46 protein-coding genes, 2 tRNA genes, 1 other RNA gene and 3 pseudogenes (1 of these 52 running past the window's edge) are annotated in these 57,671 nt (G+C 59.0%); 29 read left to right on the top strand and 23 right to left on the bottom strand.

All coding sequences use genetic code 11. The features are described from left to right. From GUY40_RS16620 to GUY40_RS16595, 6 genes and pseudogenes are all read right to left on the bottom strand, one after another. A pseudogene (locus tag GUY40_RS16620) lies at positions 1–130 on the bottom strand (amino acid permease); its annotated part reaches 1,016 nt to the left of the window's first position; the annotation flags it as partial. Positions 131–1,077: 947 nt separating this feature from the next. Then, entirely contained in the window at positions 1,078–1,842 is a 765-nt protein-coding gene (locus GUY40_RS16615; protein ID WP_166569997.1) for a hypothetical protein, read from the bottom strand. Next, positions 1,839–2,564 (bottom strand): tyrosine-protein phosphatase, encoded by a 726-nt coding sequence (locus GUY40_RS16610; protein WP_166569996.1) that lies wholly within the window; start codon positions 2,562–2,564, stop codon positions 1,839–1,841. The genes GUY40_RS16615 and GUY40_RS16610 overlap by 4 nt, the downstream gene beginning before the upstream one ends. A gap of 277 nt (positions 2,565–2,841) precedes the next feature. Next, entirely contained in the window at positions 2,842–5,082 is a 2,241-nt protein-coding gene (locus GUY40_RS16605) for a polysaccharide biosynthesis tyrosine autokinase (RefSeq protein WP_166569995.1), read from the bottom strand. Positions 5,083–5,180: 98 nt separating this feature from the next. Further along, positions 5,181–5,720 (bottom strand): polysaccharide biosynthesis/export family protein, encoded by a 540-nt coding sequence (locus tag GUY40_RS16600; RefSeq protein WP_166569994.1) that lies wholly within the window; start codon positions 5,718–5,720, stop codon positions 5,181–5,183. A gap of 72 nt (positions 5,721–5,792) precedes the next feature. Beyond that, on the bottom strand, positions 5,793–6,956 hold the full coding sequence (locus GUY40_RS16595; RefSeq protein WP_166569993.1) for an outer membrane beta-barrel protein: 1,164 nt from the start codon (positions 6,954–6,956) through the stop codon (positions 5,793–5,795). A gap of 1,041 nt (positions 6,957–7,997) precedes the next feature. On the opposite strand from GUY40_RS16595, the gene GUY40_RS16590 reads away from it, so the two are divergent. Beyond that, entirely contained in the window at positions 7,998–9,359 is a 1,362-nt protein-coding gene (locus GUY40_RS16590) for an O-antigen ligase (RefSeq protein ID WP_166569992.1), read from the top strand. A gap of 45 nt (positions 9,360–9,404) precedes the next feature. On the opposite strand, the pseudogene GUY40_RS16585 reads toward GUY40_RS16590, so the two are convergent. The 8 genes and pseudogenes from GUY40_RS16585 to GUY40_RS16550 all read right to left on the bottom strand — a co-directional run. After that, positions 9,405–9,573, bottom strand: a pseudogene (locus GUY40_RS16585) (transposase domain-containing protein); the annotation flags it as partial. A gap of 106 nt (positions 9,574–9,679) precedes the next feature. Beyond that, positions 9,680–10,071: a transfer-messenger RNA gene (gene ssrA / locus GUY40_RS16580) on the bottom strand. 85 nt (positions 10,072–10,156) lie between these two features. Continuing rightward, positions 10,157–10,426 carry a hypothetical protein gene (locus GUY40_RS16575; protein ID WP_166569991.1) on the bottom strand — a complete coding sequence of 90 codons (270 nt, stop codon included), beginning with the start codon at positions 10,424–10,426 and terminating at the stop codon, positions 10,157–10,159. Positions 10,427–10,646: 220 nt separating this feature from the next. Beyond that, a complete protein-coding gene (locus GUY40_RS16570; RefSeq protein ID WP_166569990.1) occupies positions 10,647–13,457 on the bottom strand; it encodes an FAD-binding and (Fe-S)-binding domain-containing protein in 2,811 nt (936 codons plus the stop codon). Beyond that, positions 13,454–14,125, bottom strand: coding sequence for a lactate utilization protein (locus GUY40_RS16565; RefSeq protein WP_166569989.1), 672 nt, complete (start codon positions 14,123–14,125; stop codon positions 13,454–13,456). Before GUY40_RS16565 ends, GUY40_RS16570 begins: the two co-directional genes overlap by 4 nt. Continuing rightward, on the bottom strand, positions 14,122–15,579 hold the full coding sequence (locus GUY40_RS16560; protein WP_166569988.1) for a LutB/LldF family L-lactate oxidation iron-sulfur protein: 1,458 nt from the start codon (positions 15,577–15,579) through the stop codon (positions 14,122–14,124). The genes GUY40_RS16565 and GUY40_RS16560 overlap by 4 nt, the downstream gene beginning before the upstream one ends. Next, entirely contained in the window at positions 15,576–16,400 is an 825-nt protein-coding gene (locus GUY40_RS16555) for a (Fe-S)-binding protein (RefSeq protein ID WP_166569987.1), read from the bottom strand. The genes GUY40_RS16560 and GUY40_RS16555 overlap by 4 nt, the downstream gene beginning before the upstream one ends. A gap of 149 nt (positions 16,401–16,549) precedes the next feature. Then, entirely contained in the window at positions 16,550–18,238 is a 1,689-nt protein-coding gene (locus GUY40_RS16550) for a lactate permease LctP family transporter (RefSeq protein WP_166569986.1), read from the bottom strand. Positions 18,239–18,490: 252 nt separating this feature from the next. Between GUY40_RS16550 and GUY40_RS16545 the strand changes: the two genes are divergently transcribed. Beyond that, positions 18,491–19,258 carry an FCD domain-containing protein gene (locus tag GUY40_RS16545; RefSeq protein ID WP_166570014.1) on the top strand — a complete coding sequence of 256 codons (768 nt, stop codon included), beginning with the start codon at positions 18,491–18,493 and terminating at the stop codon, positions 19,256–19,258. 129 nt (positions 19,259–19,387) lie between these two features. Here GUY40_RS16545 and smpB read toward each other — a convergent pair whose 3' ends face one another. Continuing rightward, positions 19,388–19,870, bottom strand: a complete 483-nt coding sequence (smpB, locus tag GUY40_RS16540) for an SsrA-binding protein SmpB (protein ID WP_166569985.1) — start codon at positions 19,868–19,870, stop codon at positions 19,388–19,390. Positions 19,871–20,033: 163 nt separating this feature from the next. Between smpB and GUY40_RS16535 the strand changes: the two genes are divergently transcribed. Both GUY40_RS16535 and GUY40_RS16530 read left to right on the top strand, forming a co-directional pair. Then, positions 20,034–20,468: a type II toxin-antitoxin system RatA family toxin gene (locus GUY40_RS16535; protein WP_166569984.1), complete on the top strand. Its 435-nt coding sequence runs from the start codon at positions 20,034–20,036 to the stop codon at positions 20,466–20,468. Then, positions 20,461–20,775: an RnfH family protein gene (locus GUY40_RS16530; protein ID WP_166569983.1), complete on the top strand. Its 315-nt coding sequence runs from the start codon at positions 20,461–20,463 to the stop codon at positions 20,773–20,775. Before GUY40_RS16535 ends, GUY40_RS16530 begins: the two co-directional genes overlap by 8 nt. Before the next feature lie 45 nt (positions 20,776–20,820). On the opposite strand, the gene GUY40_RS16525 is transcribed toward GUY40_RS16530, so the two are convergent. Then, on the bottom strand, positions 20,821–21,351 hold the full coding sequence (locus GUY40_RS16525) for an outer membrane protein assembly factor BamE (RefSeq protein WP_166569982.1): 531 nt from the start codon (positions 21,349–21,351) through the stop codon (positions 20,821–20,823). Between the two features lie 97 nt (positions 21,352–21,448). Between GUY40_RS16525 and fur the strand changes: the two genes are divergently transcribed. Continuing rightward, positions 21,449–21,853 carry a ferric iron uptake transcriptional regulator gene (gene fur / locus GUY40_RS16520; protein WP_166569981.1) on the top strand — a complete coding sequence of 135 codons (405 nt, stop codon included), beginning with the start codon at positions 21,449–21,451 and terminating at the stop codon, positions 21,851–21,853. 81 nt (positions 21,854–21,934) lie between these two features. Here fur and recN read toward each other — a convergent pair whose 3' ends face one another. After that, positions 21,935–23,608, bottom strand: a complete 1,674-nt coding sequence (gene recN, locus GUY40_RS16515; protein WP_166569980.1) for a DNA repair protein RecN — start codon at positions 23,606–23,608, stop codon at positions 21,935–21,937. 231 nt (positions 23,609–23,839) lie between these two features. Between recN and grpE the strand changes: the two genes are divergently transcribed. The 8 genes from grpE (at position 23,840) to GUY40_RS16475 (ending at position 34,219) form a co-directional block, all read left to right on the top strand. Then, complete coding sequence (grpE, locus tag GUY40_RS16510) at positions 23,840–24,409, top strand: nucleotide exchange factor GrpE (protein ID WP_166569979.1); 570 nt, start codon at positions 23,840–23,842, stop codon at positions 24,407–24,409. 101 nt (positions 24,410–24,510) lie between these two features. After that, the gene (gene dnaK, locus GUY40_RS16505) at positions 24,511–26,427 is read left to right on the top strand and encodes a molecular chaperone DnaK (RefSeq protein ID WP_166569978.1); all 1,917 of its coding nucleotides are present in this window, start codon (positions 24,511–24,513) and stop codon (positions 26,425–26,427) included. Positions 26,428–26,620: 193 nt separating this feature from the next. Continuing rightward, positions 26,621–27,745 (top strand): molecular chaperone DnaJ, encoded by a 1,125-nt coding sequence (gene dnaJ / locus GUY40_RS16500; RefSeq protein ID WP_166569977.1) that lies wholly within the window; start codon positions 26,621–26,623, stop codon positions 27,743–27,745. A gap of 14 nt (positions 27,746–27,759) precedes the next feature. Further along, positions 27,760–28,563, top strand: a complete 804-nt coding sequence (gene dapB / locus GUY40_RS16495) for a 4-hydroxy-tetrahydrodipicolinate reductase (protein ID WP_166569976.1) — start codon at positions 27,760–27,762, stop codon at positions 28,561–28,563. 264 nt (positions 28,564–28,827) lie between these two features. Beyond that, a complete protein-coding gene (gene carA, locus GUY40_RS16490; RefSeq protein ID WP_166569975.1) occupies positions 28,828–29,964 on the top strand; it encodes a glutamine-hydrolyzing carbamoyl-phosphate synthase small subunit in 1,137 nt (378 codons plus the stop codon). A 136-nt stretch (positions 29,965–30,100) separates the two neighbouring features. After that, positions 30,101–33,322, top strand: a complete 3,222-nt coding sequence (gene carB / locus GUY40_RS16485) for a carbamoyl-phosphate synthase large subunit (RefSeq protein ID WP_166569974.1) — start codon at positions 30,101–30,103, stop codon at positions 33,320–33,322. Continuing rightward, positions 33,319–33,795, top strand: coding sequence for a transcription elongation factor GreA (gene greA / locus GUY40_RS16480; RefSeq protein WP_166569973.1), 477 nt, complete (start codon positions 33,319–33,321; stop codon positions 33,793–33,795). The genes carB and greA overlap by 4 nt, the downstream gene beginning before the upstream one ends. Before the next feature lie 28 nt (positions 33,796–33,823). Next, positions 33,824–34,219, top strand: coding sequence for an MFS transporter (locus tag GUY40_RS16475; RefSeq protein WP_166570013.1), 396 nt, complete (start codon positions 33,824–33,826; stop codon positions 34,217–34,219). A gap of 12 nt (positions 34,220–34,231) precedes the next feature. Here the strand turns inward: GUY40_RS16475 and GUY40_RS16470 are convergent, their stop codons facing one another. Beyond that, complete coding sequence (locus GUY40_RS16470) at positions 34,232–34,540, bottom strand: YhbY family RNA-binding protein (protein ID WP_166569972.1); 309 nt, start codon at positions 34,538–34,540, stop codon at positions 34,232–34,234. A 100-nt stretch (positions 34,541–34,640) separates the two neighbouring features. Here GUY40_RS16470 and rlmE point away from each other — a divergent pair, with 100 nt between their 5' ends. The 16 genes from rlmE (at position 34,641) to GUY40_RS16390 (ending at position 50,561) form a co-directional block, all read left to right on the top strand. Next, positions 34,641–35,264, top strand: coding sequence for a 23S rRNA (uridine(2552)-2'-O)-methyltransferase RlmE (rlmE, locus tag GUY40_RS16465; protein ID WP_166569971.1), 624 nt, complete (start codon positions 34,641–34,643; stop codon positions 35,262–35,264). A 212-nt stretch (positions 35,265–35,476) separates the two neighbouring features. Next, positions 35,477–37,387, top strand: a complete 1,911-nt coding sequence (gene ftsH / locus GUY40_RS16460; protein ID WP_166569970.1) for an ATP-dependent zinc metalloprotease FtsH — start codon at positions 35,477–35,479, stop codon at positions 37,385–37,387. A gap of 8 nt (positions 37,388–37,395) precedes the next feature. Further along, a complete protein-coding gene (gene folP, locus GUY40_RS16455) occupies positions 37,396–38,247 on the top strand; it encodes a dihydropteroate synthase (protein ID WP_166569969.1) in 852 nt (283 codons plus the stop codon). Between the two features lie 16 nt (positions 38,248–38,263). After that, positions 38,264–39,601: a phosphoglucosamine mutase gene (gene glmM, locus GUY40_RS16450; RefSeq protein WP_166569968.1), complete on the top strand. Its 1,338-nt coding sequence runs from the start codon at positions 38,264–38,266 to the stop codon at positions 39,599–39,601. A 66-nt stretch (positions 39,602–39,667) separates the two neighbouring features. Further along, positions 39,668–40,420, top strand: a complete 753-nt coding sequence (tpiA, locus tag GUY40_RS16445; RefSeq protein ID WP_166569967.1) for a triose-phosphate isomerase — start codon at positions 39,668–39,670, stop codon at positions 40,418–40,420. A 4-nt stretch (positions 40,421–40,424) separates the two neighbouring features. After that, on the top strand, positions 40,425–40,808 hold the full coding sequence (secG, locus tag GUY40_RS16440) for a preprotein translocase subunit SecG (protein ID WP_166569966.1): 384 nt from the start codon (positions 40,425–40,427) through the stop codon (positions 40,806–40,808). 20 nt (positions 40,809–40,828) lie between these two features. After that, a tRNA-Leu gene (locus GUY40_RS16435) sits at positions 40,829–40,914 on the top strand. 96 nt (positions 40,915–41,010) lie between these two features. Then, positions 41,011–41,087, top strand: a tRNA-Met gene (locus GUY40_RS16430). Positions 41,088–41,218: 131 nt separating this feature from the next. Next, entirely contained in the window at positions 41,219–41,677 is a 459-nt protein-coding gene (gene rimP, locus GUY40_RS16425; RefSeq protein WP_166569965.1) for a ribosome maturation factor RimP, read from the top strand. Between the two features lie 59 nt (positions 41,678–41,736). Next, positions 41,737–43,218, top strand: a complete 1,482-nt coding sequence (gene nusA / locus GUY40_RS16420) for a transcription termination factor NusA (protein ID WP_166569964.1) — start codon at positions 41,737–41,739, stop codon at positions 43,216–43,218. A 27-nt stretch (positions 43,219–43,245) separates the two neighbouring features. Beyond that, positions 43,246–45,741 carry a translation initiation factor IF-2 gene (infB, locus tag GUY40_RS16415; protein ID WP_166569963.1) on the top strand — a complete coding sequence of 832 codons (2,496 nt, stop codon included), beginning with the start codon at positions 43,246–43,248 and terminating at the stop codon, positions 45,739–45,741. A gap of 118 nt (positions 45,742–45,859) precedes the next feature. Then, on the top strand, positions 45,860–46,261 hold the full coding sequence (gene rbfA, locus GUY40_RS16410) for a 30S ribosome-binding factor RbfA (protein WP_166569962.1): 402 nt from the start codon (positions 45,860–45,862) through the stop codon (positions 46,259–46,261). A gap of 3 nt (positions 46,262–46,264) precedes the next feature. Continuing rightward, positions 46,265–47,182, top strand: coding sequence for a tRNA pseudouridine(55) synthase TruB (gene truB / locus GUY40_RS16405; RefSeq protein ID WP_166569961.1), 918 nt, complete (start codon positions 46,265–46,267; stop codon positions 47,180–47,182). 113 nt (positions 47,183–47,295) lie between these two features. Then, a complete protein-coding gene (rpsO, locus tag GUY40_RS16400) occupies positions 47,296–47,565 on the top strand; it encodes a 30S ribosomal protein S15 (RefSeq protein ID WP_166569960.1) in 270 nt (89 codons plus the stop codon). Between the two features lie 253 nt (positions 47,566–47,818). Then, complete coding sequence (gene pnp / locus GUY40_RS16395; protein WP_166569959.1) at positions 47,819–49,924, top strand: polyribonucleotide nucleotidyltransferase; 2,106 nt, start codon at positions 47,819–47,821, stop codon at positions 49,922–49,924. A 277-nt stretch (positions 49,925–50,201) separates the two neighbouring features. After that, positions 50,202–50,561, top strand: a complete 360-nt coding sequence (locus tag GUY40_RS16390) for a BON domain-containing protein (protein ID WP_166569958.1) — start codon at positions 50,202–50,204, stop codon at positions 50,559–50,561. 387 nt (positions 50,562–50,948) lie between these two features. Here the strand turns inward: GUY40_RS16390 and GUY40_RS16385 are convergent, their stop codons facing one another. From GUY40_RS16385 to GUY40_RS16365, 5 genes and pseudogenes are all read right to left on the bottom strand, one after another. Beyond that, positions 50,949–51,269, bottom strand: a complete 321-nt coding sequence (locus tag GUY40_RS16385) for a DUF2845 domain-containing protein (RefSeq protein WP_256675778.1) — start codon at positions 51,267–51,269, stop codon at positions 50,949–50,951. Further along, positions 51,266–54,202, bottom strand: coding sequence for a DUF748 domain-containing protein (locus GUY40_RS16380; protein WP_166569957.1), 2,937 nt, complete (start codon positions 54,200–54,202; stop codon positions 51,266–51,268). Before GUY40_RS16380 ends, GUY40_RS16385 begins: the two co-directional genes overlap by 4 nt. A 169-nt stretch (positions 54,203–54,371) precedes the next feature. Next, positions 54,372–55,241 (bottom strand): oxygenase MpaB family protein, encoded by an 870-nt coding sequence (locus tag GUY40_RS16375; protein ID WP_166569956.1) that lies wholly within the window; start codon positions 55,239–55,241, stop codon positions 54,372–54,374. A 46-nt stretch (positions 55,242–55,287) separates the two neighbouring features. Continuing rightward, positions 55,288–57,225, bottom strand: a complete 1,938-nt coding sequence (acs, locus tag GUY40_RS16370) for an acetate--CoA ligase (protein ID WP_166569955.1) — start codon at positions 57,223–57,225, stop codon at positions 55,288–55,290. A gap of 114 nt (positions 57,226–57,339) precedes the next feature. Continuing rightward, a pseudogene (locus GUY40_RS16365) lies at positions 57,340–57,671 on the bottom strand (glucose-6-phosphate isomerase); the annotation flags it as partial.

Here is a 57,671-nt window from a genome sequence, read left to right as displayed (position 1 = left end):
TCTCAACCTGCGGGAACCAATTGTTCAACACATGGCCGGCGGCCAGCGCCTCAATGGGAATGACCAGCACCCAGAACCACCAGTACAGCCAGCCAATGGTAAAGCCCGCCCAGGGGCCGATGGCCTGGTCGAACCGGTGTCTGGGTTGGACTCGAATCCTCGGAGCCCAGGCTGATCATTGTGCTTTTTCTCTTGTGTTTGACAGGGGGACGTACTGACTGATCGTTAGGCGAACATCACTTCTTCCCGTTGAACACCTTGAAAGCGGCACACTTCACACGCTGTTGCTCTTTTCGATCAGTCATCACGACGAACGCACAGCTAAAAAAACGCCCCGCCACCTTACCTTTCAAGCACGGCGGGTCTGTTACTTGAAAACGCCGCGGCTGAAGCCATTCGCGACAGCAGGCCCGTCGGTGCATACATCGGTAGAAAACGATATGAATCGAGGGGCAAAAAAAACCGCAAGCCATAGAACATGGCATTGCGGTTTTCTTTGTACTGCTGTGAAACGAATTTGGTGGCCGGGTAATCTGAGTCAGTTCAGTAACTTATTGATTGATAACATTAATATTGGATTTGATTTTTAGTTGGAATACCAATTGGAATACTGCACTCCACTTGACCACCCGTTTGCATTCGATCTGAGCAGCACGCTTCGTAACCATGATTGGCAGTGAACTGCCCATAGCTGCCGGTGGCGACAGGCAGAAATCGGCCGATTCTGTTGAAAAAGTCGGTTGCTCCCCAAACCCGAATTGAAAACTCCAGAGACCACGCGACAGGCGTGCGAGGAAAGGTCGAGGTCTGCACCCATCCATCAGTGAAACCTAGAGTGGTTTAGTAGAAAACCTTTATAGATCATCAGCTTGTGACGAAAACGCCCTACGCTCTTCCGCGAAAATCCGTCGGTAAAGCGCTCGACAAAAAGAGCCGCAACCCCGCACAAAACGTAACTGGGACATAGCCTTAGCATTTGGGATGCGTGAGCCGACGTGGCAAAAGCATCGCGGGCAAGGACTCGGCACGCCCCCCGCTCCTACAGGGACGACGGGGCTGGAAGCCGCTCTGCAAACGTTAATTCAGGCATGGCGAAAGCTTGCGGTTGTTGATCAGTTCGCGGCTCAAGCTGCCGCACAGCTGCGGCAGCTTGTCGGTGTGTTGGGCAATCTTGAGCAGGCGTTGGGCTTCCGCGTGCCCATAGGCAATGCTGCGCCGGGCCGATTCGAGAGTGGTCTGGCGCTGGCTTTCGCTCAGATGGGGCCAGGCGCTGAAGCCGATTTCCGCCAGCTCGCGATTGACGCCGATGCGCCAGGGGCCAAGCTGAAAGGCCTGGCTCAGGGCGTGGGCAAACTCGTCATCGAACTCTTGCAGGTAGAGTTTGCTGTGGGCCAAGTGCGCCCAGGTATAGGGCCAGCTGGGGCGTGCGGCGACCGCGGCGCGGTAAGCATCGAGGGCGGCATGGCGCGAGCTTGCTGCGGTAGGGGCCGCATAGGGCTGGCGGAATTGCTGCCAGCTGTGGATACGCCCGAGGCGGTCGAGGTAATCGCCATTGGCAACCGGGTACAGACTGGTGGCTCGCTGGGCGGCATCATGGGCGATTTGCCAGGCACGGGCTTCGGGCTCGTTGCCGGCCTTTTCCCAGTCACTGATAAAGGCTTCAGCCTGGTAGCTGGCGATACCAGCCACGATCATGCAGGCCCCTGCAAATAACAGGACCAGGGCCAACGGCAACACCAGCACGGCAGACACTTTTTGTGTGATGGCGCTCACACTTTGCTCGCCTGCGGGCGAGTGCTGTTTCCGGCGGCTGAGCCGGTCGATGGATAGGCTGGGGTTCATGCGAAATGACTCTGGGCGATTTCCCAGGGGATCTGTTTGACCAGGGCTTCTGCTTTGGCATCGCCAACGATGCGAGCGGCATGTTGCATGCCCTCGCTGAGCATGGGTGGGCGATGCTGCAGGTTGTGGGCATCGGTGGCGAGTATGGTCACTACACCTTGCGCCAGCAGCTCATGGGCAACTGCTTGGGCGGCCGGGCCAAAGTGGCCCGCCACCGATGAGGCCGTGACTTGCAGTAGGCAGCCCTGCTTCAGGAACGGCTTGAGGCTGGACGGCGTGCGCATGATGCCCTTGTTGCGTTCCGGGTGGGCGATCATCGGCACGATGTTGCGTTGCAGCAGCCAGGCGATCAGACGTTCGGCGCCGAAGGGCACTTCACCATGGGGGAACTCGAGCAGCAGCACCTTCTTGCCCCGCCATTCGCCCAAGAAAGGAATAGCTCCCTGGCCAATGCCGACCATCAACTCCACGCCAAAGCGCACTTCCGCTGCAGCAGAAACCTGCAGAGAGATGTTTGCCCCTTGCAAGGCAGCGACAAACAAAGCCAACGCCGCCTGGATACTGGCGGGGCTGTTGTCGTAGCGGCCGGGGTGGATGTGCGGTGTGCAGACCAGGTGGGTGATGCCGTCCTGAACGGCCATGCGCGCCAGTGCCAGCGAGGCGTCGAGGTCAGGCGCACCGTCATCGATGCCGGGGAGCAGGTGGTTGTGCAAGTCGATCATGGTTGCTATTGAAACCCTTGGTTGTCTCGCGCCAGGGTGGCGTTTCTATAGGGTGGTGCGGGTTGCTTGTGTAGCGCGGGCCTTTCGGCCCGTTCTGTAGTTTGGCGCTAAGCCTGCGAAGCCCAACATGCAGGCCGAAGGGCTGCCAATATGCCCATGCCCGGCGCCTTCCTCGTCGTTCCCGCAAAAGCGGGAACCCAGGTGCCACGCTGCTTCTGGATCCCCGCCTACGCGGGGATGACGACTAATTCAGAGTTTTCCCAGGGCAGGCTGTCACTCAGGCTTTCTTGGCGTCGCTGTAGCCGTAGTAGTCGTAATAACCGCCGTAGGTATAGCCATACTTCTTGGCTTTCTTGATATCGACCTGGTTGAGCACGATGCCGTTGATTGGCGCATTGTTCTGCAGCAACTGGCCGACGCCCTTCTCCACCAACGGGATGTGCGTGGAGTCTGACTTGATCACGTAGATCAGCGAGTTGGCAAAGGTCGACAGAACTACCGCGTCGCTCACCGCTTGGGTCGGCGGCGAGTCGATGATGATGCGCTGGTATTGGCTCTTGAGCACTTCGATGGCCTTGGCGAAGCGTGGCGACGAGAGCAGTTCCAGCGGGTTTGGCGGCACGGTGCCGGCGCTGATCATGTCAATGCCGTCGACATGCTTGATGCATTCCTCCAGCGTGGCGGTGCCGGCGATCAGGTTGGCCAGGCCGGGAGTACCAACCGGGAACTCGAAGCTCTTGGCCAGGGTCGGGCGGCGCAGGTCGGCATCGATCAGCAACACTTTTTCCATCTGGCCGAGGGCGAAGGCCAGGTTGACCGAGACGGTACTCTTGCCTTCGCCGGGGATGGAGGAGGTGATGACCATGACCTTGTGCGGGTGGTCGATGCCGGAGAGTACAACGCCCGTGCGAATGGTGCGGATCGACTCGGAGAAGCGCTTGTCCTTGTCGGTGGTGAACAGCCGCGCGAGGTCGCTGCGCTCCTGGCTCTTCATCAACGGCAGGATGCCAAGCACCGGAATGTTCAGGCGGCCTTCAACCTGCTCGGTGCTCTTGAAGGTGTTGTTCAGCATGTCCAGCAGCAGGGCCAGGCCCACACCGATGAAGCCGGCCAGCAGGGCGGCGATGGCGACGATCAGCGATTTCTTCGGCTTGATTGGTTCAGACGGCACTACGGCCTGATCCACCACCCGGGCATTGGCGCTGTCCAGGTCGGAGGTGGCGGCGGTTTCCTTCAGTCGGGTCATGAAGGTGTCGTAGAGCGCGCGATTGCCATCCACCTCACGCTGCAGTTCACGCAGCTTGAACTCCTTGCGCGAGATGTTTTGGATCTGCGACTTGTTGGCGTTGAACGAGGCCTGCAGGGAATTTTCGTTGGCGGCGGCCAGCTGATAGTTGCGCTCGATACCGGCGACCACCTGCTCGACCTGACCGCGCAGGCTGGCAGAGGCGGCGTTCAGATCGGAGCGGGCGGCATCCATGGCCGGGTGGTGCGCACCATAGCGGCGCGACAACTCTTCGAACTTGGCCTTGGCCTTGGCTTCTTCCGCCTTGAACTGCTGGATCAGCGGATGACCCAGCACAGCCGGAACGCTGGCCAGACGTTCCCAGCCACCGCCGCGCATGGCCTGGACCTGGCGGTACTGGCTTTCGGCTTCGGCGCGCTGGCGGCGCGCATCGATCATGCGCTCGCCGGTGAGGGACAGCTCGGCGGCGCTGATGGTGCCTACGCCATCCACATCGACCAGGCCTTCAGTTTCGCGATAGGCCTGCAGGCGGTCTTCTGCATCTTTCAATTTGGTGCGCAGCTCGCCCAGGCGGCTATTCATCCAGTGGGTGGCGGTCATGGACATGTTCATGGTCGATTCCAGCTGGCTTTCGATGAAGCCGTTGGCCAGGGCATTGGCGGCGAGCGCAGCCGTGCGCGCATCGGCCATGTCCACCATCACCTTGACCAGCTGGCTCTTGCCTTGCGGCTCAATGCTGATGCGCTCCATCAAGTCCTTGGTGACTGTATCGAAGATTTCCGCTTCGGTGAGGTCGATCCCCTCCTCCAAGTCACCGGGCAGGGTTGCCGGCACGATCTTGTTGAAGTCGAAGTTGGCCAGCAGGCCGCCGATGTCGATCAGCGGTTCGGGCTGCTGCCGCGGATCGAACTCGGGGTGGGTGGTCAGGTTCAGCTGACGCACCACGCGCTCGGCGAGGGAGCGCGACTTCAGCAGTCCGAACTGGGTTTGCAGGTATTCGCTGCCCGTCCCTTCGAGGCCGTAGACCTGCTCGATAGACACCACCTTGGCGGCTTTCTCCTCGATCATCAGGGTGGCTACGGCGCGGTAGATGGGCGTGATGGTGAAAACCGCGAGAATCGCGACCATGCTGACGACCAGCACCAGGGTGAGGATGCTCCACTTGCGCAGCCAGATGGTCTGCCACAGCTTGAGCAGGTCGATCTCGTCGTCGCCCTCATCCTGGCGCTGGGCGATCAGATTGCGCTCGATGATATGAGTGTTACTTTCCATGCTTGGGAAAACTCTGAAAAAGTTGAGGGCGCTCAGGGATGGGGGCAGGCCGCGCCATGCGACCTGTGCCCAGGCTCGCCGGGAGGACGGCTTGATGCTTAGAAGAAACCCTGGTCGATGGTGATGGTGTCGCCGGGCATGACCTGGGTGTCGAGGGTGGCTGCCTCTGGGGTACGGCTGTCATCGTGGTCGCGGATGATGGTGATCTGGCCCTCCGAGGCGCGCTCGGTAAGGCCGCCGGCCAGGGCAACGGCACGCCGCAGCGTCAGGCCAGGCTGAAACGGGAAGCCGCCAGGTTTTTGCACCTCGCCGCTGATGAAGAATTCGCGGTACTGCAGGACGCTGACCGATACGCGTGGGTCGACCAAATAGTCGCCCTTGAGCTTGTCGATGATCATCTGTTCGATCTCGGCAGCGGTTTTACCTTTGGCCTGGACTTCACCGATGAAGGGGTAGGAGAAGGTGCCGGCATCGGTAAGGCGGAGCGCTTCGAAGCTGAGATCCTGTTCGCCGAAGACATTGATGCGGATGACATCACCCGAAGCCAGTTTGTATTTGGAGTTGCCCTCTGCCTGCACGACGCTGCTGTTGATCAGCAGCATGCCAAGGATCAGGTTGAAAAAAATGCGAATGACCATGTGGCTCGGTTGCTCCTGAATATCTCGGGGTAACAAGAGGGCGAAGCCCCCCTATTTTCTACAGACGCAAGGTTACAGGCTGGCTGTGAGGCTGAGCGTGTAGATGTTGCGTTCGAAGCTTTCGTTAGGTGCGCTGGAGTCGTTTTCGGAATACTTGTAACCGACACCCACATCCAGCCAGCGGCGCATTTCATAGGTCAGACCGAGGCCGAAAGTATCGATCTTGTCGTCGCGCTTGATGTCCTGGTATTCCTTGTCACTGTAGGTGTAGCTGAAGTCGGAGCTCAGGCGGTCGAGCCACTCGTGCTTCCAGCTCAGAGTGGTGCTCTGGGACTCGATGGCGGAGGCGTTATCCTGACCTTCGTCGAGCCCGCGGCGCGTCTTCAGGTTGAAGGTCGAGTAGGTGCGTGGCTTCCAGCTGACACCCACTTCCCACATGCCGCCGCTCTTGTCGTCGATACTGGAGTCGTCGAAACGCTTCTTCTCGCCACCGATCTTGACGGTACCGCTGGTCTTGGCGGTTGCATCCAAAGTCAGACCGCCGAGCAGGGCGACGTTGTTGCTGTTGAGGCGGTCGTTGGAGACGTAGTCATACTCGGTGTGCCGAGCTTCAACCAGGGCGCGGGTCTTGGGAGCCACGCGGTAGTAGAAAGTGCTGCTAAGCGCGGTGGTGTCGCGCTCTTTGTCGGCATTGAGGTGGTTGCCGTTCTGGTATCGCAACTCCTGATATTTAGCGCCGAAATCGACCTGGGTACGGGCGCTCTCGGCGCCATAGGTGTACACGCCACCAAGGTTGCTGGTGCTGTACTTGTCGTTTTCGATGTTCTGGTCTTCCGAGGTCGTCTCTTCAACCTTGTGATAGCCGGTGTTCAGCTTCAGACGGTTGCGCGCATCGAATTCAAACCCGGCATCTGCAGTCAGATGGTGATCGGTGTTGTCGTCTGTGTGGCTCGAATGAAAGATGTCGCTGTTGGCCAGGTAGGTCAGCGCGTACGCGCTCTTGCGGCCCTCGGCACCGAGTACGAAGGTCGGGGTGATGCCGGTAATCCAGGAGGATTCCTCGCTGTCTTCCACGGCCCGGAAGTTGTCGTCGTACCTTTCACTCACTTTCAGGGTGGGGGTGAAGGTCAGGCCATCGGACAGCTTGACGCTTTGCGGCTCAATGGCCCAGGCATTGATACAGAGCACAGCCGAAACGGCGGCAGCCGGTGAAGTTGCGTTGAATTTCTTGCTCATGCGAGAACCCGGTATTCCTTGATTTTGCCGGTGGAAAACGCAAAAAAATGCCGGCGCACGGGGCACCAGCATTGGTGTTGATTCAGCTGAAGGTCAGCCGATTAGTTAGGGCTGGCAGGAGTGGCAGGAGTGGCAGGAGTGGCAGGAGTGGCAGGACCGCCAGGACCGCCAGGAGTGGCAGGAGTGGCAGGAGTGGCGGGAGTGGCAGGAGTGGCACCATGCCCTTTGCCGGAGTTGGTAGCAGCCGGAGCATTGGCGTTGCCGGCTACCTTGGAGTCCCGAGTGGCTTGGTCCGCGAAGGCCTGACCAGAGGCCAATGCTACCGCCAGGGAAAGGCTGAAAAGAGTTTTACGCATATCGAACGTCCTCGTTAGATGTTGCATGGAGTCTGCTCCTCTTCTGCTGAGAGTAGTGGGCAGTTTTGGGTGTTGTAAAAGTTGCTATTCATGCCCTGCCACTGACTGCATCCACTGCGCAACTGCAGAAGCCCCCCTGGATTCCGCGCGCACAGCGCTACGTAACCCTGACGACTTGAGGCCCGCAGTGGCTGGCGTAGTGGGCGGTATCGAGGGAGAGGTCATGAAATTTGACAGGTTAATCCATTATTACCCGGCATCTTGCCTTGCTGACTCCTGGGGTAACTTCTACAACTTTCGCCTTGCCAGAGTAAAGGTCCAGGCTCCAGAAACGCTACCGCCCCTTCACTGCGCAGCACGCTGTGAAGAAGGCAAGTTGAGCTAAAGAGTAAATGGCAAGGCCCCAGGCTTGTACGCAACCTTTCGGGCGCTATCTTATACCCGCCACCCGATCCATTTCGTGCGCGACTATACATCGTTGGTAGATTGACGCCAAGGGAACGACACCCCTCAGACTTTGTTTTAGCGTGCTGTTCAGGTAGGTGACTTGGCCAGCCGCTTACATCAAAGCGACAACCCCGCCAAACCATGGTTATCAGCGGCAGAAGTCCCTACAATCACGGCCTTTGAATCCGCCTCGTGCGCTTTGTCTACTTGCCAGAAACCTAACGGATCAGCCCTACCCATGCCCCAACTCGCCAACCACCTCGAACGGTTCCTGCTTGCCGCAATTCTCTTCGTTTTGGTATGGCTGCCGCTGCCGCTAGGCAGTAATCGCGAATGGGCAGTTGGACTGTTCGCCCTGCTGATGGGCGGCCTGGGCGGCGTCTGGGCGATTGGCCAGCTGCGCGGCGGGGCAGCGCAAGGCAGCCGGAACAAGACACTTAGAGCCGCCCTGCCCCTGCTTGCACTGCTCCTGCTCAGCCAAGCCTGGGTCGCAGTGCAATGGCTAGCCGGGCTGAGCGTGGATAACGGGGCGACCTTGCAGTACCTGGTGCTCGGCCTGGCCTACTGCCTGCTGTTCCTGCTGGTGGTCAGCCTGTTCCATACCCGCAAACGTCTGAGTCTGCTGCTTGGCACACTGGTGGTCAGTGGCACCCTGCAGGCTTTCTTTGGCGCGTTCATGACCCTGTCCGGCGTGGAATGGCTACTGGCAGGTCCTAAAACCAGTTACGTCGGAGATGCCACGGGCACCTTCGTCAACCGTAACCACCTGGCGGGCTACCTGGAAATGACGCTGGCCTGCGGCATCGGTCTGCTGCTTGCCTTGCGTGATGGCCGCCCCTTCAGTTGGGTCAACTTCCTGGAGCTGCTGATGGGCCCCAAGGCGCGCTTGCGTCTGGCGTTAGTGGTGATGGTCATCGCGCTGGTCATGACCCACTCGCGGATGGGCAACAGCGCATTCTTCGCCAGTCTGCTGCTAGTGGGCGGTTTGTTTGTACTGCTGGAGAAGGAGCACCGTCTGCGCAACAGCCTGATCATCGCCAGCATCATCCTTATCGATGTATTGGTGATCAGCCAGTACTTCGGCCTGGAAAAGCTCAAAGACCGCGTGCTCAACACCCGCCTGAACGACGTGGTAGTCAATGGCGAAGTTGTCCAGCAGGCCAACGAAATCCGCGATGACGTCTTCAGCTACGCCATACCGCTGCTGCAGGAGCGGCCACTGGTAGGGCAAGGCGCAGGCAGCTTCGAAGCGGTATTCCCCAAATACCCTGGCGAGGACATCCGACTGCACTTTGACCATGCGCACAATGACTACCTTCAATTCGCTATCGAGTTCGGTCTATTGGGCAGCCTACCGCTGGCGGTCTTCATCCTGCTGGCCTTGTGGTATGCCCTCAGGGCGCAATGGCGGCGCGAATCGGTGTACCGCAGCGGGGTGGGCTTCGGCGCAGGCATGGGCATCATCGCCCTGCTGATCCACTCCAGCACCGACTTCAACCTGCAGATCCCGGCCAACGCGGCAACCCTGGTTGTGCTCTGTGCGATAGCCGTGCTCGCCGGCAGTCACAGCAACCCACGCCAGCGCAAAGAGCGAGCATAACAATGCGATCCATAAACCCCACCTTCTATGAGATGGGCTTTCTGTTTACCGTGGCATCTCTGGCGTGCAGTTCCACGGGCAACAGGGCTTCGTAGTCTTCTACCGAAGTGGCCAGCGGCAGGCGCTCAAGTGCGTGGCGCAGCCACGCATAAGGCTCTTGGCCGTTGGCTTTGGCTGTTTCCACCAGGCTATAAAGTTGAGCACTGGCCCAGAGACAGCTCGGGATAGGTGCCGAGTGCCATGTTGATTCGGTTCTTCCTTGATTTTGCTGGACTTAAGGCACAAAAAAAGACGTCCGTGGACGTCTTTAGATGATGAAGTGGTGGAGCCGGGGGGATTTGAACCCCCGTCCGCCAGTACTCCGCTGTCGGTACTACATGCGTAGCCATCTCTATTAAGTTAACCCGCAGCCGCCCGAGGGGCAGGGTGCTTTGGGCGAGTTGTGTAAGTTTTAGCCGCTTCGTCCACAACGTACTGCACGGCGATCCTGTTCTGTATGACAATCACTTTGGGTTTACAGGCATCCCCTGGTGATTGCTGGAGCCGAAGCTACCAGAAGGGCGGGCTCGGCTGCTTACGCAGCGAGAGCGTGACCCTCGAAGGTTTCGTCATTGGCAACTATAGAAAGTTGCAACAGTGGATTTACGAGTTCTGTTACCAACTCGGCATGCACCTAGAGTTTCGTTACCGGCGTCGAATCCTAATCGGCCCCATTTTCTGCTCTAGCCCGACCGTTTTGGCAGTCAGGCCTCGAGTATATGCCGATTCGCAAACGAAGTCGAATCGCTTACTGGGGTTCATCCTTTGCTTTTTTGCTGGTCGAGCAGAATCCGGATGCCCTTTTCGGATTCGGTGACGCAGGTAGCCGTATCACCTTTGGCCCTGGCCGCTTTTGCTGCCATCTGGTGAGCCTTCAAATCATCGGTTTTCGCTTCGCCCACCCGCGGATTTTGCGAGATACCGTCTTTGAGGGTTTGCAACTTGGCATCGCAGTTGTCGTCGGCAGCAAACACCGGGGAAGCCAACAACACAGAGGCAATGAACAAGCCGGAAATCGCGCTACGCATCATGTGACTCTCCTTTACAGAAAGTGACCCCGCCTGCACAGGTGAGGCAGGTGGGGCAGGCTGGCCCCAGGTGTCGGGACTTATCTACATGGACTGCGCCGTGGTCCGAGGGTTCTGCGGGCTGCTCGCAATTTGACACGCTGGGGGTAGGAGCATGGCTTGCCAGCGATAGGGACGCCGCAGTGTGTCCATTACGACGTCTCGCGGGCAAGCCCGGCTCCTACAGTGCCCGCGGCTGTGTCACCCGGTCCACCAGATAGACCAGGCCGTGGTAGTCGATACCGCCATGATTGGACAGGCCGATCTCGCAGGTGCGGCTGGTGGAGATCCCTTCACTGCAATACTGCACCGCATCCTTGAGGCTGCGCAGCGAGTGAGCATTGAGTTCTGGCGTGGTGAAGCCCTTGTCACCGGCAAACCCGCAGCAATGAATGCCTTCGGGGATCACCACCTGGTTGCTGCAACGGCGGGCCAGATCAATCAAGGCCTGGCTTTCGCCCAGGTGCTGGGTGCTGCAGGTGACATGCACGGCGATCGGCGCGTCCTGCGGGGTAAACTCCAGTTTGTCCATCAGGTGGGTGCGGATAAAGCGTACCGGGTCATAGAGGTCCAGGCGGGTATCGCCCAAGTCCTGGACCAGGCGCAAGGTGCAGGGGCTGGTGTCACAGTAGATCGGATCGAGGCCGCCGCGGCTGGCATGCAGCAGGGCGCCGATCAGTTCCTGGCGCTTGTGTTCGGCCTGTTCGGCGTAGCCTTTGGAGGCGAACGGTTGGCCGCAGCAGAGGCTTTCCTGGTTGTCCGGGAAGATCACTTGGTAGCCGGCTTTTTCCAGCAGGCCACGGGTTTTATCCAGCAGCGAGGTTTGCTCGCGGTCTCCCGCCGCCGGGCCCATGACCCGCGATACGCAGGCGGCCAGGTAGACCACCCTTGGCCGCGCATCCTGGGTCGGTGGGCTGAAGCGGATAGGCCGCTGCGGTTGCGGCATGGCTGTGGTCCATTGCGGCACACGCCCTTTTGACGCTTTGCTGAGCGAGGCGGATAGACGAGCCAGGCGCGGGGCACCCAGCAGCATCCGAGCGCCATTGGCCACATGCAGGGTCAGGCGGGCACCTTGCAGTGCCGTGCCGAAGTGCTCGGCCAGCCAGTTGGCGGATCGGGTGTGGTCAGCACTTCGTGCACGCAGCTTTTTCACCAACTCGCCGGTGTTGATGCCCACCGGGCAACGTTGGGCGCACAGGCCAGTCGCCGCACAGGTGTCGATGCCCTGGTACTGGTAATCGCGCTCCAACCTGGATGTGTCTTCACCCCGGCGCTTTCTGGCCTGAATATCGCGCCACATCACAATGCGCTGGCGCGGGCTCAAGGTCAGCCCCTTGGAGGGGCAGACCGGCTCGCAAAAGCCGCACTCGATGCATTTGTCGACGATTTCATCGGCCGCCGGCAACGGCTTGAGGTGTTTGAGGTGGATCTGTGGGTCTTCGCTCAAGACCACGTCCGGGTTAAGGATGCCAGCGGGATCAAGCAAGCGTTTCAGTTGCCACATCAGCTGATAGGCATCAGCCCCCCATTCCAGCTCGACAAAGGGCGCCATGTTGCGGCCGGTGCCATGCTCGGCCTTGAGCGAGCCACCGAACTCGACGGCCACCAGCTGCGCAACGTCGTCCATGAACGACTGATAGCGGCTGACTTCTTCAGCGCTGTTGAAGCCTTGGGTAAAAACAAAGTGCAGGTTGCCTTCCAGTGCATGGCCGAACAGGATCGCTTCGTCGTAGTGATGCTTGTCGAACAGTGCAATCAGGCGGTTGACGCCAGCGGCCAGCCGCTCGACGGGGAAGGTGACGTCTTCGATGATGACCGTGGTGCCGGTTCTGCGCACCGCGCCCACGGCCGGAAAGGTGTCTTTACGGATCGCCCACAGGCGGGCGTTTTCTTGCGGATCTTCAGTGAAGTCGACCTGTTTTTCGACCGGGAAGTCGGCCAGTGAGGTCATGATTCGCGCCAATTGTTCATGCAACAGCGACTGCGAGGCTGCGCGGGATTCGATCAGCAAGGCGCAGGCATTGGCAGACAGCTGTTGCACAAACGCCGGCATGCCGGGCTTGTTCTGGACCGAGCGCAGGCTGCGGCGGTCGAGCAGCTCAACGGCGGAGACCGGTTGGCTTTTCAGCACGGTCACAGCATTGCAGCAAGTCTCGACATCGGGGAATACGATCAGCGCGGAAGCCTTGTTCGGATGATCGATAACGGTGTCGTAGGTGACGGCGCTGATAAAACCCAGCGTGCCTTCAGAGCCGACCAGCAGATGGCTGAGCATTTCCAGCGGTTCGTCGTAGTCGACCAGTGCATTGAGGGAAAGGCCGGTGGTGTTCTTCAGTCGGTATTTGTGGCGGATCTTGTCGGCAAGTTCGGTATTGGCTCGGGTCTGCCGGCCGAGCCTGGCCAATTCTTCCAGCAGCATTCTGTGGCTGGCGCGAAAGGCGGCGACACTGGCGGCGTCTTCGGTGTCCAGGCGCGTGCCATCGGCCAGCACCAGGCGCATGCCTGCCAGCGTGTGATAAGTGTTCTGAGCCGTACCGCAGCACATGCCGCTGGCATTGTTGGCGACAATGCCGCCGATCTTGCAGGCGTTGATCGATGCCGGGTCCGGCCCGATCTTGCGTCCAAAGGGCGCGAGCCAGGCGTTGGCCTGGGCGCCAATCACACCCGGTTGCAATCGGATCTGGGTGCCCTGGCCACGGATTTCCCGGCCATTCCAGTTATCGCCGAGCACGATCAGCACGGAGTCGCTGATGGCCTGGCCAGACAGGCTGGTACCGGCCGCCCGGAAGGTCACGGGCACCTGTTCGCGTTGTGCGTACTTGAGCAGTGCCACGACTTCGTCCTCGGACTCGACCCGCACCACCAGCTTGGGAATCAGCCGGTAGAAGCTGGCGTCAGTACCGAACGCCAGGGTTGAGGTTGGATCGTCGAAGCGGCGCTCAGGTGGAATCAGACGTTCAATTTCATGCAAAAAGGCAGCGGGCAGGCTCATTGGTCCTCCAGGATCAACACCACCAGATCTTTCGGGCCGTGAGCGCCATAGGCCAGTACCTGTTCGATATCGGCCGTTTTGGACGGGCCGGAAATCAGCAAGGCATTGGTCGGCATGCCTGCCGCCCAGTGTTGCTGCTGCTGGACCTGATAAAGGTTGTCATGAATCTGGCTGGCCTTGAGCAGGGCGAAGTGTACCGGTGGCACCAGGCTCATCAGGCGCGGCTCTTCGCGGGTTGGCCAGACGATCAGACTGCCGGTGGCGGCAATCGCACCCAGGGTGGTGGTCAGGCTGGCCGAGGTGTCATTGAACAGCTCGGCTTTCCATTCTTCCACGGGCCGGTCGTAGGCTTTGAGTGTTGGCAGGTTGGGCTGTTGCTGCCAGAAGTCGGTGACGCGCTGGCCATGCTCAGTGCTCGGGGCAATCAACAGGTCAGGCAGTTGGCGATCAATCAGCAATTGCGCGAGCAGGGCGGGCCAGTCCTGTGCCGTGGTCATATGGATCTCGGTGTGAACCGCTTCCATCAGCTTGCGCAACTGGGCGATGCGTTGCTCGGGGGCGTAGCTCCACGGCGCGGTCACCAGCGTTTCGTCGAAGTTGTCTGCTACCGGGGTAGTGCCTTCCAGGCTTTTGCGCAGTTTGGCGAGGATGTTCTGTTTGCTGCTCATCGACGGGTCTCCTGCTTGGCCAGGTGTTCGCGGGCCATTTCATGCAACGAGCGGGCGGCCGGTTTCGGTGCGCTGTGGTTTTGCGTCCAGGGGCCGATCTTGCTGGGGGTCAGGTTTCGCAGGCGGGTGGCGAAGAAGCCGAACAGCCGATAAAGCATCGGTGAGCGGTTGAGCCTGGCCCAGGCGTTCCAGAGCAATCGCTCCTTGCGCGAGTACTTGCTGCCCTGACCGCGCATGACCTGATGCGGATTGTCCGGCGCCTTGACGTTCTCTTCGCGCAGGCGACGCAGCAGTGCCGGAATCGGGATCTTCACCGGGCACACTTCGCCACAGGCACCGCACAGCGAAGAGGCACTCGGATGATCGGGCACCTTGGCCAGGCCCACCATGTGAGGCGTGATGATTTTGCCGATCGGGCCCGGGTAGACCTCGCCATAGGCGTGCCCGCCAATCCGGGTGTAGACCGGGCAGTGGTTCATGCAGGCGCCGCAGCGGATGCAATTGAGGGTCTGGCGCAATTCGCTGTCGGCAAAGGCCTGGCTGCGACCGTTGTCGAGCAGCACCAGGTGCACTTCTTGCGGGCCGTCGAGCTCATGGGCCTTGCGCGGGCCGGAGATCATATTGACGTAGGTGGTGATCGGAATGCCAAGCGCCGAGCGGGTCAGCAGCGACAGCAGCGGCACGGTGTCGCGCAGGTTCTCGACCACTTTTTCTATGCCGGTAACCGCAATATGCACTGGCGGTACGGTCGTGGACATGCGGCCGTTGCCCTCGTTTTCCACCAGCAGCAGGGTGCCGGTTTCGGCGACGGCGAAGTTGACGCCGGAAACGCCGATGTCCGCTTCAAAGAACTTCTGACGCAGTACCCTGCGCCCGATCTGAATAAGGTGGTCGACATCCTTGGTGTACTCCACGCCAAGTTTGTCGTGGAACAAGGATGCGACCTGGCCGGCATTCTTGTGGATCGCCGGCATAATAATGTGAGAGGGCTTTTCGTTATCCAGCTGGACGATGAACTCGCCCATGTCCGACTCCAGGCACTCAATGCCCTGAGCCCCGAGGACATGGTTCATTTCCATCTCTTCGCTGACCATCGATTTGCCTTTGATCACTTGCCGCGCCTCGTGAGCACGGATGATCGAGAGGACGATGCCATTGGCTTCGTCCACCGTTTCCGCCCAGTGCACATGCACACCGTTGCGGGTCAGGTTCTGTTCCAGTCGCTCGAGCAAGTCGGGCAGCTTGGATAAAGCGCGTGCGCGAATGGCATTACCCAGTGCGCGCAATTGTTCCCGTTCGCCCGCATCGCTGAAGGCGTTGGCGCGTTTGGTCATCAGCGAGTCCATGGCACTGCGGAAGTTGTTTCGCAGTTGCGCATCGCCCAGCGCACGATGAGCCCGGGTACGGAAATCCTCTTCGACCTGGACTGTTGGTATCAGCGGTTGCGCGCTCATTGGCCGCCTCCGGTACGTTGCCAGAGAAAGCTCGCCAGGTGGGTACCGCGTAACGCTTGCTGCTGTTTCTCGAAGGCCCCGTTGATGTTCATCAGGCAGCCGCAATCGGCGCTGATCACCTGGTGCGCACCGGACTCTTTCAGGGCGCGGGTTTTATCCGCGACCATCGCTCCGGAAATGTCTGGCATCCGAACGCTGAATGTCCCACCAAAGCCACAGCATTCACTTTCATGGCTGTGCTCGACCCGCTCCACATTGCCCAGCTGCGCCAGCAGGGCGCGGCCGTGCAGGTGGGTGTTCATCTCCCGACGTGCAGAGCAGGAGGTGTGCAGCGCCACCTTGACCGGTTCGCCGCTGTCCTTGAACTGCACGTGGCAGACGTTGAGCAGAAACTCCGCCAACTCGTAGGTCCGCTCCGCCAGTGCCTGGACTTTTTCCAACACCGCAGGCTCGTCCTTGAACAAATCGGCATAGTGTTCGCGCAGCATGCCAGCACAGGAACCGGAAGGCACGACCACCGGATAATCTTCGGCAAACAGCGCCAGCTGGGCCCTGGCCACATCCCGGGCCTGATCGGTGTAACCGCTGGTGTAGGCCGGTTGACCGCAGCAGCTTTGCCCTTGTGGGTACTCGACGCGAATGCCTTCGCGTTCAAGCAGATGAATCGCGTCCATGCCCGCTTCGGGATAGAACAGGTCAACCACGCAGGTGCCGAACAGGTAGACCCGTGCCGGTTTCTGCCGAGGATAGTGACGCGGTTCGCGCAAGGGCGGTGCGACGCGGGTGGCGTTTGGCACAGCGTTATAAAAGAGCTCGCTCATCAGGCAGTTCTCCGGGTGGGCCCGGTTATTCGTCCGACGAGGCTGCTGAAGATAGTTGGTGAAACTTTCAGCAGCCTTGCAGACCGGGGTTGGATCAGCTGGCATCCGTGTTCCGATGCCAGATTTTTTACGGGGTGTATTCAGCGCTATCAGTGCACCAGCATGCCGGTCAGCCAATAGGCCTGAATCAAGGTGATCAAACCGACGATCGTTGCAAAGAACAGGCTGTGCTTGAGGGTGAAGCGGAACAGGTCCGATTCTTTGCCTACCAGGCCGGTTGCAGCACAGGCCACAGCGATCGATTGCGGGGAAATCATCTTGCCGGTGACACCACCGCTGGTGTTGGCCGCCACCAGCAAGGTGTCGTTAACTCCGATCTGGTGTGCCGTGGTGGCTTGCAGCGAACTGAACAGGGCGTTGGACGAGGTGTCGGAGCCTGTCAGGAACACGCCCAGCCAGCCGAGGAACGGCGAGAAGAACGGGAAGGCAGCGCCGGTGCCTGCCAGGACCAGCGCCAGGGTCGACGACATGCCCGAATAGTTGGTGACGAAGGCAAAGGCCAGCACCATACCAATCGACAGAATCGGCCAGCGCAGCTCGTAGAAGGTTTCCTTTAAAGTGGTCAGACCAGTTTTGAGATTGATCTTCAGAACAATCATCGAGATGACTGCCGAGAAGAAAATTGCCGTACCGGTAGCCGAAATCGGGTCCAGCTTGAAGACGGCTGGAATCGCCGTTGGCGCGGCAACGATCGGTGCAGTCTTGATCACCAACTGGTCCAGATGCGGGATGGCAATGTTGAACACCCAGCTGTACATGGAGCCGCCAGCGGCAAACATCGCCTTGAAGGGCTTCAGAGTCCAAATGGTGACCAGTACGGTCAGGATCAGGAACGGCGACCAGGCTATGAAAATCTCGCCCAGGCTGTAGGGCGAAGCCGGGGTGGTGCGCTGTGCACCAAAGCCACCGGTGCTTTTCACCGCGGCTGCACCGACACTGGCGCCGACCATTTCAGCATTGTGCTTGGGCTGCCAGACCTTGAGGAACAGAGTCAGGGAAATCAGGCTGGCCAAAGCCGAGGTGATGTCCGGCAGTTCCGGTCCGATGAAGTTTGAGGTGAAGTATTGAGTCACGGCGAAGCTGAAGCCGGCCACCAATGCGGCTGGCCAGGTTTCTTTGACACCCCTCACGCCGTCCATCATGAACACCAGCCAGAACGGCACGAACATCGACAGCAGTGGCAGTTGGCGACCGGTCATGGCACCAATCTTGAACGCGTCAATGCCGGTGACCTGACCGGCCACGATGATCGGAATGCCCAGTGCACCAAACGCCACGGGCGCGGTGTTGGCAATCAGGCACAGGCCGGCCGCATACAGGGGGTTGAAACCCAGGCCTACCAGCAGCGCAGCGGTGATGGCCACCGGGGCGCCGAAACCGGCAGCACCTTCCAGAAACGCACCGAAGCAGAAGCCGATCAGCAACACTTGCAGGCGCTGGTCATCGGTAATTGACAGCACCGAGCTGCGGATTACTTCGAACTGGCCGCTTTTGACCGTCAGTTTGTACAGAAACACGGCCGCGACAATGATCCAGGCGATCGGCCAAAGCCCATAGGCAAATCCATAGCCGGCGGCGGCCAAGGCCATATCGGCGGGCATTCCGAAGGCGAAGATCGCCACCAGAATCGACAGTGCCAGGGTGATGCTTCCGGCGACGTGGCCTTTGAGGCGGAACACGGCCAGGGCCAGGAAGAAGAACACGATGGGGATGACTGCCGCCAATGCGGACAGGCCAAGACTACCAAGCGGACTATAGAGTTGTTGCCAGGTTTGCATATGGGGTGGCCCCTAATTGTTGTTGGTCAGGCCGTCATTGGATAATTGGTAATACCAATTTACAATGTCGTGGCGCTAGGTTAGAGGCCTTGCAGGGCATGTGTCAATTTGAAGCGCTACAACTTTCGTCGGAAGGCGTAGTTCGCGTCTGTCTGAGTTGTAGGCAAAAGCGAAATCTGATGGGTGTCGGCGCGGGCGCAATAGGCCAGAATAGGCAGCCCCCATTGCAGCGGGGCATGTGGAGAATGAGTGATGGTTTTCGATCAGGTCCGCCAACGCCGTTTGTCCGACGATATTGTCGAGCGGCTTGAAGGGATGATTCTTGAAGGGACGTTGAAGGCCGGCGAGCGGTTGCCGGCCGAGCGCGTTTTGTCCGAGCAATTCGGCGTTTCGCGACCGTCCTTGCGTGAAGCCATTCAGAAATTGGTGGCCAAAGGCATGCTGGTCAGTCGCCAAGGGGGTGGTAACTATGTAGTGGAGTCGCTGGGCTCAACCTTCAGCGATCCGCTGCTGCAGTTGCTGGAAAACAACCCGGAAGCGCAGCGGGACTTGCTTGAGTTTCGCCATACGCTGGAAGCTTCGTGCGCGTACTACGCGGCCATGCGTGCAACCGACCTGGACCGCGAGCGGTTGAAGGCAGCCTTCGATGTACTACAGGATTGCTATTCGCGGGCCGATGAGGTCAGTCGTGCCGAAGAGGGTGTGGCCGATGCCCGCTTCCACTTGGCGATCGCCGAAGCCAGTCATAACGCGGTGTTGCTGCACACCATTCGTGGCCTGTTCGACTTGCTCAAGCGCAACGTGGTGACCAACATCGGCGGGATGTACAAGCAGCGCACGGAAACCCGCGACATGCTGATCGCTCAGCACCGAGAGTTGTATCTGGCAATTATCGAAGGGCGAGCAGAAGAGGCTCGTGCAGTGTCGAGCCGGCACATTTTGTACGTGCAGGAGGTGCTCGAAGAAGTGCGCCAGCAGGCCCAGCGTGAAGCCCGGGCGGAGCGGCGCAAGGGACTCTAGCATTTTCGTATGCTTATTCGCGGATAAATCCGCTCCCACATTCCCCGCTCAACATCACTGGGCGTGCTTTATTGTGGGAGCGGATTTATCCGCGAAGCTTTAGAAGCTTCGCTTAAGCAACTGACGGCGTCATTCGTCCTTGCCTTTGCTACGTACGGCACGCTGCAGTTCGCGATCGGAATCACGCTCGCGCTCGGTGTGGCGCTTGTCGTATTCCTTCTTGCCTTTGCCCAGGGCAATTTCGCACTTGATCAAGTGCTTGCTCCAGTACACCGACAAGGCGACGCAGGTGTAGCCTTTTTGCTGCACGGCCGCGTGGATCCGGTCCAGCTCGCGGTGGTTGAGCAATAGTTTACGGGTACGCGTCGGGTCGGCGATGACATGCGTGCTGGCGGCTGTCAGCGGTGTGATATGGCTACCCATCAGCCAAGCCTCACCGTCCTTGAGCACAACGTAGCTGTCGATCAAATGCGCCTTGCCGGCACGCAGACTTTTTACTTCCCAACCGGCCAGGACCAGACCGGCCTCGAATTTATGTTCGATGAAGTAATCGTGTCGCGCTTTCTTGTTCTGCGCGATGGTCCCTGTAGGGTGTTTCTTTTGTTTGGCCATAGGGGGCGCATTATAGGCAGTCGATGCTCTGTCGGCTACGGTGTTGCAGCATGCTTGAGCGTCTTGAATGAATACCGGACAATGCGCGCACTTTTCGACGCGCCTTAGGCGCCCATCGGCATTCATGTCACGTTTGCCGCCCAGCTTTGGAAGTGACGCCTGCATGACTACGCATATTCAACGTTCGGCCCTGCTGCCTTATCCCGCCAGGGCCCTGTACGACCTGGTCAATGATGTCGCGCGCTATCCCGAGTTTCTGCCGTGGTGCTCGACGGCGACCGTGCTTGAGGCCAGTAAAGAGCAGATGCGGGCCAGTCTCAAGGTCGCCAAGGGCGGGGTCAGCCAGCAATTCGTCACCCGCAATACCCTGGTGCCGGGGCAGTCGATCGAGATGAACCTGGAAGAGGGGCCTTTCAATCAGCTCCACGGCCTGTGGACCTTCAAGCCTCTCGGGGAAAAAGCCTGCAAGATCAGCCTCGATCTGTCATTCGATTACGCCGGCCCGCTGGTGCGCGCCACGCTGGGGCCGTTGTTCAATCAGGCAGCCAATACCCTGGTCGATGCGTTCTGCCAGCGGGCCAAGCAACTGCATGGCTGAGTCTTTGATCGATATTGAAGTGGTCTTCGCAACGCCTGAGCGGCAATTGTTGCTTCAAGTGTCGGTGCCTTCGGGCACCACCCTTCGTGAAGCCGTGCGGTTGAGTGGTATTGCCGAACAGTTTCCCGAGTGGGATGTAGGGGTGTGTGCGCTTGGGGTCTTCGGCAGGGTCATTGCCGACGCGCAGACAAGACCGGTCGAGGTGGGAGATCGAATCGAGATCTATCGGCCTCTGCTGGCAGACCCTAAAGAGGTGCGTCGTTTACGGGCGGCCAAGGCCGCACAGGCCAGGGGTGGAAAATCCTGAACAATAAAAAGCCCGGACATGCCGGGCTTTTTATTGATTGTTGAATTACTGCGGCGAGGTTTCCAGCGGCTGCTGGCTCGGCACAGGCACGACTTCGGCTTCATCCACATCACGCTGGATCTTCTCCAGCAGCGAGCCAGGCTTGGGTGGTGTCTCTGGTTTGGCCTGCTGGGGTTTGCTCTCTACAGGGGCGGTTATGGTAGTGTCGCTTTCGCCGCCAAGGATTGCCTCGTCTTTGCTGACGCCCGGCATGAAATCGCCCGACAGCCCGGCCAATTGATCACTATCATTAAAGAAGATGCTCATGCGTTCCTGCTGGCGTGGACCGCCCCCAGGCTGCTGGCTGTACAAATAGTCCCAGCGATTAGGATGGAACGTATCGGCCAGCAAGGGGTTGCCCATGATAAACCGTACTTGCCGGCGGGTCATTCCCGGGCGTAATTGGTCTATCATGTCCTGCGTGACGACATTGCCCTGCTGGATGTCGATTTTGTAAACCCCGGGGAAGGAACAACCGGCGAGTGCGAGCAGACCCACGAAGGTGAGGCTGGTTAGCAAGAGCTTGGTGTTTTGCATCGGTGGGCGACTTCCACTATCTTGGCTGGACAACGTAAACCCCGATCATACCCGTATTAAGAGAAGCTGCGAAGCAGCATCGGCGAGAAAGCTGACCATGGTTGAAAATAGCGAATTACGAAAAGTCGGCCTCAAGGTGACCCTGCCTCGAGTCAAAATTCTACAGATGCTCGACTCCACCGAGCAGCGTCACATGAGTGCCGAGGATGTCTACAAGGCATTGATGGAAGCGGGTGAGGATGTCGGTCTGGCTACGGTTTACCGGGTTCTGACTCAATTTGAAGCTGCAGGTTTGGTGGTGCGCCACAACTTCGACGGCGGTCACGCAGTTTTCGAACTGGCGGATGGCGGTCACCACGATCACATGGTTAACGTGGACTCCGGCGAAGTGATCGAGTTTTTCGACAGCGAAATCGAGAAGCGCCAGAAAGAGATCGTTGCCGAGCACGGCTTCGAGCTGGTGGACCACAATCTCGTGCTGTACGTACGCAAGAAAAAGTAAGCGCTTCTACTGGCGCATAACGCATAAAGGCGACCCTCGGGTCGCCTTTATGCGTTATGGCGATAGCTTGATCAGGCTTGATCAGGCTTTGGCGGTGACGACCATCTTCTTGGCATGCGCCAAGGATTCCTTGGTCAGGTCGATGCCGCCCAGCATACGGGCAACCTCTTCCACGCGTTCCTGTTTGCTCAGGTTGGCGACGGCGGTGCGGGTGGCGTCGGTGGCGCGGACCTTGTGCACAAAGAGATGATGGTGGCCTTGAGCGGCGACCTGCGGCAGGTGAGTCACCGTCAGCACCTGGCCGCGATCACCGAGTCGGCGCAGCAATTGGCCGACGATCTCTGCGGTCGGGCCGCCAATACCGACGTCGACTTCGTCGAACACCAGGGTTGGAATACGCGATGTTTGTGCAGTGATGACCTGAATGGCCAGGCTGATCCGGGAAAGCTCGCCACCGGAGGCGACTTTTGCCAGGCCTTTGAGTGGCTGGCCAGGGTTGGCGCTCACCAATAACTCAACCTGTTCCAGCCCGTGCGGCAGCAGTTCGCTGCCATTGTTGGGATGCAGCTCGATGCAGAAGCGCCCGCCGGGCATGCCCAGTCGCTGGATTTCCTGCTCCACGGCTTTCGCCAATTGTTCTGCGGCCTGTTGGCGTAACCCGCTCAACTCGCGGGCCTTGTCTTGATAATGGCGCGCATAGGCCGTCAGTTCATCGCCCAGGCGCTCGATCGATTCATCGTTTGCGTTGAGCGTTTCCAGTTCATCCAACAGCTTGTGCTGAAGGCCGGCGACTTCCGTTGGGTGAATTCTATGTTTGCGCGCGAGGGTATAAATGGTATCCAGGCGTTCTTCGAGTTGTTGCAGGCGTGCCGGGTCGGCATCGAAGTGATCAAGGAATCGGTTCAGTTCACCGACGGCTTCTTCTACCTGGATCTGGGCGCTGGCAATGAGATTGGCCGCTTCGCCCAGCGCCGTCGGAGAGTTATGCACAGCGGTCAGTCGGTTCAGACTGACTGTCAGGGCGCTGAGCACGTTGCCGGAATCATTTTCACTGCAATGGTCGATGACCTGGCGACAGATGCCGAACAGCGCTTCGGCATTGGTCAGGTTTTTGTGCTCCTGTTCCAGTTGCTCCAGCTCGTTTTCGCCCAGGCCCAGGTTTTCCAGTTCTTCGAGTTGATAGCTGAGTAACTGATGGCGTGCGCGCTGTTCTTCACCAGAGTTGGACAGCCGATCGAGTTCCTGGCGGGTCTGCTTCCAGCGCTGGGCAGCGAGTTGAACCTGGCGGGACAGATCGGTCGCCCCCGCGAATTCATCCAGCAAGCGCCGGTGGGTATCGGTTTTGAGCAGCGACTGGTGCTCGTGCTGGCTGTGGATATCAATCAGCAACTCTCCCAGCGCCTTGAGGTCGCCCAGTGGGCAGGGCGAGCCATTGATATACCCGCGCGAACGGCCCTCGGCGGTGATGACCCGGCGCAGGATGCATGGCCCTTCGCTGTCCAGGTCGCGCTCAGCGAGCCACGCCCGTGCTTCTGGAATATCGCTCAGGTCGAACGTGGCCAGGATGTCGGCCTTGTCGGCACCGGGGCGCACCACGCCACTGTCGGCACGATCGCCGAGCGTCAGGCCGAGCGCATCGAGCATGATCGATTTGCCTGCACCGGTTTCCCCGGTAATGACGCTCATGCCACGGGCGAGCTCCAGGTCAAGATGTTCGACGATGGCGTAGTTGTGTACGGACAGGTGCACCAGCATGCGGGCGGCTTCCAGGTGTTAAGTCTGGTTATTTATACAGTGTTTTGTTTCGCGTTGACAATGGCCTGCCTTAGCTCGATTTGGCTGCGTTTGATCTGTTGGTTATCGCAAAAGGGGCATCAAGGTTCTGCTACTTGTGTCATCTCGCCCCTTGAAGCTTGAAATTGCGGCCCCATATACCGGGGCAGATGTGCGAGTCGAGCTCGCTGACGATATTCAAAGGAGAACACTATGGCTGACGAACAGATTCTGGACGAACAGAATCCAGACGCTAACCAGGCCGCCGAATCCGCCGGCGGTGCAGACTTGACCGCGCGCGTGCAAGTGCTTGAAGAGCAACTGGCCGCCGCCCAGGATCAATCGCTGCGGGTCGCGGCCGACCTGCAGAACGTCCGCCGCCGTGCCGAGCAGGACGTCGAAAAGGCGCACAAGTTCGCGTTGGAAAAGTTTGCCGGTGACCTGCTGCCGGTCATCGACAGTCTGGAGCGTGGGTTGGAGCTTTCGAACCCGGATGACGAGAGCATTCGTCCGATGCGCGAAGGGATCGAACTGACCCTGAAAATGTTCCAGGACACCCTCAAGCGTTACAACCTTGAAGCCCTGGACCCGCACGGCGAACCCTTCAATGCCGAGCACCATCAGGCGATGGCCATGCAGGAAAGCGCCGACGTCGAACCCAACAGCGTTCTCAAGGTTTTCCAGAAGGGCTACCAGCTCAATGGGCGTTTGCTGCGCCCGGCCATGGTTGTGGTCAGCAAGGCGCCCGCACCGGTTTCGCCATCGATCGACGAGCAGGCTTGAAATCGGCCAAGTGGCCCCCATTTAGATGTCAAGCGTAAAAGTGCTACCGCAGTTAGCCACCACTGCTGCGGCAACCAAATTCAAGTTTCGGGAGAGTTAACATGGGCAAGATTATCGGTATCGACCTGGGGACCACCAACTCCTGCGTCTCCATTCTGGAAAACGGTAACGTCAAAGTCATCGAGAACGCCGAGGGTGCTCGCACCACGCCGTCGATCATCGCTTACGCCAACGATGGCGAAATTCTGGTCGGCCAGTCCGCCAAGCGCCAGGCGGTCACTAACCCGCACAACACTCTGTACGCGGTCAAGCGTCTGATCGGTCGTCGTTTTGAAGAAGAAGTCGTTCAGAAAGACATCCAGATGGTCCCTTACAAGATCGTCAAGGCCGATAACAATGACGCTTGGGTTGAAGTGAATGGCCAGAAAATGGCGCCGCCTCAGATCTCGGCTGAAATCCTGAAAAAGATGAAGAAAACCGCCGAAGATTACCTCGGCGAAACAGTGACCGAAGCGGTCATCACCGTGCCTGCCTACTTCAACGACAGCCAGCGCCAGGCCACCAAAGATGCCGGCCGCATTGCTGGCCTGGACGTAAAACGTATCATCAACGAACCTACCGCAGCGGCACTGGCCTACGGCATGGACAAGGCCAAGGGCGATCACACCGTGATCGTTTATGACCTGGGTGGCGGTACCTTCGACGTATCGGTCATCGAGATCGCAGAAGTCGACGGCGAGCACCAGTTCGAAGTACTGGCTACCAACGGTGACACCTTCCTGGGTGGTGAAGACTTCGACATCCGTCTGATCGACTACCTCGTCGACGAATTCAAGAAAGAAAGCGGCATGAACCTCAAGGGGGACCCGCTGGCGATGCAGCGCCTGAAAGAAGCTGCCGAAAAAGCCAAGATCGAGCTGTCCTCGAGCCAGCAGACCGACGTCAATCTGCCGTACATCACTGCAGACGCCACCGGTCCAAAGCACTTGAACGTGAAAATCTCGCGCGCCAAGCTGGAATCGCTGGTTGAAGACCTGGTTCAGCGCACCATCGAACCTTGCCGTATTGCGCTGAAAGACGCTGGTATCGACGTTGGCAAGATCAACGACGTGATCCTGGTCGGCGGTCAGACCCGTATGCCATTGGTGCAAAAACTGGTGACTGACTTCTTCGGCAAAGAAGCCCGCAAAGACGTCAACCCGGACGAAGCGGTTGCCATGGGTGCTGCCATCCAGGGCGCGGTACTGGCCGGTGACGTGAAAGACGTATTGCTGCTCGACGTCAGCCCGCTGACCCTGGGTATCGAAACCATGGGCGGCGTAATGACTGCGCTGATCGAGAAAAACACCACGATTCCTACCAAGAAATCGCAAGTGTTCTCGACTGCCGACGACAACCAGAGCGCTGTGACCATTCACGTGCTGCAAGGCGAGCGCAAGCAAGCCGCTCAGAACAAGTCGCTGGGCAAGTTCGATCTGGCCGAGATTCCACCGGCTCCACGTGGCGTGCCGCAAATCGAAGTGACCTTCGACATCGACGCCAACGGTATCCTGCACGTAGGCGCCAAAGACAAGGCCACCGGCAAGACTCAGTCGATCGTGATCAAGGCCAACTCCGGTCTGTCCGAGGAAGAAATTCAGCAGATGGTTCGCGATGCTGAAGTCAATGCTGAGGAAGACCGCAAATTCGAAGAACTGGCTGCTGCCCGCAATCAGGGTGATGCACTGGTTCACTCGACTCGCAAAATGGTCGCCGACGCGGGTGACAAAGTGACCGCCGAAGAGAAAACCGCGATCGAAGCTGCCGTGGTTGCTCTGGAAGCCGCTGTCAAAGGCGACGACAAGGCTGCCATCGAGGCCAAGGTTGAGGAGCTGTCGAAAGTTTCCGCGCCAGTGGCTCAGAAAATGTACGCCGAACAGGCCGAGAAGCCTCAGGCTGGTGAAAAGCCAGCCGCTGAAGAAGCCAAGCACGACGACGTCGTTGACGCTGAGTTTGAAGAAGTAAAAGACAACAAGTAAGTATCGCTTGTGGTCGGTCAGTCACCCGCATTCTGCTGGTGACTGGTAGGATGTCGCCGCGCGGGGGCTTGCTCCCGCGTTGGCGTGTCTGGAATACACGAATTTTTGCAGCATTTGACACGGTTCGAATGCTGGCGGCACAGCGCTGACAGGCGCAGAGGTTTGCCGAACGTCCCCGAGAGTGCAAAGACCTATGGCAAAGCGTGATTACTACGAGGTACTGGGAGTCGAGCGCGGCTCGAGCGAAGCCGACCTGAAAAAGGCCTATCGCCGCCTGGCGATGAAGCATCACCCAGACCGCAATCCTGACGATAAAGAGTCGGAAGAGAAGTTCAAGGAAGCCAACGAGGCCTACGAAGTTCTGTCTGACACGAGCAAGCGTGCGTCTTACGATCAGTATGGCCATGCGGGTGTCGACCCGAGCATGGGGGGTGGCGGCGCAGGTTTTGGCGGAGCCAACTTCTCCGACATCTTCGGCGATGTCTTCAGCGACTTCTTTGGTGGTGGTCGCGGCGGTTCCCGTGGCGGCGCTCAGCGCGGCAGTGACCTGCGCTACACCCTGGAGCTGAATCTGGAAGAAGCGGTGCGCGGTACCACCGTCAGCATTCGCGTTCCGACCCTGGTCAACTGCTCGCCGTGTGACGGTTCCGGTGCCAAGAAGGGTTCTGCCCCATCGACGTGCCCAACCTGTGGCGGTATCGGCCAGGTCCGTATGCAGCAGGGCTTTTTTGCCGTGCAGCAAACCTGCCCGCGCTGTCAGGGTCAGGGCAAGATCATTTCCGATCCGTGCGACTCGTGCCATGGCGAAGGTCGGGTCGAGGAATACAAGACTCTGTCGGTCAAGGTGCCAGCGGGTGTTGATACCGGCGACCGTATCCGGCTTTCCGGCGAGGGCGAGGCGGGCACCATGGGTGGCCCGACTGGCGACCTGTATGTCGTGATCAGTGTCCGTGAGCATGCGATCTTCCAGCGCGATGGCAAGCACCTGTACTGCGAAGTACCGATCAGCTACACCGATGCCGCCCTGGGTGGCGAGCTGGAAGTGCCGACCCTGGATGGTCGGGTCAAGCTGAAGATTCCGGAGGGTACCCAGACCGGCAAGCAATTCCGTCTGCGCGGCAAGGGTGTTGCTCCGGTTCGGGGTGGCGGCGCTGGCGACCTGATGTGTCGGGTGGCGGTGGAAACGCCGGTCAACCTGAGTCGTCGTCAGCGTGAGCTGCTTGAAGAGTTGCGCGATTCCTTGAGTGGTGACAGCTCGCACTCACCCAAGGCCAATGGCTGGTTCGAAGGCGTGAAGCGCTTCTTCGGCGATTTGTAAGAGGGATTCAGGGCATGCGACGTATAGCTGTGATGGGCGCTGCAGGGCGCATGGGCAAAACGCTGATCGAGGCTGTTCAGCAGACACCTGGCGCGGGTTTGACGGCGGCGGTGGATCGTCCTGACAGCACGCTGGTAGGTGCTGATGCGGGTGAGTTGGCGGCTCTGGGTCGTATTGGCGTTCCGCTTTCGGGCGACCTGGCCAAGGTGGCAGACGAGTTCGATGTGCTGATCGATTTCACTCATCCCACTGTGACCCTGAAGAACCTGGCGTTCTGCCGCAAAGCTGGCAAGGCCATGGTCATCGGTACCACCGGATTCAATGTCGAAGAGAAACAGTTGCTGGCCGAGGCCGGGAAAGAAATCCCGATCGTCTTTGCTGCCAACTTCAGTGTCGGCGTAAACCTGTGCCTGAAGCTGCTCGACACCGCTGCTCGCGTGCTGGGTGATGATGTCGATATCGAAATCATCGAAGCCCACCATCGGCACAAGGTCGATGCGCCGTCTGGCACTGCCGTGCGCATGGGGGAAGTGGTTGCGCAGGCGCTGGGTCGTAACCTGCAGGAAGTGGCGGTCTATGGTCGTGAAGGCCAGACCGGTGCGCGGGATCGGCAGACCATTGGTTTTGCAACGGTGCGTGCTGGTGATGTGGTTGGCGATCACACTGTGCTGTTCGCGGCTGAAGGCGAGCGTGTCGAGATTACCCACAAGGCTTCCAGTCGCATGACCTTCGCCAAGGGCGCCGTGCGCGCAGCGTTGTGGCTGGACGGGCGTGAGCCTGGCCTGTACGACATGCAGGACGTTCTCGATCTGCATTGAGTGCGTGTCGCCCCTCAAGCGGTCGTGTAGAATCACGGCTGCTTGTTCATTTCTGCTGTTCAGCGACGTCCTGTCGCATTCTTCCAGCTTTCGGGCACATTTGCGGTGGACCAAAAAAGCCTTTTTCTGTAAGCTACAGCTTTAGTGTGTCCACTAAAAGCGCGCAGATAATTCGATAAAGAAGCGGGGTGACGTGTCTATACGTCATTCCGCTTTTTTACAACCTGCGATCGCCCCTTCAGGCTTTTTTTACGGGAGGTCTTCTTGACTAAGCCAGCCATACTCGCCCTTGCTGATGGCAGCATTTTTCGCGGTGAAGCCATTGGAGCCGACGGACAAACCGTTGGTGAGGTGGTGTTTAACACCGCAATGACCGGCTATCAGGAAATTCTGACCGATCCTTCCTATGCCCAGCAAATCGTTACCCTGACTTACCCGCACATCGGCAACACCGGCACGACGCCTGAAGATGCCGAGTCTGACCGTGTCTGGTCCGCTGGCCTGGTCATCCGTGACCTGCCGCTGGTTGCCAGTAACTGGCGTAACACCCTGTCCCTGTCGGACTACCTGAAGGCCAACAACGTCGTTGCCATCGCGGGCATCGACACTCGCCGCCTGACCCGCATCCTGCGTGAGAAGGGCGCGCAGAACGGCTGCATCCTGGCGGGCGATAACATCAGCGAAGAAGCTGCAATCGCCGCTGCTCGCGGATTCCCGGGCCTCAAAGGCATGGACCTGGCGAAAGTTGTCAGCACCCAGTCTTCCTACGAATGGCGCTCCAGTGTCTGGAGCTTGAAGACCGACAGCCACCCGACCCTGGAAGCCTCCGAGCTGCCTTACCATGTCGTGGCCTACGACTACGGTGTGAAGCTGAACATCCTGCGCATGCTGGTTGCACGCGGTTGCCGCCTGACGGTCGTGCCTGCACAGACGCCGGCCAGCGAAGTGCTCGCGCTCAATCCGGATGGTGTGTTCCTGTCCAACGGCCCTGGTGATCCGGAGCCTTGCGACTATGCCATCCAGGCCATCAAGGACATCCTGGAAACCGAGATTCCGGTTTTCGGTATCTGCCTGGGTCACCAACTGCTGGCCCTGGCATCCGGTGCCAAGACCGTGAAAATGGGCCATGGCCACCACGGTGCCAACCACCCGGTCCAGGACCTGGACACTGGCGTGGTCATGATCACCAGCCAGAACCACGGTTTTGCAGTTGACGAGGCTTCGTTGCCAGGCAACGTGCGCGCCATTCACAAGTCGCTGTTCGACGGTACCCTGCAGGGGCTGGAACTCACCGACAAGTGCGCATTCAGCTTCCAGGGTCACCCTGAAGCAAGCCCGGGCCCAACTGACGTGGCGCCGCTGTTCGACCGTTTCATCGATGCCATGGCCAAGCGCCGCTGACGGCTCGTCTCGATTATGTAGCGAGGCCCTGGACCACCGGGTTCAACCCCGAGTGAGTCCAGGTGCCGCCAGAGAATGTTCAAGGCGGACTGCCTTCGGGTAGCTCCGACTGACCTGCGGATTTGAGTGACAACCCATGCCAAAACGTACAGACATTAAAAGTATCCTGATTCTCGGTGCCGGCCCGATCGTCATCGGCCAGGCCTGCGAATTCGACTACTCCGGCGCCCAGGCCTGCAAGGCACTGCGCGAAGAGGGTTACCGCGTCATCCTGGTGAACTCCAACCCAGCGACCATCATGACCGACCCGGCCATGGCCGACGCCACCTACATCGAGCCGATCAAGTGGCAGACCGTTGCCAAGATCATCGAAGCCGAGCGCCCGGACGCACTGCTGCCGACCATGGGCGGCCAGACTGCACTGAACTGCGCGCTGGACCTGGAGCGAGAAGGCGTCCTGGAAAAGTTCGGCGTGGAAATGATCGGCGCCAATGCCGACACCATCGACAAGGCTGAAGACCGTTCGCGTTTCGACAAGGCCATGAAGGCCATCGGTCTGGAATGCCCGCGCTCGGGTATCGCCCACAGCATGGAGGAGGCTAACGCCGTCCTCGAGAAGCTCGGCTTCCCTTGCATCATTCGTCCTTCGTTCACCATGGGCGGCACCGGCGGCGGCATCGCCTACAACCGTGAAGAATTCGAAGAGATCTGCGCCCGTGGTCTGGACCTGTCACCGACCAAGGAACTGCTGATCGACGAGTCGCTGATCGGCTGGAAAGAGTACGAGATGGAAGTGGTCCGCGACAAAAAGGACAACTGCATCATCGTCTGCTCGATCGAGAACTTCGATCCGATGGGCGTGCACACCGGTGACTCGATCACCGTCGCACCTGCCCAGACTCTGACGGACAAGGAATACCAGATCATGCGCAACGCCTCGCTGGCGGTGCTGCGTGAGATCGGCGTTGAAACCGGCGGTTCCAACGTCCAGTTCGGTATCTGCCCGGACACCGGCCGCATGGTCGTGATCGAAATGAACCCGCGTGTTTCCCGTTCGTCGGCCCTGGCCTCGAAAGCGACCGGCTTCCCGATCGCCAAGATCGCCGCCAAGCTGGCCGTCGGTTACACCCTCGACGAACTGCAGAACGACATCACCGGCGGCCGCACTCCAGCCTCCTTCGAGCCGTCCATCGACTACGTCGTCACCAAGCTGCCACGTTTCGCTTTCGAGAAATTCCCGAAAGCCGACGCCCGCCTGACCACCCAGATGAAATCTGTCGGTGAAGTCATGGCCATCGGCCGTACTTTCCAGGAATCCTTGCAGAAAGCCCTGCGTGGTCTGGAAGTTGGCGTCTGCGGTCTGGACCCGAAAGTGGATCTGGCCAGTCCTGAAGCTGCCAGCATCCTCAAGCGCGAGCTGACCGTACCGGGCGCCGAGCGTATCTGGTACGTCGCCGATGCCATGCGTTCGGGCATGACCGTCGACGAGATCTTCGACCTGACCATGATCGACCGTTGGTTCCTGGTCCAGATGGAAGACCTGATCAAGGACGAAGAGAAGGTCAAAACCCTCGCTCTGTCCTCGATCGACAAGGAGCTGATGCTGCGTCTCAAGCGCAAGGGTTTCTCCGACCAGCGTCTGGCCAAGCTGCTGGGTATTACCGACAAGAATCTGCGCCGTCACCGTCACAAGCTCGAAGTCTTCCCGGTCTTCAAGCGTGTCGACACCTGCGCTGCCGAGTTCGCCACCGACACCGCCTACCTGTATTCGACCTACGAGGAAGAATGCGAGGCCAACCCATCGAGCCGTGACAAGATCATGATTCTGGGTGGTGGTCCAAACCGTATTGGCCAGGGTATCGAGTTCGACTACTGCTGCGTGCACGCGGCACTGGCCCTGCGCGAAGACGGTTACGAGACCATCATGGTCAACTGCAACCCGGAAACCGTTTCCACCGACTACGACACTTCCGACCGTCTGTACTTCGAGCCGCTGACGCTGGAAGACGTGCTGGAAGTGGTACGCGTCGAGAAGCCGAAAGGCGTGATCGTTCACTACGGTGGCCAGACCCCACTGAAGCTGGCGCGCGCACTGGAAGAAGCCGGCGTACCGATCATCGGCACCAGCCCTGATTCGATCGACCGTGCCGAAGACCGTGAGCGCTTCCAGCAGATGGTTCAGCGCCTGAACCTGCTGCAGCCGCCAAACGCGACCGTTCGCAGCGAAGACGAAGCTATTCAGGCGGCCGGCAAGATCGGTTACCCGCTGGTTGTGCGTCCTTCCTACGTGCTGGGCGGCCGCGCCATGGAGATCGTCTACGAGCTGGACGAGCTCAAGCGCTACCTGCGTGAAGCTGTTCAGGTGTCCAACGACAGCCCGGTGCTGCTCGACCACTTCCTCAACTGCGCCATCGAAATGGACGTGGATGCGGTCTGCGACGGCACTGACGTGGTTATCGGCGCAATCATGCAGCACATTGAACAGGCCGGTGTTCACTCCGGTGACTCCGCGTGCTCGCTGCCTCCGTACTCGCTGCCGGCTCACGTGCAGGACGAAGTGCGCGAGCAGGTCAAGAAAATGGCCCTGGAGCTGGGCGTTGTCGGCCTGATGAACGTTCAGCTGGCCCTGCAGGGCGACAAGATCTACGTGATCGAAGTCAACCCGCGTGCTTCGCGGACCGTGCCGTTCGTGTCCAAGTGCATTGGCACCTCGCTGGCAATGATCGCTGCTCGCGTCATGGCCGGTAAGTCCCTGAAGGAATTGGGCTTCACCCAGGAAATCATCCCGAACTTCTACAGTGTGAAAGAGGCGGTGTTCCCATTCGCCAAATTCCCTGGCGTTGACCCGATCCTCGGCCCAGAGATGAAGTCGACCGGTGAAGTCATGGGTGTCGGCGATACCTTCGGTGAAGCGTTCGCCAAGGCGCAAATGGGTGCCAGCGAAGTGCTGCCGACCGGCGGTACTGCGTTCATCAGCGTTCGCGATGATGACAAGCCGCAAGTGGCCAGCGTTGCACGTGACCTGATCAACCTTGGTTTCGAAGTCGTGGCGACCGCAGGTACTGCCAAAGTCATCGAAGCCGCCGGTTTGAAAGTCCGTCGCGTGAACAAAGTGACCGAAGGTCGCCCGCACGTGGTCGACATGATCAAGAACGACGAAGTGTCGCTGATCATCAACACCACTGAAGGTCGTCAGTCGATTGCTGACTCCTACTCGATTCGTCGCAATGCATTGCAGCACAAGATCTACTGCACCACGACCATTGCGGCCGGTGAAGCAATTTGCGAAGCGCTGAAGTTCGGTCCGGAAAAGACCGTTCGCCGCTTGCAGGATCTCCATGCAGGACTCAAGGCATGAATAAATACCCAATGACCGTCCAGGGCGCTCGCGCCCTGGAAGAAGAATTGACCCATCTGACCAAGGTTGTCCGTCCCAAGCTAAGCCAGGATATCGGTACAGCCCGGGAGTTGGGTGATTTGAAGGAAAACGCTGAGTACCACGCCGCTCGCGAGCAGCAGGGTATGGTCGAAGCGCGTATCCGCGATATCGAAGGCCGTCTGCAGAATGCCGTGGTAATCGACGTGACAACGATTCCCCATAACGGCAAAGTGATTTTCGGCACGACCGTTGACATCGCGAACGTTGAAACTGACGAAACCGTGACCTATCAGATTGTTGGCGAAGACGAAGCTGACATCAAAGCTGGCAAGCTCTCTGTGGGTTCGCCCATCGCTCGCGCCCTGATTGCAAAATCAGAGGGTGACGTGGTGTCAGTCAAGACTCCTGGCGGTTTGATCGAGTACGAGATTGTCGAAGTCAAACACCTTTAGTCGACACAGCGGCTTCGCCGCGGGTTCGATTATCTGGCAGCTGACCCAGGTTTTCTGGGTTGGCGGCCTGTGGATGTTGCACTTCGGGCTGTTGCCAGCCTTGGGCAAAATCGGCCTGGCGCCGCTTCTGGTCGAGGATATCGGTAGCCTGATCGCGTCTGTACTGGTGGGTTTCGCGGCATTTTGCGCCGGTATTCAGGCGCTGGTATTGATGCAGGCCTATGGCGTCACGAGCCTGTGGCGAGACATGCGTGGGCAGTTGCTGCTGTTGGCGTTGTTGATGTGTGCGGGCTATATGGCATTGCGCCTGGGTCTGCCCGATCTGCTGCGCTGGCAGCTGTTCTGCTATCTGGTGCTGGGCCTCACGGGCCTGCTGCTGGTATTGCAACCAGCCCCGGGCAGGGCGCGCCAGGCGCGCCGCTGAACGGAGCGAACATCAGTTGAAACGATGGATGTTCGACAGTTGCTTGTTGACCTTCGGGTTCTTGCGATAGATCAGCGCCATTTTGCCGATGACCTGTACCAATTCCGCCTTGCCCGACTTGCACAGCTCGGCGATGGATTCCAGGCGGGCTTCGCGCTCCAGGATGTTGAGCTTGATCTTGATCAGCTCGTGATCGCTCAGGGCGCGTTCGAGTTCGGCTAAAACACCTTCAGTCAGCCCATTGTCCGCCACAATCAGAACTGGTTTCAGATGGTGGCCAATGGATTTGTACTGTTTCTTCTGCTCTTGAGTGAGCGGCATAATCTGACCCTTTGTCTGATCTTGTAAAAACGGCGGCCATTTTACCCGAGGGCCCTTGGATCCGCCCAACTAATCACGACCGTTATCAACGAGGTGCCCAGTGGCGCGTTCCAAGACAAGCCTTGGCTGGCTGAAAGAACACTTCAACGACCCGTACGTAAAAATGGCGCAGAAGGATGGCTACCGTTCGCGTGCGAGTTACAAATTGCTGGAAATCCAGGAAAAGTACCGGATCATTCGGCCCGGAATGAGCGTTATCGACTTGGGCGCGGCGCCGGGTGGCTGGTCGCAGGTGACCAGTCGTCTGATCGGCGGTCAGGGGCGCCTGATCGCTTCCGACATCCTGGAAATGGACAGCATTGCGGATGTCACTTTTATCCAGGGTGACTTCACCCAGGATGCCGTGCTTGCACAGATCCTCGAAGCGGTAGGTAATTCGCACGTAGACCTTGTGATTTCCGATATGGCCCCCAATATGAGTGGTACGCCTGCCGTGGATATCCCAAAGGCCATGTTCCTGTGCGAGCTGGCTCTCGATCTGGCGACTCGGGTGCTCAAGCCGGGTGGCGATTTCCTGATCAAGATTTTCCAGGGCGAAGGGTTTGACGTGTACCTGAAGGACGCTCGTCAGAAATTCGACAAGGTCCAGATGATCAAGCCTGACTCTTCCCGGGATCGCTCCCGCGAGCAATACTTGCTGGCAAGGGGTTATCGCGGCGAGTAGGGCGTCAGGCCGGCGGTTTCCAGAGTGTCCGATAGTTTTTTCCAATCGGCAGTGCTGCCTGACCTGGATGAACATCGTGTAGTCTAGGTTCACAAAGGGTTACAGACAGGCGCCTGCAGATGTGTAGGTAATGTAGTAAGTTACGCCGGTGAATATCATGCGAGGCACGGCTGCGCCGTCAGCCGGCTTCAGAGGGTAGCGAATTGAACGATATGGCAAAGAATTTGATCCTGTGGTTGATCATTGCGGCGGTCCTGGTGACTGTGATGAACAACTTCTCCAGTCCGAACGAGCCGCAGACCCTCAACTATTCCGACTTCATTCAGCAAGTCAAGGATGGCAAGGTCGAGCGCGTCGCAGTCGACGGCTATGTCATTACCGGTAAGCGTACCGATGGCGACAATTTCAAAACCATCCGCCCAGCCATTCAGGATAACGGCCTGATCGGCGACCTGGTCGACAATCACGTCGTCGTCGAAGGCAAGCAGCCCGAGCAGCAAAGCATCTGGACCCAGTTGCTGGTAGCCAGCTTCCCGATTCTCGTCATTATTGCCGTGTTCATGTTCTTCATGCGCCAGATGCAAGGCGGTGGGGGCGGCAAGGGCGGGCCAATGAGCTTTGGCAAGAGCAAGGCGCGCCTGCTGTCCGAAGATCAAGTCAAGACTACCCTGGGCGACGTTGCAGGTTGTGACGAAGCCAAGGAAGAAGTGGGCGAGCTGGTTGAGTTCCTGCGTGATCCGGGCAAATTCCAGCGTCTGGGCGGTCGTATTCCGCGTGGCGTACTGATGGTCGGCCCACCGGGTACCGGTAAAACCCTAATAGCCAAGGCCATTGCCGGCGAAGCCAAGGTTCCATTCTTCACTATTTCCGGTTCCGACTTCGTTGAAATGTTCGTCGGTGTCGGCGCCAGCCGTGTTCGTGACATGTTCGAGCAGGCCAAGAAGCACGCACCTTGCATCATCTTCATCGACGAAATCGATGCCGTGGGTCGCCATCGTGGCGCCGGCATGGGTGGTGGTCATGATGAGCGTGAGCAAACCCTTAACCAGTTGCTGGTTGAGATGGACGGCTTCGAAATGAACGATGGCATCATTGTCATTGCGGCGACCAACCGTCCTGACGTCCTTGACCCTGCGTTGCTGCGCCCAGGTCGTTTCGACCGCCAGGTGGTTGTCGGCTTGCCGGATATCCGTGGTCGTGAGCAGATCCTCAAGGTTCACATGCGCAAGGTGCCGATGGGTGACGACGTCAACCCGGCCGTTATTGCCCGTGGTACACCAGGCTTCTCCGGTGCTGACCTGGCCAACCTGGTCAACGAAGCGTCGTTGTTCGCTGCCCGTGGTGGCAAGCGTCTGGTCGAGATGAAGGAGTTCGAATTGGCCAAAGACAAGATCATGATGGGCGCCGAGCGCAAATCCATGGTCATGTCCGAGAAAGAAAAGCAGAACACCGCGTATCACGAAGCAGGTCACGCGATCGTCGGGCGTGTCGTGCCCGAGCATGATCCGGTTTACAAGGTCTCCATCATTCCGCGTGGTCGTGCGCTGGGTGTGACCATGTTCCTGCCTGAAGAGGATCGCTACAGCCTGTCCAAGCGCGCGCTGATCAGTCAGATCTGTTCGCTGTATGGTGGCCGTATCGCGGAAGAGATGACGCTCGGTTTCGACGGCGTGACCACGGGCGCTTCCAACGACATCATGCGAGCCAGCCAGATCGCTCGCAATATGGTGACCAAGTGGGGCTTGTCCGAGAAATTGGGTCCGCTGATGTACGCTGAAGAAGAAGGCGAAGTGTTCCTGGGGCGCAGTGTTGGCTCTCAACACGCCAGCGTGTCGGGCGAAACGGCCAAGCTGATCGATTCCGAGGTGCGCAGCATCATCGACCAGTGCTATGGCACCGCCAAGCAAATCCTCACAGACAACCGCGACAAGCTCGATGCGATGGCGGATGCCCTGATGAAGTACGAAACCATCGATGCCGACCAGATCGACGACATCATGGCTGGCCGTGAGCCACGCGAGCCGCGTGACTGGGAAGGTGGTTCGGGCAGCTCCTCCGGCACGCCTGCGGCACAGGGCGATCGTCCGGAAACCCCGATCGGTGGTCCAGCGGCTCAACTCTAAGGTCCCACATGACATTTGAGCAGTACCCAACCCGGTTGCCTTGCGGCAGCCGGGTTCTTGATTTGGCCCATACCCATGTAATGGGCATCCTCAACGCCACCCCTGACTCCTTTTCCGATGGCGGTCGCTACACCCATGTCGACGATGCCTTGCGTCATGCCGCTGCGATGGTAGCTGCCGGTGCTACGCTGATTGATGTGGGTGGCGAGTCGACCCGGCCTGGTGCGCGAGTGGTTTCGCCGCTCGAGGAGCTGGAACGGGTTGCGCCGGTGGTCGAGGCGATCAATCGTGAGCTGGACGTCATCATTTCCGTTGACACCTCAACGCCTGCGGTCATTCGTGAGACGGCCAGGTTGGGGGCCGGACTGATCAATGATGTGCGTTCGCTGCGTCGCGATGGCGCTCTGGATGCTGCTGCCGATACCGGATTGCCGGTGTGCCTCATGCACATGCTGGGCGAGCCGGGTGATATGCAGGACGATCCTCGGTACGGCAACGTAGTGGCCGAGGTTGCCAGCTTTCTTGAGGGGCGCATGGCTGCTTGCGCAGCGGTGGGCATCGGTTCGGAGCGAATCATCCTGGATCCGGGTTTTGGCTTTGCCAAGACGCTGGAGCACAATCTGAGCCTTTTCAAACACATGGAAGCCCTCCATGATTTAGGGCGACCACTGTTGGTGGGTGTGTCGCGTAAAAGCATGATCGGCCTGGCGTTGAAGCGCCCGGTCGGCGAACGCTTGCATGGCGGTTTGGCGCTTGCGGCGCTGGCAATGGTCAAGGGTGCGAAAATCCTGCGGGTCCACGATGTGGCCGAGACAGTCGATGTAGTGCGCATGATCGCAGCAGTCAACGCCGCTGAATAAGAATGATGGAGCATCTATGAGTAGAAAATATTTCGGTACCGACGGCATTCGTGGTCGTGTCGGCGAGTTCCCCATTACTCCTGATTTCATGTTGAAGCTTGGCTGGGCTGCCGGAATGGCGTTTCGCAGTCAGGGCGCCTGTAAGGTGCTGGTTGGCAAGGACACGCGTATCTCCGGGTACATGTTCGAGTCTGCGCTGGAGGCAGGCTTGTCCGCCGCCGGTGCTGACGTGATGTTGCTGGGCCCGATGCCGACACCGGCGATCGCTTATCTCACGCGTACTTTTCATGCCGAAGCGGGAATTGTGATCAGTGCTTCGCATAACCCGCACGACGATAACGGTATCAAGTTCTTCTCAGGCGAAGGCACCAAATTGCCCGACGAAGTCGAGCTGATGATCGAAGAGCTGCTTGATGCGCCAATGTCCGTGGTTGAATCGAGCAAGCTAGGCAAGGTGTCACGTATCAACGACGCCGCCGGTCGTTACATCGAATTCTGCAAGAGCAGCGTGCCCACCGGCACCAGCTTTGCCGGCATGAAGATCGTGCTCGACTGTGCTCACGGTGCCACCTACAAAGTCGCGCCAAGCGTATTCCGCGAGCTGGGTGCCACGGTCACCGTGCTGGCGGCCGAGCCTAACGGCCTGAACATCAACGATAATTGCGGCTCCACTCATATCGAATCGCTCCAGGCCGCCGTTCTGGTTGGGCATGCGGATCTGGGGATCGCGTTCGATGGCGATGGCGACCGGGTGCTGATGGTCGACCATACCGGTGCAATCGTCGATGGTGACGACCTGCTGTTCATGATCGCTCGAGACCTGCATGAGCGCGGCAAGCTGCAAGGCGGCGTGGTGGGCACACTCATGAGTAACCTGGGGCTGGAACTGGCCCTGAAGGAGTTGTCGATTCCCTTCGTGCGCGCCAAGGTCGGCGACCGCTATGTCGTTGCCGAACTGCTGGAGCGCAACTGGTTGATCGGAGGAGAAAACTCCGGGCATGTCCTGTGCTGCCACCACACCACGACCGGTGATGCGATCATCGCGGCGCTGCAGGTGCTGATGTCGCTCAAACGCCGTGGCGAAACCCTGGCGCAGGCGCGTCATGGCCTGCGCAAGTGCCCTCAGGTACTGATTAACGTGCGCTTCGGTGGTGGTGTCGACCCTGTCGAGCATCCTGCGGTCAAGGAGGCCTGCGAGCGCGTTGCCGAGGCCATGGCGGGGCGCGGGCGGGTACTGTTGCGCAAGTCCGGCACAGAGCCTTTGGTGCGCGTAATGGTTGAAGGTGACGACGAAACCCAGGTCCGCGGCTATGCCGAAGAGCTCGCAAAACTGGTAAGTGAAGTTTGTGCCTGATTTTGGCTTGCCAGTCGTGATTTGGTTGGGTAACATCTGCGCCCACTTTGACCGACGAGGTACAGCATGCGTCGCCCCATGGTAGCTGGTAACTGGAAAATGCACGGTACCCGCGCCAGCGTCGCTGCGCTGATAAAGGGCCTAGGTAAGCAGGCCCTGCCTGGCGGTGTTGATGTAGCGGTTTTTCCGCCTGGCGTGTACATCGATCAAGCGATCAAGGGTCTGCAGGACAAGAAGGTTGCCGTAGGCGCCCAGAACTGCGCAGTCGAGCAAAAGCAGGGCGCATTGACCGGTGAGGTTTCGCCGGAGCAATTTGCTGATGTGGGCTGCAAACTGGTGTTGGTCGGGCACTCGGAGCGTCGCCAGATGGGCGAAACGAACGAGATGCTCAATCGCAAGTTTGCAGTGGCTCAAGCAGCTGGCCTGGTACCGGTGTTGTGCGTAGGGGAAACCCTGGAGCAGCGTCAGGCAGGTGAGACGCTTGAAGTGGTCGGGCAGCAGCTCGGCAGCATCATCGAAGCGTTCGGTGTTGAGGTTTTTGCTAAAGCTGTAATCGCGTATGAGCCGGTCTGGGCCATTGGCACCGGGCTGACAGCAACGCCGCAGCAAGCGCAGGATGTGCATGCGGCCATCCGCGCGCAATTGGCAGCAAAGGATCCTGAAGTCGCAAAAGGTGTGAGGCTTCTATACGGCGGCAGCGTGAAGGCGGCCAATGCGGTCGAACTGTTCGGCATGCCGGATATCGATGGGGGGCTTGTTGGTGGAGCTTCCCTGGATGCAGATGAATTCGGTGCGATCTGTCGCGCCGCGGGAAACTGAGAAAATGCTGGAAACAGTCGTAGTCGTTTTTCATCTGCTGGGTGCGCTGGGCGTAGTGGCTCTGGTTTTGCTGCAGCAGGGTAAAGGTGCGGATGCTGGCGCGTCTTTCGGAGCAGGTGCATCAAATACTGTGTTCGGAAGCCAAGGTTCCTCTACCTTTCTTAGTAAGTTTACTGCTATACTTGCCGCCAGTTTCTTCTTGACCAGCTTAGGGTTAGGTTACTTTGCTAATGAGAAGGCTCAAGAGCTGACTCAAGTAGGTTTGCCAGATCCAGCGGTGTTGGAAGTACCAAAGCAAAAACCGGCAGCAGATGATGTTCCGGTGCTCCAGGAGCAAAAGACTGAAGTAAGTCCTACTGATGTCCCAGCAAGTCCAGAGCAGAAGTAAAGGGTTTCAAATGTAGTATTGCCGAGGTGGTGGAATTGGTAGACACGCAACCTTGAGGTGGTTGTGCCCATAGGGTGTAGGGGTTCGAGTCCCCTTCTCGGTACCAATTAAGCAAGATAGCCCGCAGTAGCGGGCTTTCTTGTAGGTGGAGGTTCGATTGACCCTGAAGGGGTTCGGTCGTATACTTTCGCCCCAGCTTTGTCGCGGGGTGGAGCAGTCTGGTAGCTCGTCGGGCTCATAACCCGAAGGTCGTTGGTTCAAATCCAGCCCCCGCAACCAGTTTTAGCGGAGCCCCTTTTAAGGGGCTTTTTGTTAGCTGGACAGTTCATGACGCCGATATTCAGCGGCGTTTTCCGGGATGGGCGCTTTGCCCATTTTTTATTTGCACAAGCATGCACGAGGGGGTTCAGGTGTCGAGCAAGCTAGAACAGTTGCAGGCCTTGTTGGCCCCGGTGGTCACGGGCCTTGGCTACGAATGCTGGGGTATTGAGTTTTCCGCTCAAGGCCGTCATTCACTGTTGCGTATTTATATCGATAAAGAAGGCGGCGTGTTGGTTGATGACTGCGCAATTGTCAGTCGTCAGATCAGCGGTATTCTCGACGTCGAAGATCCTATCGCTTCTGAATACACCCTTGAAGTTTCTTCTCCTGGCATGGAACGCCCGCTGTTCACCCTTGAACAGTTTGCCGCGCACGCCGGGGAACAAGTGAAGATCAAGCTGCGTTCGCCTTTCGAAGGGCGTCGCAACTTTCAGGGCCTTCTGCGTGGGGTAGAGGAGCAGGACGTCGTGGTGCAGGTTGATGACCATGAATTTCTGTTGCCGATCGACATGATCGACAAGGCCAACATTATTCCCCGATTTGACTGAGACGTGCCAGATCCTGCGGATCACGCGGATCCAAGGGCTTGCGAAAGGCGAGGCGTACGATGAGCAAAGAAGTACTGCTGGTTGTTGAGTCGGTATCCAATGAAAAGGGTGTACCGGCAGGCGTAATTTTTGAGGCGCTGGAAGTGGCTCTGGCCACCGCGACCAAAAAACGTTTTGAAGACGAAGTCGACCTGCGTGTGGAAATCAACCGTCACACCGGTAACTACGAAACCTTCCGTCGCTGGACGGTCGTCGAAGAGGCGGATCTTGACGATCCGGCTATCGAAACCTGGCCGAGCAAAATTCAGGAAACTTATCCTGAAGCTAAAGTCGGCGACGTTATCGAAGAAAAAATCGAATCCATCGAGTTCGGCCGTATCGCGGCGCAAACTGCCAAGCAAGTCATTGTGCAGAAGGTCCGTGAAGCCGAGCGTGCTCAAGTCGTGGACGCCTACCGCGAGCGACTGGGCGAAATTATCTCTGGCACGGTGAAAAAGGTTACGCGTGACAATGTCATCGTAGACCTGGGCAACAATGCCGAAGCCTTGCTGGCGCGCGAAGACATTATTTCGCGCGAAACTTTCCGGGTCGGCGTGCGTGTTCGTGCGCTGCTCAAGGAAATCCGCACCGAGAACCGTGGACCTCAGCTGATTCTGTCGCGTACAGCGCCAGAGATGCTGATCGAACTGTTCCGCATCGAAGTGCCGGAAATTGCTGAAGGTCTGATTGAAGTGATGGCAGCGTCCCGTGACCCGGGTTCGCGCGCCAAGATCGCTGTTCGCTCCAAGGACAAGCGCATCGACCCACAAGGTGCCTGCATTGGTATGCGCGGTTCGCGCGTCCAGGCGGTATCCGGTGAGTTGGGTGGTGAGCGTGTTGATATCGTCCTGTGGGATGACAACCCTGCTCAGTTCGTGATCAACGCCATGTCTCCAGCTGAAGTGGCGGCAATCATCGTTGATGAAGATGCTCATGCCATGGACATCGCCGTCGGCGCGGACAATCTGGCCCAGGCAATTGGTCGCGGCGGTCAGAACGTACGCCTTGCCAGCCAATTGACTGGCTGGACCTTGAACGTGATGACCGAATCGGACATCCAGGCCAAACAGCAAGCTGAAACCGGCGACATCCTGCGCAACTTCATCGACGAGCTGGAAGTCGACGAAGAGCTTGCTCAGGTGCTCGTCGACGAAGGCTTCACCAGCCTGGAAGAGATTGCCTACGTACCGTTGGAAGAAATGCTCAACATCGATGGTTTTGACGAGGACATCGTCAACGAGCTTCGTGCTCGGGCCAAGGACCGTTTGTTGACCAAAGCCATCGCTACCGAGGAAAAGCTGGCAGACGCCCATCCAGCCGAAGACCTGCTCTCGCTTGAGGGTATGGACAAGGATTTGGCGATGGAACTGGCGGTGCGCGGCGTGATTACCCGCGAAGACCTGGCCGAGCAGTCTATTGATGACCTGCTCGACATCGACGGCATTGACGAAGAGCGTGCCGGCAAGTTGATCATGGCCGCCCGAGCCCACTGGTTCGAGTAAGTAGGCGCGGCCTGAGGAGAGAAGTGCATGACGCAAGTCACGGTGAAAGAATTGGCCAAAGAGGTCGCCGCACCGGTAGAGCGCCTGTTGCAGCAGATGCGTGAGGCAGGTTTGCCGCACACCGACGCCGGACAAGTTGTGACCGACAATGAGAAGCAGGCTCTGCTGGCTCATTTGAAAAGCAGCCACAAGGCAAAGGCGGAAGAGCCGCGCAAGATTACCTTGCAGCGCAAAACCACCAGTACCCTGCGTGTCGCTGGCAGCAAGAGCATCAGCGTAGAAGTACGCAAGAAGAAAGTATTCGTGCAGCGCAGCCCGGAAGAGATCCAGGCTGAGCAAAAGCGCGAGCTGGAAGAACGTCGCGCCGCTGAAAACGCAGCACGCCAGAAGGCTGATGAAGAAGCCCGCCTGCGTGCTCAGGAAGAAGCGCGTCGTCAGCCTGCGCCAGCGGCCTCGCAGCCAGCTGCTACAGCACCTGCGCCGGCTCCGGTTGCTGCGCCTGTGCTGGAAGCCGTCGAGGCTGCTCCGGCACCTGCAGTAGAACGCAAGAAGGACGATTTGCGTCGTCCGGACAAGCCGCGTAACAGCGACCGCGATGAGCCTCGCAAGGCTGCTCCGCACCGCGCGACTGTCAAGGAAAAAGCGCCGACTCCACGCGCTGCCCCGCGCACTACCGACGAAGAAAGCGATGGCTTCCGTCGCGGTGGTCGTGGCAAGGGCAAGCCGAAGAAGCGCAACGTCCACGGTTTCCAGAACCCTACCGGTCCGGTTATTCGTGACGTGCAAATCGGTGAGACCATCACCGTTGGTGACCTGGCCGCACAGATGTCGGTCAAGGCTGCTGAAGTCATCAAGTTCATGTTCAAGCTGGGTACTCCAGCCACCATCAACCAGGTACTGGATCAGGAAACTGCCCAGCTGGTTGCTGAAGAACTGGGCCACAAAGTGACTCTGGTCAGCGACACGGCCCTGGAAGACTCCCTGGCCGAGTCCCTGAAGTTCGAAGGTGAAGCGGTTTCCCGTGCGCCGGTCGTGACCGTAATGGGCCACGTTGACCACGGTAAAACCTCGCTGCTCGACTACATTCGTCGTGCCAAGGTAGCGGCTGGCGAAGCCGGCGGTATCACCCAGCACATCGGTGCTTACCACGTTGAAACCGATCGTGGCATGGTGACGTTCCTCGACACCCCTGGTCACGCCGCGTTTACCGCAATGCGTGCTCGTGGTGCCAAGGCGACCGACATCGTGATCCTGGTGGTTGCGGCGGACGACGGCGTGATGCCACAGACCATCGAAGCTGTCCAGCATGCCCAGGCCGCCGGTGTTCCGCTGGTCGTGGCGGTGAACAAGATTGACAAGCCGGGCGCCGATCTCGATCGCATCCGCAGCGAACTGTCGGTACACGGCGTGACCTCAGAAGAGTGGGGTGGCGACACCCCGTTCGTGCCGGTCTCGGCGAAGATGGGTACTGGCGTCGACGAGCTTCTCGAAGCCGTTCTGCTGCAAGCCGAAGTCCTGGAGCTGACGGCTACGCCTACCGCTCCTGGCCGTGGCGTTGTGGTTGAATCGCGCCTGGACAAGGGCCGTGGCCCGGTTGCCACTGTGCTGGTTCAAGACGGTACCCTGCGTCAGGGCGACATGGTCCTGGTCGGTTCGAACTATGGCCGAGTTCGCGCCATGCTCGACGAGAACGGCAAGCCGATCAAGGAAGCAGGTCCGGCCATTCCGGTCGAGATCCTGGGCCTGGACGGTACCCCGGACGCTGGCGACGAAATGAGCGTGGTGGCCGACGAGAAGAAAGCCCGTGAAGTGGCTCTGTTCCGTCAAGGCAAGTTCCGCGAAGTCAAACTGGCTCGCGCTCACGCCGGCAAGCTTGAGAACATCTTCGAGAGCATGGGTCAGGAAGAGAAGAAGATGCTCAACATCGTCCTCAAATCCGACGTCCGTGGTTCTCTGGAAGCTTTGCAGGGCGCTCTGAACGGCCTGGGCAACGACGAAGTTCAAGTGCGTGTAGTGGGCGGCGGCGTCGGTGGTATCACCGAGAGCGACGCCAACCTGGCACTGGCCTCCAATGCAGTACTGTTCGGCTTCAACGTGCGTGCCGATGCTGGCGCGCGCAAGATCGTCGAGCAGGAAGGTCTGGATATGCGTTATTACAACGTGATCTACGACATCATTGAAGACGTCAAGAAAGCCCTGACCGGTATGCTCGGCAGCGATGTTCGCGAGAACATCCTGGGTATCGCCGAAGTCCGTGACGTGTTCCGTTCGCCGAAGTTTGGCGCGATCGCAGGTTGCATGGTTATCGAAGGTGTCGTTCACCGTAACCGTCCAATCCGTGTACTGCGTGAAGACATCGTTATCTTCGAAGGTGAGCTCGAATCGCTGCGTCGCTTCAAGGACGATGCGTCCGAAGTACGTGCCGGCATGGAATGCGGTATCGGCGTGAAGAGCTACAACGACGTCAAGGTCGGTGACAAGATCGAAGTCTTCGAGAAGGTCCAGGTGGCTCGTACGCTCTAAGTCGCGAGCTCAAGGAATCAGGTTGGCTGTGCAGACTGCGCAGCCCCGGGTTCTGAACGCAACGCCCGGTCAGGCTCAAGCCTCGCCGGGCGTTTGCCGCTTTAGTTACAGGTGAGAAATGGCAAAAGTATATAGCCGTACCCAACGAATCGGCGATCAGATGCAGCGTGAGCTGGCCCAACTGATCCGCCGCGAAGTCAAGGATCCTCGCGTCGGCCTGGTCACCATCACCGCGGTCGATGTCAGCCGCGATGTTGGCCACGCCAAGATCTTCATCACCGTGATGGGGCAGGACAGTGCCGAGGACATCGCGCAAACCTTGAAAGTGCTCAACTCCGCCGCAGGCTTCCTGCGCATGCAGTTGGCTCGTGAGATGAAGCTGCGCAGCGTTCCGCAATTGCACTTCCACTACGACGAAAGCGTTGCCCGGGGTGCCCACCTGTCGGCGTTGATCGAGCGCGCCGTGGCTGAAGACAGCCAGCATCAGGAAGGCAGTTCGAACCTGCAAGCCAAGGAGTAACCCGTGGCACAGGTCAAGCGTATTCGTCGTAACGTCAGCGGTATCATCCTGCTCGACAAGCCGTTGGGCTTCACATCCAACGCCGCTTTGCAGAAAGTCCGCTGGCTGCTCAATGCCGAAAAGGCCGGGCATACCGGCAGCCTCGATCCATTGGCTACCGGTGTACTGCCGTTGTGCTTTGGCGAAGCGACCAAGTTTTCCCAATACCTGCTCGACTCCGACAAGGGGTACGAGACGGTCATGCAGCTGGGGGTTACCACCAACACCGCGGATGCTGAAGGCGAAGTCTTGCGCACTCGCGAGGTGACCGTTGGTCGTGACGATATCGAAGCGGTTTTGCCACAATTTCGTGGTCAAATCAGTCAGATACCGCCGATGTACTCCGCCCTCAAGCGTGATGGGCAGCCGTTGTACAAGTTGGCCCGTGCAGGCGAAGTAGTGGAGCGCGAGGCGCGTTCTGTTACTATTGGCCGCCTGGAGCTGCTGGCGTGTGAAGACACGCGCGCGCGGCTTGCAGTGGATTGCAGCAAGGGCACCTATATCCGCACGCTGGTCGAAGATATCGGCGAGCAGTTGGGGTGCGGGGCCTATGTCGCCGAACTGCGCAGAACCCAGGCAGGCCCTTTCTCGTTGGCGCAAACCGTCACCCTGGAAGAGTTGGAGCGGGTTCATGCCGAAGGTGGCAATGAAGCGGTCGATCAGTTCCTGCTGCCCTCGGACAGCGGACTGCTGGATTGGCCTGTGCTGCAATTCTCGGAACACAGCGCGTTCTATTGGCTGCATGGGCAGCCGGTACGTGCCCCCGACGCGCCGAAGTTCGGCATGGTACGGGTACAGGATCACAATGGTCGCTTCATCGGGATCGGTGAAGTGAGCGAAGACGGGCGTATCGCGCCGCGTCGACTGATTCGGTCGGAATGACCGGACGAGGGTGGCTGTTAGTAGGCACGGTCACTCCTCACTTTTAAATACAGGGTTTCGTCCCTGGCCTATTGGAAACCGATGATTCGGTTTCCTTGATTTGGAGAAGCCAGATGGCACTCAGCGTTGAAGAAAAAGCTCAGATCGTTGGCGAATATCAGCAAGCAGCCGGTGATACCGGTTCGCCAGAAGTGCAAGTTGCACTGCTGACCGCAAACATCAACAAGCTGCAAGGCCACTTCAAGGCCAACGGTAAAGACCACCACTCCCGTCGTGGCCTGATCCGTATGGTTAACCAGCGTCGCAAGCTGCTGGACTACCTGAAAGGCAAAGACACCACTCGTTACAGCGCCCTGATCGGTCGTCTGGGTCTGCGTCGCTAATAGCGGCCCGGCCAGTGGTGTGCGCGGCGGGTTCTGCACGTCGATTCCAGGCTTCACAGCCTGGCTTGATGAACGCGCCGCGCGTATCTATGAGGTTGGTTGCCTGTCTTGCTGGAGCGGTTTGTTCGCTTTGGCAAGGCAGGCTTCCAGCCTCAAGTTTTATCTGGACGGTCAAAGGGGCCGATTCCCCTTTCTGCCCAAGAATTTCGCAAGAAACCAGTTCCCCCAGAGCAACTAAAGAAGGTAGGAAGCCGTGAACCCGGTAATCAAGAAGTTTCAGTTCGGTCAATCGACCGTAACCCTCGAAACGGGCCGTATTGCCCGTCAAGCCTCCGGCGCCGTGCTGGTCACCGTTGATAATGACGTCACCGTGCTGGTGACCGTGGTTGGCGCCAAACAAGCCGACCCAGGCAAGGGTTTCTTCCCTCTGTCTGTTCACTATCAGGAAAAAACCTACGCCGCCGGCAAGATCCCTGGTGGTTTCTTCAAGCGTGAAGGCCGTCCTTCCGAGAAAGAAACCCTGACCTCGCGTCTGATCGATCGCCCGATCCGCCCACTGTTCCCTGAAGGCTTCATGAACGAAGTGCAGGTAGTCTGCACCGTCGTTTCCACCAGCAAGAAGACTGATCCGGACATCGCTGCGATGATCGGTACGTCGGCTGCCCTGGCGATCTCCGGCATTCCGTTCGAAGGCCCGATCGGCGCTGCTCGCGTTGCTTTCCATGAAAGCACCGGCTACTTGCTGAACCCGACTTACGAGCAACTGGCCGCTTCCAGCCTGGACATGGTCGTTGCCGGTACCACCGACGCCGTTCTGATGGTTGAATCGGAAGCCAAGGAGCTGACCGAAGACCAGATGCTGGGCGCGGTACTGTTCGCCCACGACGAATTCCAGGCTGTTATCCAGGCTGTCAAAGAGCTGGCTGCCGAAGCTGCCAAGCCGACCTGGGACTGGAAACCAGCCGTTGCCAACACCGCACTGCTGTCGTCCATCCGTGCCGAATTCGGCGAAGCCGTTTCCCAGGCTTACACCATCACCGTCAAGGCCGACCGCTATGCGCGTCTGGGCGAGCTGCGTGACCAGGTTGTCGCCAAGTTCTCCGGTGAAGAAGGCCAGCCTTCTGCCGGCGAAGTGAAAGAAATCTTCGGCGAAATCGAATACCGCACCGTTCGTGAAAACATCGTTAACGGCAAGCCGCGTATCGACGGTCGTGATACCCGCACCGTGCGCCCGCTGAACATCGAAGTCGGTGTTCTGCCAAAGACCCACGGCTCGGCACTGTTCACCCGCGGCGAAACCCAGGCCCTGGTCGTTGCGACCCTGGGTACTGCGCGTGATGCACAGCTGCTGGACACCCTGGAAGGCGAGAAAAAAGACCCCTTCATGCTGCACTACAACTTCCCTCCGTTCTCGGTGGGCGAGTGTGGCCGCATGGGCGGTGCAGGTCGTCGTGAAATCGGTCACGGCCGTCTGGCCCGCCGTTCGGTCCAGGCCATGCTGCCTGCTGCCGACGTGTTCCCGTACACCATCCGTGTGGTCTCGGAAATTACCGAATCCAACGGTTCAAGCTCCATGGCTTCGGTTTGCGGTGCATCCCTGGCACTGATGGACGCTGGTGTTCCGATGAAGGCACCGGTTGCCGGTATCGCCATGGGTCTGGTTAAGGAAGGCGAGAAGTTCGCCGTTCTGACCGATATCCTGGGTGACGAAGATCACTTGGGCGACATGGACTTCAAAGTAGCCGGTACCTCCAAAGGTGTTACCGCGCTGCAGATGGACATCAAGATCAACGGCATCACCGAAGAAATCATGGAAATCGCTCTGGGCCAAGCGCTGGAAGCGCGCCTGAACATCCTCGGCCAGATGAACCAGATCATCGCTCAGTCGCGCAGCGAGCTGTCCGAAAACGCTCCAACCATGATCGCGATGAAGATCGACACCGACAAGATTCGTGACGTCATCGGCAAGGGCGGCGCCACCATTCGCGCCATCTGCGAAGAAACCAAGGCTTCGATCGACATCGAAGACGACGGCTCGATCAAGATCTTCGGCGAGACCAAAGACGCTGCAGAAGCGGCGCGTCAGCGCGTTCTGAGCATCACTGCCGAAGCCGAGATCGGCAAGATCTACGTCGGCAAGGTTGAGCGCATCGTCGACTTCGGCGCCTTCGTCAACATCCTGCCTGGCAAAGACGGCCTGGTTCACATCTCGATGCTGAGCGATCAGCGCGTAGAGAAAGTGACCGACATTCTGAAAGAAGGTCAGGAAGTAGAAGTATTGGTACTGGACGTGGACAACCGCGGCCGTATCAAGCTGTCCATCAAGGACGTGGCTGCAGCCAAGGCATCTGGCGTTTAACGTCAGCTTCGCTGAAAAGGGACCCTTCGGGGTCCTTTTTTTTTGGGGCGCGATATCCGTAGGCAGCAATTGCCTGGTGGACATGCATCTTGCACGCAGGACGTTGAGGCAAGCTTGCAATATGCACGACGAGCAATCATTAAGTAATCAATAACTTATTGATTAGTAAGGTTTTAATTCTTTTAGCCAGGTTGGCACATCCCCTGCAGCTACCTGTTTACCCTCACGCCAGGTTTGATCCAAGGCGCAGACCTTTCGAAAAACAGGAGTTACTCGTATGAAGAAGTTCGCTATTGCTGCTGCTACTACCACCGCTCTGACCCTGACTCTGGTCAACGCGGCGTTCGCCCAACAGCCTGCCCAGACTTCTCAGGCTCCCATGATGGTTGCTGCCGGTGAAATGACCGAAGCCAAGGAAGACGTTTCAGATACCTGGATCACCACCAAGGTCAAAGCTGACTTGCTGACCGAGAAAGGCATTCCTGGTAGCGACATTAAAGTCGAAACCAACAAAGGCGTGGTTTCCCTGTCTTCTACCGTCGCTGTAACCGATAGCCAGAAAGACGTAGCGGTTGCCATTACCAAGAAAATCAAAGGCGTTAAAGCCGTTGCGGCTGATGGCCTGAAATCCCAGTAAAGTTTTTCGCTGAGCTTTTAACGGTTCATGCGAAGACCAAAAGGATTTGGTCACTTACAAACCTGCTGTAGGAGCCAGGCTTGCCTTAATGCCAGTCAGTTAAGGCACAGACTCTGTGGGAGCGGATTTATCCGCGAATCCATTCACCGCGGTTTTTCTGGCATTGCGCGGTGCCTTCATTCGCGGCGGTCCGGCGATCCGGTAAATCCGCTCCCACATAGATCTCGCCTTAACTGACTGGCATTGAGGCTTGCCTGCGATGCAGGCACCGCTGTGTTCCTGATACAACGCGGTGCCTGCATCGCAGGCAAGCCTGGCTCCTACATCGAGTCCCGCAGGTAGATTTGGGTTTGCCAGCAGTCTGAACCCGATCAAGAAACCGGCATCTCAGCCTCCTCGCTTGCTGTCGATCCTGATCAGGCGGTTGCCTTCGAAGCGCAGGTATTGGTACATCCCGTTGATGGGACCGTAGGTCCATTCTTCGATCAGCAGGCTGTCATAGCGCCCATACCGCTCAACGTCCCTTGAACCCAGCACGACGCGGCTGACAGGCTCACCGCATTTGCTTGCAACCTCGGTCGTGCTGGCCTGCAGGCTGATCAGCGCGCGGCCGCAGCGCAAGGTGGAGCTGGCACTTGCGCAATGGGCCGCGGTCATCACGACCAGTGCGATGACCAGTCTGGTCATGCCAAACGGTGTGTGGCTCATTCGCTGTCCAGGTGCAAAGGCGAGATGACTCGGCCATCGGATTCGGCCTGGCCCAGTGTGGCGTCGACAAAGTAGACGCGATCATCCGCGAGCTGACCCTTTTCCACCAGATAGTCCTTGATGCTGCTGGCCCGATCCTGACCCAGCTGGCGCAGCAGCGCTGTGCTCTCGGCCCAGGACTTGAGGACGGCTTCGCGCAGTTTTTCAGTACGCCCGGTTTTGTCCAGTTGTTCCCATTCAGTCGGGGGCTGTTGTTTCAGGCGACTGCGGTAGATGCCTTCCAGCATAGGCGTCTTTTCGTCATCCGGTACCTGCAGCAGCGCGGCCTGGGCCGGGACCTTGTCACCCCGACGTTGCAGGATCTTGTAGTAGGTGCTCTGGTATTCGCGCTCCAGGCGTTGCTCGGCAATCAGCGGGCCATCGCTGGTCTGTGCGCTGGTGCCCTCGATTTCCAGGCGCAGGGCAGGGCGCTCCTTGAGTGCCGCGGCGAGCTTGTTGAGCGCCGATTGCGCACCATCGCTCAAGTCGCTGGATCCCGGGGCAAAGGCGACGGTACCCAAATCCTGCGCATCGCCGCTGCCAATCAGCCCGCCGATGAACTTGAACGGCGCCTGGGCGGCCCGCAGCACCAGGTTGCGCAGGGACTGCCAGACAATCGGCATGACGCTGAATTGCGGGTCGTTCAGGTTCCCGCTGACCGGCAGTTCAATAGAAATTTTGCCCTCGGTGTCCTTGAGCAAGGCAATTGCCAGGCGAATGGGCAGGTCAACCGCATCGGGGCTGTCGACTTTCTCACCCAGTTGCAGCTGCTCGACCACCACTTTGTTCTCGGCCTTCAACTGGCCTTTGGTAATCAGATAATGCAGGTCGAGATTCAAGCGGCCCTTGCGGATGCGGAAGCCGGCGAATTTGCCCGAATAAGGCGTCAGGGTGGTCAGCTCGACGCGTTTGAAGCTGGCCGCGATATCCAGGCTGGCCAGCGGGTCAAACGGATTCAGGCTGCCTTTGATGGTCACCGGGGCGTAGCGGTCCACCTTGCCTTTGATGTTGACCTTGGCGGGTTTGGGCAGCCGGTTATCGATGGTGCCAATTTCGCCGTTCAGTTGCTGCATGGCAGCGGCGAAGTTGGGCGTCAGGCTGAAGTCGGCGAAGTTGGCCGAACCATCGCTGATGGTGATTGCACCAATGTGCACGCCAAGGGGCTTTTCCTGGCTGGCAGCAGGCTTGGCCGCGGCCTTGGGGTTGGTCTCGGACGGCTGTGGGATCAACAGGTCGTCGACGTTGGTGGTGCGGTCTTCGTTGATCATGAAACGGGCATAGGGCTGTTGCAGGTCGACCTTGGCAATCGAAAGCACGTCGCCATGGCGGTATTCCAGACCTTCAAGCAGCAACTGTTGCCATTTCACAAAATCCCGCTCTTTGAGGGTGTCCAGCGTGTGCAGTTGATTGACCTGGGCTTTACCGGTCACGGTCAACGTCAGGGGCTCGGTGCCCTTGAGGTCGACGTCAAGGTCGCTGGCGAGCATGCCGCTGCGCAGCTCAAGGCGGATATATGGGCTGATATAGGCTTGGGCGACACGCAGGTCGATGTCCTGGGTGCTGACCTTGAGTCTGGCGCTGACAGGGGCCAGGTTCACCTCGCCCGATGCCTGCAACTTGCCCTGTTTGCCCAGCCCGCTGTCGATATTCAGGGTGAAGGGTGAGGTATTGAGGCTGTCGAAATTTTGTATATCGACATTCAGCGGGCCAAGCTCAAGCGCCACGGGTTCCTTGGGCTGGCGGTCAGCCAGGTGGACCTGATAATTGCGCAGCTGTACGTCGCGCAGCAGCACCTGCCAGGGCTTGCCGGGGGCTGCCGGCACGGGTTTGTTTTCTGGTTTGGGGTCGGCGGTTGGCGGTGCGGTTTTTTCTTGCGCCGCAGGTTTCGCCGGTTGGCTGGCAAACAATTTCTGCCAGTCCAGCTCGCCATCGGCCTCGCGCGCGGCCCAGGTTTCCATTTTCTGGCTGCGGATCTTGCCGACGGTGACCAATTGTTTGGCCAGGTCGACCGAGGTTTCAGTCACGTCCAGGCGTTCAAGCCGCACCAGCGGGCGACCGTCGGGCGCCTTGATGGCAAACGGGGCGATGCTGACGGAGGTGTTCTCCAGCAGCAGCTGAGTATCCTTGGCCAGATTCAATTTGTAGTCGGTGCTGAAGTTCAGCACACCGTTCTCGAGTACCAGCGGCAACGCGTCACGCACATAGGGCCACCAGACCTTCATCTTGCCGTCGGTGACTTTCAGCTTCCCTTCGGAGGTAATGGGCACCAGGCTGATCCGACCGCTCCAGTCGACGCGACCGCCTTCGGGGCCAGCCGCGACCAGGGTCATGTCGGCGTTGTCGTCGGGCAGGGTGCTGAGGTTTTTCAGCTCCAGATTCATGTCGTCGTAGAGGAACTCGATCGGTTCGCTCGGGCGCATGTCCTTGAAATGCAGGTAACCACCGGCCAGCTTTATCTGGTCGACGCGCAGGGGGAAGGGTTTGCTTTCGGGGTCTTCAGGCGTGGCTTCACTGGCCGGCAGTTTGAACAGCCGGACAAGGTTGAGTGTGCCGTCCTTGTTGAACAACAGTTCGGTGCGCGGCTTGTCCAGTTCGATGCCGGCCAGGTGCAGGGCTTTTGTCCACAGGCTGTCGATTTGAAGGTTTGCGTACAGGCGCTCGAAACCCAGCTGCTCCTTGCCAGGTTCGCCAATCTTCAGGCCCCACAACGTCAGCTCAAGGCTCAATGGATTGAATTCAAGGCGCTCAAGGTGTGCAGGCGTGGTCGCATAGTTGGCCAGCTGTTGATTGGCGACGCGCAGTCCAATGCCCGGCAGTATCAAAAAACCTAGCAAGCTATAAAGGGCCAAGACAGTCAACACGGCGCCAATGGCGCGTTTCAATCCTTTGGGCATCTGAGGCGTCATCTGTCTCGATCGGAGGTGTTTGGAGTATGGCACGCGAATTCGGTTCCGAAGAATTGGCCACGGAACGGATCGGAAAGATGAATTTTCAAGGTGGGATTTTTACAGCGGTTTCAGAAAAATGCAGGAGGGGGCCGTGCTGCCCCCCACTGTACAGCGTCTAGCGGATGCCCATACGCCGCCGGGCGCGGTGTACCGAGCCGTCGCGGACCGCCCAGCGCAGGATCGGGGCGGTGGCGCCGATGCTGGCGCGGATCAGGTGTCGCTGCACGCTTCCCGGTGAACGCTCGATCAAGGTGCTGGCCCAGAGTGGCAACAAGTCGATACCGGCTTGCATCATCAAGGTGCCGAAAGGCTTGGTCAGGCGGCTGGGGGCTGGTGCGTCGAGCAGCACGCGAATCACTTCACGGCTGCGGTGATCGCACACCAGCGCCGGGCGCATGCGTTGCAGGTAGTCGGCGATGGCCTGACGTGACCTGGGTACGTTGCGAGCGCCCAAGCGTTCAGCGACCAGTGCGATTTCATCGTAGTAGCGGTCTTGCTCGGCAGCGCTCAAGTGCGGGTTACGGTAGCGCAAGTGCGCGGCGAGGAAGCTGCTGACTTCGGCGACATGCACCCACGTCAGCAGGTCGGGGTCGCTGGCGGCATAGGGGCGGCCGTCTTCGGCAATGCCCACCACTTGCAGGTGGATGGTGCGGACCTTGTCGATCAGCCAGTTGGCGTCACCGGTCGCGCCGAAGGTGGTGCCGGAGATGAACTGCCCCGTACGACGCAATCGGCCGAGCATGTCCTGGCGAAAGTTCGAGTGATCCCACACTCCCGCCAAGGCCAGTGGATGCAGGACCTGCAGGAGCAAGGCGCTGATCCCGCCGATCAGCATGCTGGTGAAATCGCCATGCACTTGCCAGCACACCGAGTTCGGTCCAAACAGGCCGGGGTCGCCCTTGGGGTTTTCAAGATCCAGTTGGCCAAGCGACAGGCCGGTCAGGCTCAGGACTTGGGTTTCGATACGGCGGCGAATAAATTCCATGGCGACTTGAGTTGAGGCCGGGTGCCGTCTGACGGCACCCGGCGGGTCATGGGTTCAGGCGTTTATCGATCAGCCCCTGGACCACACTGGGGTCGGCCAGGGTTGAGGTATCACCCAGGTTGTCCAGTTCATTGCAGGCAATCTTGCGCAGGATCCGGCGCATGATCTTGCCTGAGCGGGTCTTGGGCAGAGCGGGCGCCCATTGAATCAGTTCCGGTTTGGCGAAACTGCCGATTTCCTTGCTGACCAGCGTCAACAGCTCCTGTTTCAAGGCATCGTCTGGCGTGACGCCGTTCATGGGCGTGACAAAGGCATAGATGCCCTGGCCTTTGAGGTCATGAGGGTATCCGACCACCGCCGCTTCCGCGATGCTGTCGTGCAACACCAGTGCGCTTTCGACCTCGGCGGTGCCGATTCGGTGGCCGGAGACGTTGATCACATCATCGATGCGGCCAGTGATCCAGATATCGCCATCCTCGTCTCGGCGGGCGCCGTCGCCTGTGAAGTAGAAGCCCGGGAAGGGCTTGAAGTAGGTGTCAATCATTCGCTGGTGATCGCCATAGACGCTGCGGATCTGCCCTGGCCAGCTGGCCTTGATGGCCAGAATGCCGCTGCCCGGGCCTTCGAATGGTTTGCCCTTTTCATCGAGCAGCACGGGCTCGACGCCGTAGAGGGGCTGTGTCGCGCAGCCGGGTTTGATCCGGCGCGTGCCGACCAACGGGCTGAGCATGATGCCCCCGGTTTCGGTCTGCCACCAGGTGTCGACGATGGGGCAGCGCTGCTCGCCGACCTCGTTGAAGTACCATTCCCAGGCTTCCGGGTTGATCGGCTCGCCGACGCTGCCCAGTACCCGCAGGCTCTTGCGCGAGGTGGTCTGGAGCGGTGCGCTGCCTTCGCGCATCAGTGCGCGCAGTGCGGTCGGGGCTGTGTAGAAGATGTTGACCTGATGCTTGTCCACCACTTGCCAGAAGCGCGAGGCATCCGGGTAGTTGGGCACGCCTTCGTACATCAGGGTAGTGGCGCCATTGGCCAGCGGGCCGTAAACGATATAGCTGTGGCCGGTCACCCAGCCGACGTCGGCGGTGCACCAGAACACTTCGCCGTCGCGGTAATCGAACACCAGCTTGTGCGTCATCGCCGCCTGCAGCAGGTAGCCTGCGGTGGTGTGCAGTACCCCTTTGGGTTTGCCGGTGCTGCCTGAGGTGTAGAGGATAAACAGCGGGTCCTCGGCCTCCATGGCTTCAGGCGGGCAATCATCGCTGGCCTGGTCGACCGCTTGTTGATACGCAATATCGCGGCCTTCTACCCATTGCACGTCGCCCTTGGTGCGCGCCACGACCAGCACAGTGCTGACGTTCGGGCAGCTCAGCAGCGCTTTGTCGACGTTTTGCTTGAGAGGAATCTTCTTGCCGCCGCGCACGCCCTCATCAGCAGTGATAACGGTGCGGCAGTCGGCATCGAGGATCCGGTCGCGCAACGCATCCGACGAGAAGCCGCCGAATACCACCGAGTGAATAGCGCCAATGCGCGTGCAGGCGAGCATGGCGTAGGCCGCTTCTGGCACCATCGGCATATAGATGCACACCCGGTCGCCTTTCTTGACCCCGCGCTGCTTGAGCACGTTGGCCAGGCGGCAGACGTGTTGATGAAGGGTTTTGTAGGTAATGGCAGTGGAGTCTTTCGGGTCATCTCCTTCCCAGAGGATCGCCACTTGATCACCGCGTTGTTTCAGGTGCCGATCGATGCAGTTGACGCTGACATTCAACTGCGCGCCCTTGAACCAGCTGGCGGCACCGGTCTTCAGATCGAACTGGCGAACCTGTTCCCAGGGCGTGCTCCAGTCCAGCAATTGCCGGGCCTGGTCGGCCCAGAACTGCTCGGGTTGCTCGATGGATTGCTGGTACAGACGCTGGAAGTCAGCCTGACTGGGTTGCGCCGCTTTACTGACGGCATCGGCTTGTGGATAAGCACTGATATCGAACATGGCGGATCCTTATTCTTGTTTTGCAACAAGCCCTAAGGGTGCACCCAGTGTTCGGACGGATCAAGGGGGAGAAGCGGCAAAGGCCGCTACCGGGGCGGTAGCGGCCACGCGCAATCAACCGCGGTGACGGCTGCGGAAGAAGTTGATCAAGCCTTGGGTCGAGGCATCCTCGGCGGATGCGTCAAGTTCACCGGTCAGGCGCTGGTACACGCCCTTGCCCAGCTCCTTGCCCAGCTCGACTCCCCACTGGTCGAAGGCGTTGATACCCCAGATGACGCTCTGCACGAACACCTTGTGTTCGTACATCGCCACCAATGCCCCCAGGCGACGCGGGCTGATGCGTTCGGCCACCAGGGTGTTGCTCGGGCGGTTGCCCGGGATCACCTTGTGCGGCGCCAGCTTCTGGATCGCTTCTTCATTCATGCCTTTCTCGCGCAGTTCGGCTT

It is taken from the genome of Pseudomonas sp. R5(2019), assembly GCF_009905435.1.
GTDB lineage: Bacteria > Pseudomonadota > Gammaproteobacteria > Pseudomonadales > Pseudomonadaceae > Aquipseudomonas.
Note: the sequence above shows the minus strand (reverse complement) of the source record. Positions and strands in the feature narration are given on the sequence as shown.

Excerpts from the sequence above, each read along its gene's own strand:
- GUY40_RS16615 (WP_166569997.1), bottom strand. The coding sequence starts at position 1,842 with ATGAACCCCAGCCTATCCATCGACCGGCTCAGCCGCCGGAAACAGCAC.
- GUY40_RS16610 (WP_166569996.1), bottom strand. The coding sequence starts at position 2,564 with ATGATCGACTTGCACAACCACCTGCTCCCCGGCATCGATGACGGTGCG.
- GUY40_RS16605 (WP_166569995.1), bottom strand. The coding sequence starts at position 5,082 with ATGGAAAGTAACACTCATATCATCGAGCGCAATCTGATCGCCCAGCGC.
- GUY40_RS16600 (WP_166569994.1), bottom strand. The coding sequence starts at position 5,720 with ATGGTCATTCGCATTTTTTTCAACCTGATCCTTGGCATGCTGCTGATC.
- GUY40_RS16595 (WP_166569993.1), bottom strand. The coding sequence starts at position 6,956 with ATGAGCAAGAAATTCAACGCAACTTCACCGGCTGCCGCCGTTTCGGCT.
- GUY40_RS16590 (WP_166569992.1), top strand. The coding sequence starts at position 7,998 with ATGCCCCAACTCGCCAACCACCTCGAACGGTTCCTGCTTGCCGCAATT.
- GUY40_RS16575 (WP_166569991.1), bottom strand. The coding sequence starts at position 10,426 with ATGCGTAGCGCGATTTCCGGCTTGTTCATTGCCTCTGTGTTGTTGGCT.
- GUY40_RS16570 (WP_166569990.1), bottom strand. The coding sequence starts at position 13,457 with ATGAGCCTGCCCGCTGCCTTTTTGCATGAAATTGAACGTCTGATTCCA.
- GUY40_RS16565 (WP_166569989.1), bottom strand. The coding sequence starts at position 14,125 with ATGAGCAGCAAACAGAACATCCTCGCCAAACTGCGCAAAAGCCTGGAA.
- GUY40_RS16560 (WP_166569988.1), bottom strand. The coding sequence starts at position 15,579 with ATGAGCGCGCAACCGCTGATACCAACAGTCCAGGTCGAAGAGGATTTC.
- GUY40_RS16555 (WP_166569987.1), bottom strand. The coding sequence starts at position 16,400 with ATGAGCGAGCTCTTTTATAACGCTGTGCCAAACGCCACCCGCGTCGCA.
- GUY40_RS16550 (WP_166569986.1), bottom strand. The coding sequence starts at position 18,238 with ATGCAAACCTGGCAACAACTCTATAGTCCGCTTGGTAGTCTTGGCCTG.
- GUY40_RS16545 (WP_166570014.1), top strand. The coding sequence starts at position 18,491 with ATGGTTTTCGATCAGGTCCGCCAACGCCGTTTGTCCGACGATATTGTC.
- smpB (WP_166569985.1), bottom strand. The coding sequence starts at position 19,870 with ATGGCCAAACAAAAGAAACACCCTACAGGGACCATCGCGCAGAACAAG.
- GUY40_RS16535 (WP_166569984.1), top strand. The coding sequence starts at position 20,034 with ATGACTACGCATATTCAACGTTCGGCCCTGCTGCCTTATCCCGCCAGG.
- GUY40_RS16530 (WP_166569983.1), top strand. The coding sequence starts at position 20,461 with ATGGCTGAGTCTTTGATCGATATTGAAGTGGTCTTCGCAACGCCTGAG.
- GUY40_RS16525 (WP_166569982.1), bottom strand. The coding sequence starts at position 21,351 with ATGCAAAACACCAAGCTCTTGCTAACCAGCCTCACCTTCGTGGGTCTG.
- fur (WP_166569981.1), top strand. The coding sequence starts at position 21,449 with ATGGTTGAAAATAGCGAATTACGAAAAGTCGGCCTCAAGGTGACCCTG.
- recN (WP_166569980.1), bottom strand. The coding sequence starts at position 23,608 with ATGCTGGTGCACCTGTCCGTACACAACTACGCCATCGTCGAACATCTT.
- grpE (WP_166569979.1), top strand. The coding sequence starts at position 23,840 with ATGGCTGACGAACAGATTCTGGACGAACAGAATCCAGACGCTAACCAG.
- dnaK (WP_166569978.1), top strand. The coding sequence starts at position 24,511 with ATGGGCAAGATTATCGGTATCGACCTGGGGACCACCAACTCCTGCGTC.
- dnaJ (WP_166569977.1), top strand. The coding sequence starts at position 26,621 with ATGGCAAAGCGTGATTACTACGAGGTACTGGGAGTCGAGCGCGGCTCG.
- dapB (WP_166569976.1), top strand. The coding sequence starts at position 27,760 with ATGCGACGTATAGCTGTGATGGGCGCTGCAGGGCGCATGGGCAAAACG.
- carB (WP_166569974.1), top strand. The coding sequence starts at position 30,101 with ATGCCAAAACGTACAGACATTAAAAGTATCCTGATTCTCGGTGCCGGC.
- greA (WP_166569973.1), top strand. The coding sequence starts at position 33,319 with ATGAATAAATACCCAATGACCGTCCAGGGCGCTCGCGCCCTGGAAGAA.
- GUY40_RS16470 (WP_166569972.1), bottom strand. The coding sequence starts at position 34,540 with ATGCCGCTCACTCAAGAGCAGAAGAAACAGTACAAATCCATTGGCCAC.
- ftsH (WP_166569970.1), top strand. The coding sequence starts at position 35,477 with ATGGCAAAGAATTTGATCCTGTGGTTGATCATTGCGGCGGTCCTGGTG.
- folP (WP_166569969.1), top strand. The coding sequence starts at position 37,396 with ATGACATTTGAGCAGTACCCAACCCGGTTGCCTTGCGGCAGCCGGGTT.
- glmM (WP_166569968.1), top strand. The coding sequence starts at position 38,264 with ATGAGTAGAAAATATTTCGGTACCGACGGCATTCGTGGTCGTGTCGGC.
- tpiA (WP_166569967.1), top strand. The coding sequence starts at position 39,668 with ATGCGTCGCCCCATGGTAGCTGGTAACTGGAAAATGCACGGTACCCGC.
- secG (WP_166569966.1), top strand. The coding sequence starts at position 40,425 with ATGCTGGAAACAGTCGTAGTCGTTTTTCATCTGCTGGGTGCGCTGGGC.
- nusA (WP_166569964.1), top strand. The coding sequence starts at position 41,737 with ATGAGCAAAGAAGTACTGCTGGTTGTTGAGTCGGTATCCAATGAAAAG.
- infB (WP_166569963.1), top strand. The coding sequence starts at position 43,246 with ATGACGCAAGTCACGGTGAAAGAATTGGCCAAAGAGGTCGCCGCACCG.
- rbfA (WP_166569962.1), top strand. The coding sequence starts at position 45,860 with ATGGCAAAAGTATATAGCCGTACCCAACGAATCGGCGATCAGATGCAG.
- rpsO (WP_166569960.1), top strand. The coding sequence starts at position 47,296 with ATGGCACTCAGCGTTGAAGAAAAAGCTCAGATCGTTGGCGAATATCAG.
- GUY40_RS16390 (WP_166569958.1), top strand. The coding sequence starts at position 50,202 with ATGAAGAAGTTCGCTATTGCTGCTGCTACTACCACCGCTCTGACCCTG.
- GUY40_RS16385 (WP_256675778.1), bottom strand. The coding sequence starts at position 51,269 with ATGAGCCACACACCGTTTGGCATGACCAGACTGGTCATCGCACTGGTC.
- GUY40_RS16380 (WP_166569957.1), bottom strand. The coding sequence starts at position 54,202 with ATGCCCAAAGGATTGAAACGCGCCATTGGCGCCGTGTTGACTGTCTTG.
- GUY40_RS16375 (WP_166569956.1), bottom strand. The coding sequence starts at position 55,241 with ATGGAATTTATTCGCCGCCGTATCGAAACCCAAGTCCTGAGCCTGACC.
- acs (WP_166569955.1), bottom strand. The coding sequence starts at position 57,225 with ATGTTCGATATCAGTGCTTATCCACAAGCCGATGCCGTCAGTAAAGCG.